Source organism: Streptomyces sp. Ru73 (assembly GCF_002920575.1).
GTDB lineage: Bacteria > Actinomycetota > Actinomycetes > Streptomycetales > Streptomycetaceae > Streptomyces.
On sequence record NZ_PQSQ01000023.1, the window covers coordinates 1 to 56,487 of the forward strand.

The 56,487-nt window shown below is 71.9% G+C and carries 54 protein-coding genes and 1 pseudogene (1 of these 55 only partly in view); 22 read left to right on the forward strand and 33 right to left on the reverse strand.

The features are described from left to right. Together C3486_RS13290 and C3486_RS13295 are read left to right on the forward strand one after the other, a co-directional pair. Positions 1–397, forward strand: a pseudogene (locus C3486_RS13290) (ATP-dependent helicase); the annotation flags it as partial. 149 nt (positions 398–546) lie between these two features. Next, the gene (locus tag C3486_RS13295) at positions 547–1,419 is read left to right on the forward strand and encodes an alpha/beta fold hydrolase (protein WP_103832868.1); all 873 of its coding nucleotides are present in this window, start codon (positions 547–549) and stop codon (positions 1,417–1,419) included. Between the two features lie 20 nt (positions 1,420–1,439). Here C3486_RS13295 and C3486_RS13300 read toward each other — a convergent pair whose 3' ends face one another. Further along, positions 1,440–2,372, reverse strand: a complete 933-nt coding sequence (locus C3486_RS13300; protein ID WP_103832869.1) for an NYN domain-containing protein — start codon at positions 2,370–2,372, stop codon at positions 1,440–1,442. 227 nt (positions 2,373–2,599) lie between these two features. Between C3486_RS13300 and C3486_RS37250 the strand changes: the two genes are divergently transcribed. Further along, entirely contained in the window at positions 2,600–2,758 is a 159-nt protein-coding gene (locus C3486_RS37250) for a hypothetical protein (protein WP_181138532.1), read from the forward strand. A 121-nt stretch (positions 2,759–2,879) separates the two neighbouring features. Here the strand turns inward: C3486_RS37250 and C3486_RS13305 are convergent, their stop codons facing one another. The 3 genes from C3486_RS13305 to C3486_RS13315 form a co-directional block, all read right to left on the reverse strand. Further along, a complete protein-coding gene (locus tag C3486_RS13305) occupies positions 2,880–3,485 on the reverse strand; it encodes a MarC family protein (protein WP_103832929.1) in 606 nt (201 codons plus the stop codon). Between the two features lie 129 nt (positions 3,486–3,614). Next, a complete protein-coding gene (locus C3486_RS13310; RefSeq protein ID WP_103832870.1) occupies positions 3,615–4,490 on the reverse strand; it encodes a PHP domain-containing protein in 876 nt (291 codons plus the stop codon). Between the two features lie 163 nt (positions 4,491–4,653). Further along, positions 4,654–5,292 carry a DUF6758 family protein gene (locus C3486_RS13315; RefSeq protein WP_103832871.1) on the reverse strand — a complete coding sequence of 213 codons (639 nt, stop codon included), beginning with the start codon at positions 5,290–5,292 and terminating at the stop codon, positions 4,654–4,656. A 164-nt stretch (positions 5,293–5,456) separates the two neighbouring features. On the opposite strand from C3486_RS13315, the gene C3486_RS13320 reads away from it, so the two are divergent. After that, positions 5,457–6,713, forward strand: coding sequence for an MFS transporter (locus C3486_RS13320; RefSeq protein WP_103832872.1), 1,257 nt, complete (start codon positions 5,457–5,459; stop codon positions 6,711–6,713). Between the two features lie 143 nt (positions 6,714–6,856). Here the strand turns inward: C3486_RS13320 and C3486_RS13325 are convergent, their stop codons facing one another. After that, on the reverse strand, positions 6,857–7,441 hold the full coding sequence (locus C3486_RS13325) for a suppressor of fused domain protein (RefSeq protein WP_103832873.1): 585 nt from the start codon (positions 7,439–7,441) through the stop codon (positions 6,857–6,859). Between the two features lie 509 nt (positions 7,442–7,950). Between C3486_RS13325 and C3486_RS13330 the strand changes: the two genes are divergently transcribed. After that, complete coding sequence (locus tag C3486_RS13330) at positions 7,951–9,081, forward strand: magnesium and cobalt transport protein CorA (RefSeq protein ID WP_103832874.1); 1,131 nt, start codon at positions 7,951–7,953, stop codon at positions 9,079–9,081. Positions 9,082–9,154: 73 nt separating this feature from the next. Further along, entirely contained in the window at positions 9,155–9,700 is a 546-nt protein-coding gene (locus C3486_RS13335) for a hypothetical protein (RefSeq protein WP_103832875.1), read from the forward strand. 56 nt (positions 9,701–9,756) lie between these two features. Here the strand turns inward: C3486_RS13335 and C3486_RS13340 are convergent, their stop codons facing one another. Continuing rightward, positions 9,757–10,527, reverse strand: coding sequence for a hypothetical protein (locus C3486_RS13340; protein ID WP_308461238.1), 771 nt, complete (start codon positions 10,525–10,527; stop codon positions 9,757–9,759). A 261-nt stretch (positions 10,528–10,788) separates the two neighbouring features. On the opposite strand from C3486_RS13340, the gene C3486_RS13345 reads away from it, so the two are divergent. From C3486_RS13345 to C3486_RS13355, 3 genes are read left to right on the forward strand one after another with little or no spacing between them, the layout of a single operon-like run. Beyond that, a complete protein-coding gene (locus tag C3486_RS13345) occupies positions 10,789–12,189 on the forward strand; it encodes a magnesium transporter MgtE N-terminal domain-containing protein (protein ID WP_181138533.1) in 1,401 nt (466 codons plus the stop codon). Beyond that, positions 12,176–12,766: a DUF1003 domain-containing protein gene (locus C3486_RS13350; RefSeq protein WP_103832876.1), complete on the forward strand. Its 591-nt coding sequence runs from the start codon at positions 12,176–12,178 to the stop codon at positions 12,764–12,766. Before C3486_RS13345 ends, C3486_RS13350 begins: the two co-directional genes overlap by 14 nt. Before the next feature lie 60 nt (positions 12,767–12,826). After that, complete coding sequence (locus tag C3486_RS13355; RefSeq protein ID WP_103832931.1) at positions 12,827–13,984, forward strand: Mrp/NBP35 family ATP-binding protein; 1,158 nt, start codon at positions 12,827–12,829, stop codon at positions 13,982–13,984. Positions 13,985–14,122: 138 nt separating this feature from the next. Here C3486_RS13355 and C3486_RS13360 read toward each other — a convergent pair whose 3' ends face one another. The 5 genes from C3486_RS13360 to sigE all read right to left on the reverse strand — a co-directional run bounded on the left by C3486_RS13360 (position 14,123) and on the right by sigE (position 19,456). Then, positions 14,123–14,770 (reverse strand): hypothetical protein, encoded by a 648-nt coding sequence (locus C3486_RS13360; RefSeq protein ID WP_103832877.1) that lies wholly within the window; start codon positions 14,768–14,770, stop codon positions 14,123–14,125. A 117-nt stretch (positions 14,771–14,887) separates the two neighbouring features. Beyond that, positions 14,888–15,349 (reverse strand): sec-independent translocase, encoded by a 462-nt coding sequence (locus tag C3486_RS13365; RefSeq protein ID WP_103832878.1) that lies wholly within the window; start codon positions 15,347–15,349, stop codon positions 14,888–14,890. A gap of 147 nt (positions 15,350–15,496) precedes the next feature. Beyond that, complete coding sequence (locus C3486_RS13370; RefSeq protein ID WP_103832879.1) at positions 15,497–17,437, reverse strand: trypsin-like peptidase domain-containing protein; 1,941 nt, start codon at positions 17,435–17,437, stop codon at positions 15,497–15,499. A gap of 460 nt (positions 17,438–17,897) precedes the next feature. Further along, entirely contained in the window at positions 17,898–18,758 is an 861-nt protein-coding gene (locus C3486_RS13375) for a zf-HC2 domain-containing protein (RefSeq protein ID WP_103832880.1), read from the reverse strand. Further along, a complete protein-coding gene (gene sigE, locus C3486_RS13380; RefSeq protein WP_103832881.1) occupies positions 18,755–19,456 on the reverse strand; it encodes an RNA polymerase sigma factor SigE in 702 nt (233 codons plus the stop codon). The genes C3486_RS13375 and sigE overlap by 4 nt, the downstream gene beginning before the upstream one ends. Before the next feature lie 264 nt (positions 19,457–19,720). On the opposite strand from sigE, the gene C3486_RS13385 reads away from it, so the two are divergent. Then, positions 19,721–20,404: an O-methyltransferase gene (locus C3486_RS13385; protein ID WP_103832882.1), complete on the forward strand. Its 684-nt coding sequence runs from the start codon at positions 19,721–19,723 to the stop codon at positions 20,402–20,404. 228 nt (positions 20,405–20,632) lie between these two features. On the opposite strand, the gene C3486_RS13390 is transcribed toward C3486_RS13385, so the two are convergent. Beyond that, a complete protein-coding gene (locus C3486_RS13390; protein ID WP_103832883.1) occupies positions 20,633–20,800 on the reverse strand; it encodes a DUF3117 domain-containing protein in 168 nt (55 codons plus the stop codon). Between the two features lie 328 nt (positions 20,801–21,128). Between C3486_RS13390 and C3486_RS13395 the strand changes: the two genes are divergently transcribed. Further along, complete coding sequence (locus tag C3486_RS13395; protein WP_103832884.1) at positions 21,129–21,929, forward strand: enoyl-CoA hydratase/isomerase family protein; 801 nt, start codon at positions 21,129–21,131, stop codon at positions 21,927–21,929. A 38-nt stretch (positions 21,930–21,967) separates the two neighbouring features. Here C3486_RS13395 and C3486_RS13400 read toward each other — a convergent pair whose 3' ends face one another. Next, a complete protein-coding gene (locus C3486_RS13400; RefSeq protein ID WP_103832885.1) occupies positions 21,968–22,576 on the reverse strand; it encodes a DNA-3-methyladenine glycosylase I in 609 nt (202 codons plus the stop codon). Continuing rightward, positions 22,573–23,031 (reverse strand): DivIVA domain-containing protein, encoded by a 459-nt coding sequence (locus C3486_RS13405; protein ID WP_103832932.1) that lies wholly within the window; start codon positions 23,029–23,031, stop codon positions 22,573–22,575. The genes C3486_RS13400 and C3486_RS13405 overlap by 4 nt, the downstream gene beginning before the upstream one ends. A gap of 92 nt (positions 23,032–23,123) precedes the next feature. Between C3486_RS13405 and folP the strand changes: the two genes are divergently transcribed. Further along, positions 23,124–24,023: a dihydropteroate synthase gene (gene folP / locus C3486_RS13410; RefSeq protein WP_103832886.1), complete on the forward strand. Its 900-nt coding sequence runs from the start codon at positions 23,124–23,126 to the stop codon at positions 24,021–24,023. 41 nt (positions 24,024–24,064) lie between these two features. On the opposite strand, the gene C3486_RS13415 is transcribed toward folP, so the two are convergent. Beyond that, positions 24,065–24,844, reverse strand: coding sequence for a TIGR00730 family Rossman fold protein (locus C3486_RS13415; protein ID WP_258052757.1), 780 nt, complete (start codon positions 24,842–24,844; stop codon positions 24,065–24,067). A 208-nt stretch (positions 24,845–25,052) separates the two neighbouring features. Continuing rightward, positions 25,053–26,144 (reverse strand): succinyl-diaminopimelate desuccinylase, encoded by a 1,092-nt coding sequence (gene dapE / locus C3486_RS13420; RefSeq protein ID WP_103832887.1) that lies wholly within the window; start codon positions 26,142–26,144, stop codon positions 25,053–25,055. A gap of 103 nt (positions 26,145–26,247) precedes the next feature. Between dapE and C3486_RS13425 the strand changes: the two genes are divergently transcribed. Next, a complete protein-coding gene (locus C3486_RS13425) occupies positions 26,248–27,165 on the forward strand; it encodes a heavy metal transporter (RefSeq protein WP_103832888.1) in 918 nt (305 codons plus the stop codon). A gap of 323 nt (positions 27,166–27,488) precedes the next feature. Then, complete coding sequence (locus tag C3486_RS13430) at positions 27,489–27,986, forward strand: ATP-binding protein (RefSeq protein WP_103832889.1); 498 nt, start codon at positions 27,489–27,491, stop codon at positions 27,984–27,986. A 70-nt stretch (positions 27,987–28,056) separates the two neighbouring features. On the opposite strand, the gene dapC is transcribed toward C3486_RS13430, so the two are convergent. Both dapC and fdxA read right to left on the reverse strand, forming a co-directional pair. Continuing rightward, the gene (dapC, locus tag C3486_RS13435) at positions 28,057–29,154 is read right to left on the reverse strand and encodes a succinyldiaminopimelate transaminase (RefSeq protein ID WP_103832890.1); all 1,098 of its coding nucleotides are present in this window, start codon (positions 29,152–29,154) and stop codon (positions 28,057–28,059) included. A gap of 90 nt (positions 29,155–29,244) precedes the next feature. Continuing rightward, entirely contained in the window at positions 29,245–29,565 is a 321-nt protein-coding gene (fdxA, locus tag C3486_RS13440; RefSeq protein WP_030264070.1) for a ferredoxin, read from the reverse strand. 141 nt (positions 29,566–29,706) lie between these two features. Here fdxA and C3486_RS13445 point away from each other — a divergent pair, with 141 nt between their 5' ends. After that, positions 29,707–30,714: a GNAT family N-acetyltransferase gene (locus C3486_RS13445; protein WP_103832891.1), complete on the forward strand. Its 1,008-nt coding sequence runs from the start codon at positions 29,707–29,709 to the stop codon at positions 30,712–30,714. Positions 30,715–30,731: 17 nt separating this feature from the next. Continuing rightward, on the forward strand, positions 30,732–31,613 hold the full coding sequence (locus C3486_RS13450) for a transglutaminase-like domain-containing protein (protein WP_103832892.1): 882 nt from the start codon (positions 30,732–30,734) through the stop codon (positions 31,611–31,613). Between the two features lie 51 nt (positions 31,614–31,664). On the opposite strand, the gene C3486_RS13455 is transcribed toward C3486_RS13450, so the two are convergent. From C3486_RS13455 to C3486_RS13475, 5 genes are all read right to left on the reverse strand, one after another. Then, positions 31,665–32,867 (reverse strand): PP2C family protein-serine/threonine phosphatase, encoded by a 1,203-nt coding sequence (locus C3486_RS13455; RefSeq protein ID WP_103832893.1) that lies wholly within the window; start codon positions 32,865–32,867, stop codon positions 31,665–31,667. Positions 32,868–33,128: 261 nt separating this feature from the next. After that, positions 33,129–35,342, reverse strand: coding sequence for a hypothetical protein (locus C3486_RS13460; RefSeq protein WP_181138534.1), 2,214 nt, complete (start codon positions 35,340–35,342; stop codon positions 33,129–33,131). 165 nt (positions 35,343–35,507) lie between these two features. Next, positions 35,508–35,969, reverse strand: coding sequence for a DUF6113 family protein (locus C3486_RS13465; protein ID WP_219822221.1), 462 nt, complete (start codon positions 35,967–35,969; stop codon positions 35,508–35,510). Further along, positions 35,966–36,901 carry an N-acetyl-1-D-myo-inositol-2-amino-2-deoxy-alpha-D-glucopyranoside deacetylase gene (gene mshB / locus C3486_RS13470; protein ID WP_103832895.1) on the reverse strand — a complete coding sequence of 312 codons (936 nt, stop codon included), beginning with the start codon at positions 36,899–36,901 and terminating at the stop codon, positions 35,966–35,968. The genes C3486_RS13465 and mshB overlap by 4 nt, the downstream gene beginning before the upstream one ends. Before the next feature lie 147 nt (positions 36,902–37,048). Then, the gene (locus C3486_RS13475) at positions 37,049–37,243 is read right to left on the reverse strand and encodes a hypothetical protein (RefSeq protein ID WP_103832935.1); all 195 of its coding nucleotides are present in this window, start codon (positions 37,241–37,243) and stop codon (positions 37,049–37,051) included. A 207-nt stretch (positions 37,244–37,450) separates the two neighbouring features. Here C3486_RS13475 and C3486_RS13480 point away from each other — a divergent pair, with 207 nt between their 5' ends. The 6 genes from C3486_RS13480 (at position 37,451) to C3486_RS13505 (ending at position 46,231) form a co-directional block, all read left to right on the forward strand. Next, positions 37,451–39,604 (forward strand): S9 family peptidase, encoded by a 2,154-nt coding sequence (locus C3486_RS13480; protein ID WP_103832896.1) that lies wholly within the window; start codon positions 37,451–37,453, stop codon positions 39,602–39,604. A gap of 369 nt (positions 39,605–39,973) precedes the next feature. Continuing rightward, complete coding sequence (locus C3486_RS13485) at positions 39,974–41,005, forward strand: ABC transporter permease (protein WP_103832897.1); 1,032 nt, start codon at positions 39,974–39,976, stop codon at positions 41,003–41,005. A gap of 89 nt (positions 41,006–41,094) precedes the next feature. Continuing rightward, entirely contained in the window at positions 41,095–42,900 is a 1,806-nt protein-coding gene (locus tag C3486_RS13490) for an ABC transporter substrate-binding protein (RefSeq protein ID WP_103832898.1), read from the forward strand. A 113-nt stretch (positions 42,901–43,013) separates the two neighbouring features. Continuing rightward, the gene (locus C3486_RS13495) at positions 43,014–43,991 is read left to right on the forward strand and encodes an ABC transporter permease (protein ID WP_103832899.1); all 978 of its coding nucleotides are present in this window, start codon (positions 43,014–43,016) and stop codon (positions 43,989–43,991) included. A gap of 11 nt (positions 43,992–44,002) precedes the next feature. Next, positions 44,003–45,064, forward strand: a complete 1,062-nt coding sequence (locus C3486_RS13500) for an ABC transporter ATP-binding protein (RefSeq protein ID WP_103832900.1) — start codon at positions 44,003–44,005, stop codon at positions 45,062–45,064. 15 nt (positions 45,065–45,079) lie between these two features. Then, positions 45,080–46,231 carry an ABC transporter ATP-binding protein gene (locus C3486_RS13505; RefSeq protein WP_103832901.1) on the forward strand — a complete coding sequence of 384 codons (1,152 nt, stop codon included), beginning with the start codon at positions 45,080–45,082 and terminating at the stop codon, positions 46,229–46,231. A gap of 239 nt (positions 46,232–46,470) precedes the next feature. Here C3486_RS13505 and C3486_RS13510 read toward each other — a convergent pair whose 3' ends face one another. The 10 genes from C3486_RS13510 to C3486_RS13555 all read right to left on the reverse strand — a co-directional run. Beyond that, on the reverse strand, positions 46,471–47,499 hold the full coding sequence (locus C3486_RS13510; protein WP_103832902.1) for an ABC transporter ATP-binding protein: 1,029 nt from the start codon (positions 47,497–47,499) through the stop codon (positions 46,471–46,473). Continuing rightward, entirely contained in the window at positions 47,489–48,538 is a 1,050-nt protein-coding gene (locus C3486_RS13515) for an ABC transporter ATP-binding protein (RefSeq protein ID WP_103832903.1), read from the reverse strand. Before C3486_RS13515 ends, C3486_RS13510 begins: the two co-directional genes overlap by 11 nt. Positions 48,539–48,555: 17 nt before the next feature. Further along, the gene (locus C3486_RS13520) at positions 48,556–49,539 is read right to left on the reverse strand and encodes an ABC transporter permease (RefSeq protein WP_103832904.1); all 984 of its coding nucleotides are present in this window, start codon (positions 49,537–49,539) and stop codon (positions 48,556–48,558) included. Further along, entirely contained in the window at positions 49,532–50,455 is a 924-nt protein-coding gene (locus tag C3486_RS13525) for an ABC transporter permease (protein WP_103832905.1), read from the reverse strand. The genes C3486_RS13520 and C3486_RS13525 overlap by 8 nt, the downstream gene beginning before the upstream one ends. A 4-nt stretch (positions 50,456–50,459) precedes the next feature. Further along, positions 50,460–52,088: an ABC transporter substrate-binding protein gene (locus C3486_RS13530; RefSeq protein WP_103832906.1), complete on the reverse strand. Its 1,629-nt coding sequence runs from the start codon at positions 52,086–52,088 to the stop codon at positions 50,460–50,462. A gap of 213 nt (positions 52,089–52,301) precedes the next feature. After that, the gene (locus C3486_RS13535; RefSeq protein ID WP_103832907.1) at positions 52,302–53,357 is read right to left on the reverse strand and encodes an ABC transporter ATP-binding protein; all 1,056 of its coding nucleotides are present in this window, start codon (positions 53,355–53,357) and stop codon (positions 52,302–52,304) included. Then, complete coding sequence (locus C3486_RS13540) at positions 53,350–54,387, reverse strand: ABC transporter ATP-binding protein (protein ID WP_103832908.1); 1,038 nt, start codon at positions 54,385–54,387, stop codon at positions 53,350–53,352. The genes C3486_RS13535 and C3486_RS13540 overlap by 8 nt, the downstream gene beginning before the upstream one ends. 11 nt (positions 54,388–54,398) lie before the next feature. Continuing rightward, positions 54,399–55,325 (reverse strand): ABC transporter permease, encoded by a 927-nt coding sequence (locus C3486_RS13545; RefSeq protein WP_103832909.1) that lies wholly within the window; start codon positions 55,323–55,325, stop codon positions 54,399–54,401. After that, positions 55,318–56,241: an ABC transporter permease gene (locus C3486_RS13550; RefSeq protein WP_103832910.1), complete on the reverse strand. Its 924-nt coding sequence runs from the start codon at positions 56,239–56,241 to the stop codon at positions 55,318–55,320. Before C3486_RS13550 ends, C3486_RS13545 begins: the two co-directional genes overlap by 8 nt. Positions 56,242–56,381: 140 nt before the next feature. Beyond that, positions 56,382–56,487, reverse strand: partial view of an ABC transporter substrate-binding protein gene (locus tag C3486_RS13555; RefSeq protein ID WP_103832911.1) — the 3' portion only. The gene runs 1,523 nt beyond the window's last position; the window shows 106 of its 1,629 coding nt (coding positions 1,524–1,629); its start codon lies off the right edge, out of view; the stop codon is at positions 56,382–56,384.

A 56,487-nucleotide genomic window follows, 5' to 3' on the forward strand; every position in this document is an offset into this window, starting at 1 on the left:
GGCCGAGACCACCGAGGCGCCCGCCAAGCCGCGCCGTGCCCGCAAGACCGCCGCCAAGAAGGCCGCCCCGGAGGCCGAGGCCGCCGTCGAGTCGGCCGAGGGCACCGAGGCGACCGCCGAGGCACCGGCCAAGCCGCGCCGTACGCGCAAGACCGCCGCCAAGAAGGCGGAGGCCGCGGTGGACACCGCCGAGGGCACCGAGCCCGCGGCCGAGACCACCGAGGCGCCCGCCAAGCCGCGCCGCACCCGCAAGACCGCCGCGAAGAAGACCACCGCGAAGGCCGAGACGGCCACCGGTGACGTCGCGACGGACGAGGTTCCGGCCAAGCCGCGCCGTACGCGGAAGACCGCGGCCAAGAAGACGGCCGCGTCGGCCGAGGCCCCGGCCGAGGGCTGATCCGCAGGCCATCGACGGCCCCGTACCGCTCGGTCGGTGCGGGGCCGTCGTCGTGCCCGCCGCCCCGTGGCACCGCCGCAGGCCGCGCACGGTCCGGAGGTCATCCTTCCGGCACCCGCCGGTCATCCGGCCCGGATAGCCTCTGGTCCATGAGTAGGCCTCCGTTCCTTGAGCTGCCCGCGTGTGCCGGTGCGTACCGGCTCGTCACCGGGCGGGGTGAGTTCGCGGTGCACGACGCGCGTCCCGACGGTCCGGTACGCGGCACCGTCCTGCTGGTGCCGGGTTTCACGGGCAGCAAGGAGGACTTCCTCCCACTGCTCGCGCCGCTGGCGGCGGCCGGTTACCGCACGGTGGCCGTGGACGGCAGAGGCCAGTACGAGTCCCCCGGGCCGCGCGAGGAACAGGCGTACGCGCAGGAGGAGTTGGCCCGTGACATCGCCGCGCAGGCGGCCGCGCTGGAGGCCGGCCCGGTGCATCTGCTGGGTCATTCGCTCGGCGGGCTGCTGGCGCGCGCAGCGGTGCTCGAGGACGCCGCGCCCTACCGCTCGCTGACCCTGATGAGCTCCGGCCCGGCCGCGGTCGCCCCCGAGCAGCGGGCCCGCGCCAAGATGCTCATCGACGCGCTGGCCACGATGACCATGGAGTCCGTCTGGCAGGCGATGCGGGAGCTGGACCCGCCGGAGGCGGCGGGCGAGACCACCCCGCCGGAGATCGCCGAGTTCCTGCACCGCCGCTGGCTGGGCACCGTGCCGGAGCAGCTGATCGGCACCGCGCGGCAGATAGCGGGCGAGCCGAACCGGGTGGCCGCGCTGGCCGCCGTGCCGCTGCCCAAGCACGTGCTGTCCGGGGCCGTGGACTACGCCTGGCCGGTGCCGCTGATGGACGAGATGGCCGAGCGCCTCGGGGCGCGCCGCACCGTGATCGCGGGCGCCGAGCACTCCCCCAACGTCGAGCGGCCGGCGGAGACGGCGGCCGCCCTGGTGTCCTTCTGGGACGCGGCCGGGGACGGCGCCGGGCAGTAGCGCGTACGCGGGCGTGCCGCCTAGAACTGCGCCCGTACGTGCTCCCAGAAGCCGTCGCGCAGGACGCGCCGCAGGTCCGCGTACGGCCGCAGGGAGTGGCGCAGCAGCCCCTCGGCGGTGGTCAGCAGCTCCTGGTCGACGGCGCCGGGGAGGTACGGGTGGCCGGGCAGCAGGTCCGCGGTCCAGTCCCGGCCGCGTGAGGCCAGCCACTGGGCTGCGACCTGCGCGCCGACGAAGCGGACGTCCTCGCGGCTGGGCGCCGGGCCGTCGTCGGACGGGCCCGCGGCACCGCCGTCGGGGACCGTGCGCTCGGTGACGTACGGCTTGCAGAACTCCAGGTCGAAGGTGCGCTGACTGTCGACCTCCCAGAGCAGCGGCTCGGCCTGGTTGCGGCCGTCGACGGCCTCGATGCCCCACAGGTGCACCCGCGCGCCGTAGCCCTGGGCCGCCTCGACGGCGGAGACCAGGTCCTCGTCGCCGCCGATGAGCACCGCGTCGCTGATGGCGCGGTGCCGGGCCAGCGACTCCAGGTCGGAGCGGATCAGGGAATCGACGCCCTTCTGCTGGTTGTTGGCATTGAGGTTGCCGAGTCTGACCTTGACGTCGGGCAGCTCGGCGATGGACTGCTGCTCCAGGGTGTGGATGCGGCGGCGGGCGCCGTCGTACCAGTACACCCGCAGCAGCCGGCTGTCGGGGAAGACGGTGCGGGTCATCTCGATGAAGGCGTCGATGATGCCTTCGGCGTCCAGGTCGAACGAGCGGCGGTCCTCGGTGCCGGTCACCAGCCGGCCGGCCGCGGCGTAGAGATAGCCGGCGTCGACGAAGACCGCGTGCGTCGAGGGTGTCGTGGCGACCTCGGCCAGGACGCGGAGGAGCAGCTCGTTCGTGCGCTCGATCCCCGCCACGACAGCGGTGAGATCGGTGGGGCCCGCGGGCCGGACGTCGTCGTTCATACCGGTTCGATTCTCCTGGCGGAGACGGGGCAGGCACAACCGGCGGGGTGGCACGGGACAAGTGAACTTACCCGTGAGTAATTAGACACTCGAAAATTTTCTTTAGCGTAGGGAATTATTGCTCACAGCACTTCGTTGTCACCAGTGGCACGCCTGACACCGATGACAGGCAACCGTGCCACCCAGCAGTTCTCCTCAGGAGGATCAGACGAAGGGAGAAGCCCTTTATGCGCTTCGAGATCATGCGCCTTGACGACGTCAACGGCACCGCCGTGGACAGCACCGTCGTGGACGCCGCCTCCGTCAACCGGATCGTGCAGCAGGCCGCCGCAATCGGCCAGCGCATCTACATCCGTCCCGCCGATTCCGCGGCGGCCGCTTCGTAACGCGGCCCCCGGCTCCCCCGGCCCGCCGGCTCACCGGCCCGCCGAAAGCTGCGCCCCCGTACGGACGATCCGTACGGGGGCGGCGTGTTTCCCGGGCGCCCGGCCCGGCCGGGACCGGCGGTCAGGCGCCGGTGACCACCTGCGTCACGCCGTTGATGATCTGCTGGACGGCCAGCGCGGAGAGCATCATGCCGGCCAGCCGGGTCACCAGCACCACCCCGCCGTCCTTGATCACCCGGATGATCACCAGCGAGAAGCGCATCACCAGCCACAGGACCACGTGGATCGCGGCGATCGCCGCCCAGACCGAGACCTGCCCGGCGACCCCCTCCGCGTGCTGCACCGCGAGGATCACCGACACGATCGCGCCGGGACCGGCCAGCAGCGGCATGCCCAGCGGCACCAGCGCCACGTTCACGTCCTTGGTCTGCGTGGGCGCCTCCGACTTCCCCGTCAGCAGGTCCAGGGCGATGAGCAGGAGCAGCAGCCCGCCCGCGATCATCAGCGCGGGCGTGGAGATGTGCAGGTAGGCCAGGATCTGACGGCCGCAGACGCCGAAGACGGCGATGACGCCGAACGCGACGGCCGCCGCCTGCCAGGCCATCCGGCGCTGCATCTTGGCCGGGCGGCCCGAGGTCAGGGCGAGGAAGATCGGGGTGATCCCAGGGGGATCCATAATCACGAAAAGGGTGAGAAAGAGGGATCCGAAGACGGCGAGGTCGAGCACGGTGATGGCCTTGCGAGAGGTGGTACGGGCGCACGCGCGCACGACGGCGCGCCTGCGGCGGGAACGGGGCGGCGCGGAGCGCCGGAGGAGCCTTGAAGGGCGGAGAGGGGGGCGGCCGGGCGGCCGGGATCAGCCGCCGGCGCCCGGGACGGGGAACGCGCCGGTCGCACGGCGCACGATCTCCCCGTAGATCTCGGGGTCGGTGGTGTACTCGCCGAGCCGGCAGGTCTTGCGGCTGCCGTGGTAGTCGCTGGAGCCGGTGGTGAGCACGCCGAGGTCGGCGGCGAGCGCGCGCAGCCGGTCGCGGGTCGGCCCGTCGTGGTCCATGTGGTCGACCTCGATGCCGTCCAGCCCGGCGGCGGCCAGCTCGGCGATCGCGGACTCGGGGACGCACACGCCGCGCTTGGCGGCCAGCGGGTGCGCGAAGACGGTGACGCCGCCCGCCGCCTTGACCAGCCGGACCGCCTCGAAGGGGTCCAGCTCGTGCTTCTCGACGTACGCGCGGCCGTCGTTGGCCAGCCACTCGGCGGTGAAGGCGTCGGAGACGGTGGGCACGACGCCCAGCTCGACCATGGCGGTGGCGATGTGCGGCCGGCCGACGGCGCCGTCCCCGGCGATCCGCGCGACCTGCTCCCAGGTGACGGGCACGCCCAGCTCCTGGAGCTTGGCGACCATGCCCTGCGCGCGGGGGATGCGGTCGTCCCGGACGAGCTCCCGCTCACGGGCCAGCTCCGGCTCCTCGGGATCGAAGAGGTAGGCCAGCATGTGCAGGCTGATGCCGTCCCCGCCGCCGTCGGGCGCGGGCAGCCGGCAGGACAGCTCGGCGCCGGTCACGAGCGTCAGCCCGGCCGGAGTTGCGGCCCTGGCCTCGGCGTACCCGCCGACGGTGTCGTGGTCGGTGAGCGCGACGACGTCCAGTCCGGCCTCGGCGGCGTTGCGTACCAGCTCGGCCGGGGTGTCCGTGCCGTCGGACGCGGTGGAGTGGGTGTGCAGGTCGATACGCACGACACGGACTCCAGACACGGACGGGACGGCGGACCGGGCAACGGCCGGACAGGGCGCCGGACAACAGGGGACGCCAAAAGGATAACCGCCGTACCCCGGGCCACTCGCGGACCGGACGTGACGCCCCTCTCAGTACGCGCCGAGCGGTGCCGGGCCCGTGACCTCAGGAGAGGATGCGCGGCGACAGCGCGCCGCACGGCACCAGGTCCACCTCGGCGCCCGCGTCCCGCAGGTCGGTCAGGACCAGTTCGTCGTACATGAGCAGCCCCGACTGCTCGGGCCAGACGACCGCCCACAGCCACAGTCCGCGGGCCTCGCCCGCGAAGACGGCGCGGTCCTCGGGGACGCCCTCGACGTGCCAGAGCGGGGTCGGCCGGCCCGCAGCCATCACCTTGGCGTGCGGCGACCGCTCGACACGCAGGTGCGGGCCCGGGTCCGGTCCGTCGATGCCGGCGTACCGCGCGCCGAGTCCGACCCCGAGCTCCTCGGCGATCAGGACGAGTTCGCCGGGACCGCCCAGCGGTCCGGGGCCCGAGCAGGCCACCGCGGTGGCCCGGCCGCCGCTGCGGTCGTCGCCCGCGCAGGCCACGCCGGTGAACAGCCAGCCCACCGGGAGCGGCCACGGCATCCACACGGGAACGCGCGCACGGCTGACCACGACGGCCAGCGCTTCGACGCTCGGCGGCACGACCGGCTGCAGCGGGTGCACCGTGCCGTGCACGTCGCACTGCCAGGAATCGGCGAAGAGACCGGGCGCCCGCACCCGGCCACCGCACTTCGGGCAACTGGGTTCGCCCCTCATAGGGCTCAACGGTCCTCCGTGGCCGCCCGCGCGTCAAGGACGATCACCCGTCCGGGGCGCCCTGTGCCGCTCCGTTAGTTGCAACTTGCACTCATTAGGCCGCCTAACTTATTCTGTGTATACGTCAACCATTTGGCCCGCGACTACGCAGGAAGGCACCCGGCATGACGCAGAGCCACGGCAGACATGCCGCCCACCGGGATCCGCTCGACGCCGGAAGCGGCGGCATCCTCCGGCAGCCCATGGCCGTCTGGGCCACCGCGGGCGCCGCGGTCGTCGCCTTCATGGGCATCGGCCTCGTCGACCCGATCCTGCCGTCGATCGCGCGCGGCCTGCGGGCCTCCCCCAGCCAGGTCTCCCTGCTGTTCACCTCCTACTTCCTGATCACCGCCCTCGCGATGCTGGTGACCGGCTTCGTCTCCAGCCGGATCGGCGGCCGGAAGACGTTGCTGGCCGGGCTGACCCTCGTGGTGGTCTTCGCCGCGCTCTCCGGCACCTCCTCCTCGGTCGGCGAGCTGGTCGGCTTCCGGGCCGGCTGGGGACTGGGCAACGCGCTCTTCGTCTCCACCTCGCTCGCCGTGATCGTGGGCGCGGCGGCCGGCGGCAGCGCGGCGGCGATCCTGCTGTACGAGTCCGCGCTCGGCCTCGGCATGGCCTGCGGCCCGCTGCTCGGCGCCGTGCTGGGCGACATGAAGTGGCGCTACCCCTTCTTCGGCACCGCCGTCCTGATGGCCGTCGGCTTCGTCGCGATCTCCGTGTTCCTCGAGGAGCAGCCCAGGCCGGCGCGGCGGACGGGCCTGCTGGACCCGGTCAGAGCGCTCGGCCACGGCGGACTCGCCTCGGCCGCGGTCTCCGCGTTCTTCTACAACTACGCGTTCTTCACGGTGCTGGCCTTCACCCCGTTCGTGCTGGACATGACGCCGTACAGGTCGGGGGCGGTCTTCTTCGGCTGGGGCGTGCTGCTCGCCGTCTTCTCGGTACTGGTGGCCCCGCGCGTACAGGAACGCTTCGGCTCCCTGAAGGTGCTCGGCGGCTCGCTCGTCCTGCTCGCCGCCGACCTGGTCGTCCTCGGATACGGCAACCACACCACGGCGATCGTCTGCACGGTCCTCTCGGGCGCGTTCATCGGCCTGAACAACACCGTCTTCACCGAGCTGGCCCTCGGGGTGTCCGACGCGCCGCGCCCGGTGGCCAGCGCGGGCTACAACTTCGTGCGCTGGTTCGCGGCGGCAGCTGCCCCCTTCCTCGCGCCGAAGATCGAGGAGTGGACCGACGTCCATGTCCCGTTCGTGGTCGCGGCGGCCGCGGCCGTCATCGGCGCGACGATCGTCGGCGTACGCCGCCGGGCCCTGACCGCCGAGGCGGCGGAGCGGGAGCCGCAGCACGCGGCGGAGGACGGCGTCTCCGTCTTCGCCCGCTGACCGCGGTCCGGTCCCGCGAACCCCGGGCCCGTACGCCCCGGCCCCCGCTGCCGCACGGAAGGCAACGGGGGCCGGTCACATTCAGGCCAGACAGCCACTCGGTTCACGCCAACTTCACAGCGTGATGTTTCGATCTCCACGCGTCAGTCCAGAGGTACGCCGCTCCGCAGCGGGTCTCGCAGGTCGGTGCCCTGCTGCAGCCAGCGCTCCTCCAGCGCGGCGGCCCCGTGCACCCGCTTCCACGCGGCCTCGTTCGGCGTCATGGGCAGCAGCGGCAGGAACCGCACCGGCTCCATGGGCTCGTCCAGCTCCAGGTCCTCGACCAGGCCGCCGCCCTCGCTGACCAGCACCGAGGTGAAGGGGGCCCCGGGCCACAGCGGCTCGCCCACGTCCAGCGAGGCGCCCGGCGCCACGATGACGCCCTCGACCTGCGGCGAAGCGGCCAGCACGGCCAGCGGCCTGAGCACCTTGTCGGTGTCGGCGCGGCCGTTCCGCACGGTCAGGACCAGCTCGGCGCGGGGGCCGCGCAGCGGGTCGGCCAGCACCTCGGAGGGGTCGGTCATGGGGTTCGCGGACATGCCGAGCGTGACGTACCGCACCAGCTCGCGGTCGGCGTAGCGCAGCACTTCGATGCGGTCCGTACCGAGGAACGTCACCGCCGCGCGCGCGTCCGGCTCCCCGAGAGCCATCAGCAGCCGGGCCTCGACCAGCTCAAGAACGTCAGACATGCGGCGAGCATACGGGCGGCCGCCGGACCGGCGGTCCGTCCCCCGCGCGGGCCATGGCCGCGTATGGAACAGGCAAAGGGGCGGCGCAGCGGGAAGGTAACGGTTCAGACGGCTGATAGCCTTGCCATCTGGTCAGCGAAAGACGTCGTCCCCCAGCAGGGACCGGCCGGAGGAGGTGGGACTGGCATGGATCCTAGTCGACCGTGCAGTACCGGCAGTTCTCCCGTCGCCCCGCTGATGATGCGACTCTCCTGATCCGAGAGCTTCCGTACCCCACCGTGTCCCGGTGAAACGTGAAGTCCCTTCGCACGCGCAGCTTCTGACGGAAGAACGCCCGCACCAGCGCTTTTTCTCTGTTCTTCCCGCACTGCGAACTGCCGTCAGTACCGACGCACGGAGCGCCGCCCGCTTTGCGGACGTACGGCCGAGGATGCCGCGTACGTCCACGTTCCGGGATGCGCTACGCCCCCGCGCCAGCGGCTGACGGCCGGCCCGTGAAGGAGCCCGCCATGTCGATGATCCGCGACCTGCGCGCCGCCGTCCGCCCCTCCCGGCGTCGCGGCGACTCCCCGTACGAGTACGAGAACACCCGCACCGCCACGGCCAACAGCGCCATCGTGGACTGCGGCGTCTACCGCGACGGCCGCCGCGTCAGCGGCCACGTCACCCCCGGCGAGGCCATCGCCGACGTCCAGGAGAACGGCGGCTTCACCTGGATCGGCCTGCACGAGCCGAACGAGCGCGAGTTCGCCGGCATCGCCAAGGAGTTCGGGCTGCACCCGCTCGCCGTCGAGGACGCCGTCCACGCCCACCAGCGGCCGAAGCTGGAGCGGTACGACGACACCCTGTTCACCGTCTTCAAGACCATCCACTACGTCGAGCACGCCGAGCTCACCGCCACCAGCGAGGTCGTGGAGACCGGCGAGGTGATGTGCTTCACCGGCCGGGACTTCATCGTGACCGTCCGGCACGGCGGCCAGGGCTCGCTGCGCGCGCTGCGGCACCGTCTGCAGGACGACCCCGAGCTGCTCGGCAAGGGGCCGTCGGCCGTGCTGCACGCCATCGCCGACCAGGTGGTGGACGGCTACATCGCGGTCGCCGACGCCGTGCAGGACGACATCGACGAGGTCGAGATCGACGTCTTCAGCTCCGGCACGAACGGCAAGGCACAGGGCAAGGCGGCGGCCACCGCCAAGGGCGGCGACGCCGGGCGGATCTACCAGCTCAAGCGCGAGGTGCTGGAGTTCAAGCGGGCGGTCTCGCCGCTGCTGCGGCCGATGCAGCAGCTGAGCGAGCGGCCGATGCGGCTGGTCGACTCCGACATCCAGAAGTACTTCCGGGACGTCGCCGACCACCTCGCGCGCGTCAACGAGCAGGTGATCGGCTTCGACGACCTGCTGAACTCCATCCTCCAGGCGAACCTGGCGCAGGCGACGGTCGCGCAGAACGAGGACATGCGCAAGATCACGTCGTGGGCCGCGATCTTCGCGGTGCCGACGATGATCGCCGGGATCTACGGCATGAACTTCAAGTACATGCCCGAGCTGCACTGGAAGTTCGGCTACCCGGCCGTCCTGATGGTCACCGTCGTCATCTGCTTCGGCATCCACCGCGGCTTCAAGCGCAACGGCTGGCTGTAGGGCACGCGCCGCGGGAGCACGGCGTGCGGGGCGGCGGCGCGTCCGCCCGGCGTGCCTGGCTAGGCTTACGGGCATGACGGAGACCGTGCCCCAGCCGCTGCTCGACCAGGCGCTCATCGAGGAGGCCACCAAGAAGTCCGGCCTCATCTGGGTCCAGGGGACCGAGGGCCCGTCCCGCGCGCTGTGGCACGTCTGGCACGACGGCGCCGCGTGGCTGGTGGGCGACGGCCCCCTGGAACAGCCGCTCGCCGGCCTGGGCCTCGCCGACGGCTCCACCGCCACCGTCACCGTCCGCAGCAAGGACAAGGGCGGCCGGCTGGTCGCCTGGCAGGCCCGGGTCACCGAGGCCGCGCCGCGCAGCGAGCCGTGGGAGGCCGCCGTCGGCGAGCTGAAGGGCAAGCGGCTGAACGCGCCGGACGCCGACACCATGCCGGAGCGCTGGGCCCGCGAGTGCCGGGTGCTGCGGCTGACCCCGCTGACCGGGGACGCGGCGCCCGCCGCCCGTACGGACTTCGGCGACGACGCGCGGGCGGCCCGGCCGCTGCCCACCTCCGCCACGACCCGCGGGCCGGTCCCCGCCGCCCTGCCGAAGCTGCTCCGCCGCGGGCGTCGCGGCTGACGGACGCGGCGGGCGGTCCGGGCCGGGGCACTCCGCGGCCGTCCCGGACCCGGCGCTCAGTTGCCCGAGCCGATGCTCTCCCCGTAGTCCACGACGTCGTTCTTGTCCGGCTCGGCGAGGTCGATGCGCTTGCCCCAGTCGGCGAACTGCACGGTGCCCGCGCCGCCGGCCCGGTTCAGCCGCAGCGGGTACGGCTTGCCCTCCAGGGAGACGTCGAGCGTGCCGCCGTTGCCCTGCGCGGCCGAGATGCGGATCGTTCGGGTGCCGCCCAGGGTGCTGTGCTCGCCGCGGGCGAGCTTGCCGTGCAAGGTCAGCAGCGTGTCGAGCAGCGCGTCCTTCTCCGTGAAGCCGCTGAACTGCCGGTAGGTGCGGTCGGCCGCGGGCACCTTCACGTACTTGCCGTCCAGCTTGGCGGCGGCCGCGCTGTCGGTCCTGCTCGGCGTGCCGCCCTCCTGGTGCGCCCAGAAGCCGGCGTCGGCCTTCACGTACAGCTCCTTGCCGATGCGCAGCAGGGAGAACTCCGTGTCCTTGGTGGACACCTCGCCCTTGCCGCCGTTCCCCGTCAGCTGCATGTCCAGCTCGTACGTGCGGCGGCCGCTGACCAGCTTGCCGGAGATCCGGACCGTGGGGGCGCCCTCGGCGGCCGCCAGGGTCTTCTGCTGGATCTTCGTCGGGGACAGCTTCCCCACCCCGTTGGTGCCCGCGTCCGGGTCCTCCGGGCTCCCGCAGGCCGTCAGCGCGACGGCCAGGGAGACGCACGCGGTCCCCGCCGCCGCTCGGCGGACGACGCCGCGACGGCGGCGGGTCCCTGGCAGAAAAGCGATCACAGTGGCGTGGCCTCCTGGTGCACTGGTCCGGTTGCCGGATGACCTCGACGGCAGTACGGCAGCGTACCGGTGCGCCGCCCGCCGTCCGGAGGAGAGGGAGGCGACTTCGATCGGACAGCCGTACGGTGGTGCCTGCCGGGGCACCCGTGTACGGAGCGCGCTAGCCTGAAGCCGACCGAAGCGCGATTTCACCTGATTTATCGGGAGTCGGCTGCCCCCGGTCCGCCGGGAGCCGGAGGAGAAGGAGCGGAGGCGCACGGCATGGCGGTGGTCACCCCCCGGGTGTTCGTCTCGCACCTCTCCGGCATCGCGGTGTTCGACCCCAACGGCGACCAGGTGGGCCGGGTGCGGGACCTGGTGGCCATGCTGCGGGTGGGCGGCCGGCCGCCGCGGCTGCTCGGGCTGGTCGTGGAGGTGATCAGCCGGCGCCGGATCTTCCTGCCGATGACCCGGGTCACCGGCGTGGAGTCCGGCCAGGTGATCACCACCGGCGTGGTCAACATGCGCCGCTTCGAACAGCGCGCCTCGGAGACCCTGGTCCTCGGCGAGCTGCTGGACCGCCGGGTGCGCGTCGTGGAGACCGGCGAGGAGGTCACCGTCCTCGACATCGGCATCACCCAGCTGCCGGCCCGCCGGGACTGGGAGATCGAGAAGGTCTTCGTACGCAAGGGGAAGGGCGGTGCGCTCAGGCGCCGCGGAGAAACGTTGACCCTCGACTGGTCACAGGTCACCGGTTTCTCCCTGGAGGAGCACGGACAGGGCGCCGAGAGCCTGCTCGCCACGTTCGAGCAGCTGCACCCCGCCGACCTCGCGAGCGTCCTGCACCACCTCAACCCCAAGCGCCGCGCCGAGGTGGCCGCCGCGCTGGACGACGACCGGCTCGCCGACGTCCTGGAGGAGCTGCCCGAGGACGACCAGGTCGAGATCCTCGGCAAGCTGAAGGACGAGCGGGCCGCCGACGTCCTGGAGGCGATGGACCCCGACGACGCCGCCGACCTGCTCTCCGAGCTCCCCGAGGACGAGAAGGAACGGCTGCTGACCCTGATGCAGCCCGGCGACGCGGCCGACGTGCGGCGCCTGATGTCGTACGAGGAGCGGACGGCGGGCGGCCTGATGACCACCGAGCCGATCGTGCTGGGCCCGGACGCCACGGTCGCCGACGCGCTCGCCCGGGTACGCGACCCCGACCTCTCCCCCGCGCTCGCCGCCCAGGTCTACGTCTGCCGGCCGCCGGACCAGACCCCGACCGGCAAGTACCTTGGCGTGGTCCACTTCCAGCGGCTGCTGCGCGACCCGCCCTTCACCCTCGTCGGCGCGATCGTGGAGAGCGACCTGCCGCCGCTGCCGCCGGACACCCCGCTGCCCTCCGTGACCAGCTACCTCGCCACGTACAACATGGTCGCCGCGCCCGTCGTGGACGAGAGCGGGTCGCTGCTGGGCGCGGTGACCGTCGACGACGTACTGGACCACCTGCTGCCCGAGGACTGGCGCGAGACGGACCTGCACGGCGCGCCCGGGGTGGACGCCGGCGACCACCTCGGCGAGCGCGAGGACGAGCGGCCGAACGGCCACCGGGGCACGCAGGGGAACGGACACCGCGGCGGCGCTGCGGGCAGCGGCGCCGCCGGTACCACGGGCGGGGGTGCGCATGGGCGTGGATGAGCGGGAGACCACCAAGGAGCGCGCGCGGGCCGCCGCGGTCACCGGCGAGCGGTCGCGGGTCCGGCTGGACGTGCCGCGCGCACCGCGCCGCAGCCTGCTGCCGGAGTACGACCCGGAGGCGTTCGGGCGGCTGTCGGAGAAGATCGCCCGCTTCCTGGGCACCGGCCGGTTCATCGTCTGGATGACCGTCCTGATCATCGTGTGGGTCGGCTGGAACGTCACGGCACCCGAGCAGCTGCGCTTCGACGAGTACCCCTTCATCTTCCTGACCCTGGCACTGTCGCTGCAGGCGTCGTACGCCGCGCCGCTGATCCTGCTGGCCCAGAACCGGCAGGACGACCGGGACCGGGTCAGCCGCGAGCAGGACCGCAAGCAGAACGAGCGCTCGATCGCGGACACCGAGTACCTGACCCGCGAGGTCGCGGCGCTCCGGCTCGGGCTGGGCGAGGTCGCCACCCGCGACTGGATCCGCTCCGAACTGCAGGACATGCTCAAGGAACTGGAGGAACGGCGGGACGCCGAGCGGGAGGACGGCGGGTACGACGAGCGGCCGTCGCGCCGCCGCCACCGGGAGTGACGTACACGACCGCCGACAGGGCTTTCCGGAGGCCCCCACCGGAGCCGTACCATGCAGTACATGGCTACCGACACGCCCACGACCGCCGCTCCGAGCGAGGACGCGATCCGCGAAGCGCTCGCGACGGTGAACGACCCCGAGATCCACCGCCCCATCACCGAACTGGGGATGGTCAAATCGGTGGACATCGCGGCCGACGGCGCCGTGTCGGTCGTGGTCTACCTCACCGTCTCCGGCTGCCCGATGCGCGAGACGATCACCAGCAACGTCCGGGAAGCGGTCGCGAAGGTGGCGGGCGTCACCAGCGTCGCCGTCGACCTGGACGTGATGAGCGACGAGCAGCGCAAGGAGCTGGCGGCCGCGCTGCGCGGCGGCACCGCCGAGCGCGAGGTGCCGTTCGCCCAGCCGGGCTCGCTCACCCGGGTGTACGCGGTCGCCTCCGGCAAGGGCGGCGTCGGCAAGTCCTCGGTCACGGTGAACCTCGCGGCCGCGATGGCGGCCGACGGCCTGAAGGTCGGCGTCGTGGACGCGGACATCTACGGCCACAGCGTGCCCCGCATGCTCGGCGCCGAGGGCCGTCCCACCCAGGTCGAGAACATGATCATGCCGCCGTCGGCGAACGGCGTGAAGGTCATCTCCATCGGCATGTTCACCCCGGGCAACGCGCCGGTCGTCTGGCGCGGCCCGATGCTGCACCGCGCGCTCCAGCAGTTCCTCGCCGACGTGTACTGGGGCGACCTGGACGTGCTGCTGCTGGACCTGCCGCCCGGCACCGGCGACATCGCGATCTCCGTGGCCCAGCTGGTGCCGAACGCCGAGATCCTGGTCGTCACCACCCCGCAGCAGGCCGCCGCCGAGGTCGCCGAGCGGGCCGGCTCCATCGCCGTGCAGACCCACCAGAAGATCGTCGGCGTGGTCGAGAACATGGCCGGTCTGGAGCTGCCGAACGGCGAGATCGTCGATGTCTTCGGGACGGGCGGCGGCCAGCAGGTCGCCGAGGGCCTGACGAAGACGACCGGTACGCAGGTGCCGGTGCTCGGCTCGATCCCGATCGACGTCCGGCTGCGGGAGGGCGGCGACGCCGGCAAGCCGGTCGTGCTCACCGACCCGGAATCCGGCGCGGGCGCCGCGATCCGCGCGATCGCCGGCAAGCTGGGCGGCCGTCAGCGCGGCCTGTCGGGCATGTCCCTGGGCATCACCCCGCGCAACAAGTTCTGAGCGCTCTCCGGGCCTTCCCGGGCGTCACGAGGGGCGGACCCGCGGGTCCGCCCCTTCGTCGTGCCGACGGGGCACGCGGAGTCCGGGGCGCGCGTTCCGCTTCGCGCCGGGACGTGCGCGTACGCGCCTCCCGGCGGCTCAGCCCTCGTACGTGGTGATGTCCTTGACGACCGCGAAGCCGAGGCCGTAGGCGCTCATGCCGCGCCCGTACGCGCCGATGTGCACGCCGTCCGAGCCGTCGCCCGTCGACCCGGCGAGCACCCAGCCGTACTCCGATTCGCGGTAGTGGAACGGCGTCGGCACGCCGTCGACCGGGAGCGTGAGCTCGCTCCAGGCCTCACCGGTCAGGTCGTCGGCCAGCTCCCAGGCGAGCATCGTCTGCTGGTCCAGCCAGTCCTGCCGCAGCGCCCGCTCCATCTGCACCGGCCAGGTGCAGTTCAGCAGGCCCGAGCCGGCCAGCCAGGCGGCCGAGGAGACCGAGGTGGCTTCCAGGACGCCCGTGCCGTCCGGGCTGCGCCGCACGGGGCGGCAGGGCACGGTCACCACGACCGTGAAGCGCTCGGCGTCCGGCACGGTCTCCACCCGAATGGTGGGCTCCTCGCCGTGCGCGAGCGAACCGTGCTCGACCGTGCCTTCGGGAGTGACGCCGGCATGCATCAGCCGGCGCGGGCCCGTGAACGCCTCGTCCAGGCCGTACCACGGGAAATCGGCCATCAGATAGCCGTCGACCTTCTCCCCTGCGTCAGCGGACACCGTGTGTGCACCGGCCCGCCTCGTCGTCTCCATGTGCGCGGAGCCTCCTCGTTGCCCTGCGTCGTGGGCGGCCCGCCCCCCTCAGGCGACCTCACCCCGGACAACGGGAGCATAGCCATACGCGTCAACACAGCCGGGCATACGGGCTTATCAGGTGGCGTCGTCGTCGAAGGGCGGACGGTCCCCGGCCGCGGGGGTCTCGCGCTTCGTCAGCCGGTCCGGCGTGCCGCCGCCGGAGGCCGGAGTCTCCTTGGTGAGGCTGTGGCGGGTGGACCCGCCGCCGTCGCCGTTGCTCCGGATGGCCTCCGTGACCTCGGCCATCTCCTGCTTCACGTCGAAGCCGTTGCGGATCTCCTGGAGGCCGTACTCGTCCTTCTCCAGGACGTGCTTCCGTACGAAGTTCTTCGGATTGAGGTCCTCGAACTCGAAGTCCTTGAACTCGGGCCCCAGCTCCGAACGGATGTCCTCCTTGGCGCTGTCGGAGAACTGCCGCACCTTGCGGATGAATCCCGACACATCCTGGATGACCTTGGGGAGCTTGTCCGGCCCGAAAATCAGGATGGCGAGGACCACGAGCGCGACCAGTTCCAGTGGTCCTATGTCGAAGAACACCTGGCAGCTCCTTGATCCGTCCCTGGCTCATCCTGCGGCCTCCCGGCCGAGCCGCCTCTCACGGTACCTGGCCCCGGCCGTCCAACGGGAGTCACCCGCCCCAACACCGTGCGAACGATCGCCGCCACCGCGACGCTCCGTGACAGGTCAGCTCTGGTCGGTGGAGGAGCCGAGGGTGACCTCGACCGTGCGCCGGTGGCCGTCCCGCTCGACCGTGAGCTTCAGCCGGTCGCCGGGGCGGTGGCTGCGGATCTTGATGATCAGCTCCTCGCCGGTGTGCACGGCGGAGCCGTCCACCTCGGTGATCAGATCGCCCGCCCTGATGCCGGCCCGCGCGCCGGGCCCGCCCGGCGTGACCGCGGCACCGCCGCCCCTGGCCTTGGCGCTGACCCGCGCGCCGTCCCCGGTGTACCCCATGTCGAGCGTCACCCCGATCACCGGATGCGTCGCCCGGCCGGTGTTGATCAGCTCCTCGGCGACCCGCTTGCCCTGGTTGATCGGTATCGCGAAGCCCAGCCCTATGCTGCCGCCCTGCTCGCCGCCGAGGCTGTCGCCGCTGCCGGCCGCGCGGATGGCGCTGTTGATGCCGATGACGTGCGCCTGGCCGTCGACGAGCGGGCCGCCGGAGTTGCCCGGGTTGATCGGCGCGTCGGTCTGCAGCGCGTCCACGTAGCTGACGTCGCTGCCGTCCCCGCCCTCGCCGCCCGCGGTGATCGGCCGCTGCTTGGCGCTGATGATCCCGGCGGTCACGGTGTTGGCCAGGTCGAAGGGGGCGCCGATCGCCACGACGGGATCGCCGACCTGCACCTCGTCGGAGTTGCCGAGGGTGAGCGGCCGCAGGCCGTCGACGCCGTCGACCTTGACGACGGCGAGGTCGTAACCGCTGTCCCGGCCGACGACCCGGCCGGTGGCGGTCTCGCCGCCGCTGAAGGTGACCGAGATCTTGCCGTCGCCTCCGCCGGCCGCGACGACGTGGTTGTTCGTCAGCAGATGGCCGCTGCGGTCCAGTACGAAGCCGGTGCCCGTGCCTTCCTCGCCACCGCCGCGTACGTGCAGGGTGACGACGCCCGGCAGAGTGGTGCGGGCGATGCCGGCCACGCTGCCGGGGGCGCGGCCGGTCTGCTCGCCGGAGACCTGCGGCAGCCGGACGTCGCCGACGCCTCCGTTACGCTCGATGGACGCGCCGACGCCGCCGCCCACGCCGCCCGCCACCAGCGCGAGCACGACCGCCCCGACGACGGTCCGCCCCCGCCCGCGGCGGCGCTCCGCACGCGGCTCCCCGTCCGCGGTCCGCACCGCCCAGGGGTCGTACCGGTCCCAGGGACCGGGGGCGTGCTGCGGAGCCGGAGGCTGCGGTTCGGCACCGAGGGGGTGGTGCGGGGCCTGGGGCAGCGGCTCGGCCGCGGGCGGGAGCGGCGCGCTCTGCGGCAGCGGCTGCGGCTGGGCCGGAGGCATCGCGCCCGGGGGCTGGGCCTGGGGTTGCGGCACGCCGCCCGGCCGGGGCGGCTGCTGCTGGTGGACCGGGGCCTGCGCCGGCGGCATGGGCGTGCCGGGCGGCCCGGCCGGTGCGCCCGGTGCGCCCGGTGCGCCCGGTGCCGGAGTGCCCGGTGCCGGAGTGCCGGGGTACGGCTGCGGGGCCGCGGTCTGTGCCGGCTGCTGCGGCACGCTGACCCCGTGCGGCGGCGTCGGCACCGGCCGCTGGACGGGCGGTGCCGGGGCCCATGGACCGGGCCCGCCGTAGGGCGGGGTGCCGTACGGATCTTCCGGGTGCAGCGGCCGCGGCGCGGTGCCCGCCTCGGGCGCGGACTGCGGGGCCGACTCCGGGGCCCGCTCGGAAGCCGGGGCCGGTCCGGGAGCTGAGGTCGGTCCAGCAGCCGGGACCTGCCCGGCAGCCGGGGCCGATCCCGAAGCCGCGGCCGGTCCGGGAGCCGGGGTCGGTCCAGTAGCCGAGTCCGGCCCGGAAGCACCCGGGGCCCGCTCGGAAGCCGGGGCCGGTACGTCCGTGCCCGGTGTCGCCTCCGGCCCGTCGGCCGTCTGCCGGCCGGAACGGTTCTCGTGGTGGGGCCCGGAGGCCGTGCCCTCGTTCATGTTCTCCCCACAATTCGCCCGCGTGCGGGGCCGCACGCCCCCTGGCAGCGCTGGTGGCGCGATGCGCGGCCCACCGGCGATTCAACCAGGTTCACGCCTGTCGCGTGCAGGCCCCGGCGGCTGCCGGACCAGGCGCCGGCACGGGGCCGGCGCCTGGTCCGACGGAGCGTCAGTGTGCCGCGGAGGCGCTGTGCGTGAGCAGCGGCCGCTTGGGCTCCAGCGGGGGGCAGCGGCGGCGCGGGGCGCGCCGTGACGGGTGAGGACGGGGAGGCCAGCGCCGAGGGCGCCGGGCCGTTGCCGCCGGACGCGCCCGAGGAGCCCGTACCGCCGTCGGCACCGGCCGCGCCGGACGGCCCGTCGGCCACGTCCGCCGACGTGCCGGGCGCCGCGCCCGTGCCCGCGGCCGTGTCCAGCCCGGAGGCCGTACCGAATCCGGCGGTGCCGGGGCGGCCGGGGGCTATCAGGGGGCCGAGCCGCCCCGTGCCGTCGCCGCTCGAGGAGCCGGCGTACCGCACCGGCAGGGACGCGGCCGCGGGATGAACTCGGCGGAACCGGCCGCCGGCGTCGCCCGCCCCTGCAGCACGCCGAGCAGCGCGTCCCGGTCGCGCGAGCCGCGCGCCGCGACCGGCCGCTGCTGGCGCCCGTCGGCTCCGCCCGCCTCGGCGGCCGGGGAGGCCGACAGCGGGGTGGTCGCGCCCTCACCGCGGCCCGCGCCCGGGTCGACCGCCGCCTCCAGCGGCAGCGCGCCGCTGAGCGCGAAGGCCGCCAGGGAGACCGCGCCCGCCGCGGCGAACGCGAAGCGCCGCCGGGGCGAGGCACCGGGGCCCGTACCGACGGAGGAACCGGCCGCTGAGGGGCCGGCCGCCGCCGTGGCTCCCGGCCGCTCGCCGGTGCGCTCGTGGATGCGGAAGCCGCGCCCGCCCGGCTGCGGCAGCAGGCCGGGGGCCGCGTGCGCGCCGGAGGGTGCGTACCCGAAGGACATGCCGCCGCGGCCGAAGGAGCCGCCGTCCAGCCCGCCCCGGCCGAAGGAGCCGCGCCCGAGGCCGCCCTCACCGAGCCGGCCCGCGGGCGCGCCCGGTTCCCCCCCGGGCAGCCCCTGCAGCCGGGCGAGCAGCCCGTCGGAGGGCCCGGGCGGAGCCATCTCGGCGAAGACGTTCTTCAGCTCCCGCTGGGCGTCGGCCTCGGCCTTGCACCTGCCGCACGTCGCGAGGTGCGCGAGGACCCGCTCACGCTGATCGTGCCCCAGCTCCCCGTCGACCAGAGCCGCGAGGCGGTCGCCGAGATGCTGCTCAGCGGGGGACTGACCGCCGCTACCGCTCACGCGATTCCGACCTCCCCTGTCGCCAGGGGCGCGAAGGCGCGGTGCTGCCGCTCGCGCTCCCGCTCCTCGGCGCGCGCCGCCGGGGAGCGGTGCTTGAGCGCCTTGCGCAGGTGCGAGCGGCCGCGGTGGATGCGGCTCCGCACCGTGCCGAGCTTCACGCCCAGGGTCGCGGCGATCTCCTCGTAGGACAGGCCCTCGATGTCGCACAGGACGACGGCGGCGCGGAACTCGGGCGCCAGGGTGTCCAGCGCCTGCTGCACGTCGGCGTCGAAGTGGGTGTCGTTGAAGTGCTGCTGCGGCGAGGGCTCGCGGCTGGGCAGCCGCTCGGCGGCGTCGTCGCCCAGCGCGTCGAAGCGGATGCGCTGCCGGCGGCGGACCATGTCCAGGAAGAGGTTGGTGGTGATGCGGTGCAGCCAGCCCTCGAACGTGCCGGGGGTGTACGTCGAGAGCGAACGGAAGACCCGGACGAAGACCTCCTGGGTGAGGTCCTCGGCATCGTGCTGGTTGCCCGTCAGGCGGTAGGCGAGGCGGTAGACGCGAGCGCTGTGGGTGCTGACGATCTCCTCCCAGCTGGGCGGAGTCCACGACTGCGAGTCCGCATCGTCGGCGAAGGTCGCGGTGGGTGCGGAGACGTTCGTGGGAGTCCCGCCCTTGCCCTTGAGGCTCTGAGGGAGGGCTCGGTCAGCATTGTCGGTCACAGATTTCGGCTCGCCGGCCGACCTACGAAAACGCCGCAGCGTCCTTCGGTCACCCGCCGCAGCCGCACCTCCCCTGGTGGCTCTGGTGGTGTCCAGTGGAGCCCCTACCATATCCACCTCGCCCGTTAGCTCCGGATAAGCAGATTTGACCTGCATTTGGTCCTGCTTGTGTTTCTCTTCCGCCTTCACCTGCGCATCCCCCCTGTTTCTTCCTAACGCCCGGTCCCATCTGCGAGTTCCCGCACTCAGCGGATACAGTCACGGTTGCGTCAACTACGGGGACAGGAGAGGGCCATTACCGGCAACCGGCAGACGAGCTTGGCATTCGCCGAGGCCTACGGCGCCGGGACCATCGACGACACGGCCGACGCCGCCCTGCACTGGTCCCGCGACCGGGCCCGGGAAGCCGGCATCCGCACGGTCTCGACCGGCACCGGTTCGGCCCTCAGCCTGCTCGCCGCCACCGCGGACGCCAAGGCCGTCGCGGAGATCGGCACCGGTACCGGCGTCTCCGGCATCTACCTCCTGCACGGCATGCGCCCCGACGGCGTCCTGACCACCGTGGACCTGGAGCCGGAGCGGCAGCAGTTCGCCCGGCAGGCGTTCCGCGCCGCGGGCTTCGCCGGCAACCGCGCCCGCTTCATCCCCGGCGGCGCCCTGGAGGTCCTCCCGCGCCTCGCCGACGGCGGCTATGACCTGGTCTTCTGCGACGGCGACCGGATGGAGTACGCGGACTATCTCGCTGAATCGTTGCGCCTGCTGCGGCCCGGCGGGGTGGTCTGCTTCGAGGGCGTCTTCGCCGACGGCAGGACCGTCGACTCCGGCGAGCAGCCCGCGGAGATACAGCGGCTGCGGGAGCTGCTGCGGTCCATCCGCGAGAGCGCCCACCTGGTCCCCTCGCTGCTGCCGGTGGGCGACGGCCTGCTGTGCGCGGTCAAGCGCGGCTGACGGCACCGCGCGGGGCCCCGTGCGTCACGGGTGAGGAAGGGTGCGTAGGGTGCCCCGGGCGAGAGCGCTTACGACCGGTCCGACTCGTCGTACGCCGACACGTGTACACACGGACGCGTATTTCCGGGCCCGGCCGCTACGCCCGGAGTACGACACGGCCCCGGGGCAGGCGCGTAGGGTCGTACGCGCCGTCCGCCGGGGCCGGACATCGGTGAGGCTGCGCCTGGATCAGACGCTGACCTTGTCCAGGGCCTCGCCGAGAGCCTTGGCTTCGTCGGGAGTCAGCTCGACGACGAGCCGACCGCCGCCTTCGAGCGGAACGCGCATGACGATGCCCCGCCCCTCCTTGGTCACCTCGAGCGGGCCGTCGCCCGTCCGCGGCTTCATGGCCGCCATGCTCGTTCCCCTTCCTGAAACCAGCTCATCGTCAGCCGACGGCCCTCTGGAGAGGGGCACGCGTCACCGGCATCGAACACATTGCTTCCATGTCATTATCCCGCATCGCAGGACCCGATGACCAACATCAGCGGGCATCCCTTCGGCAACGTACATTCGCAAAACCACCCAATTCGGGGAGTCACCTGCGATACTGCGCCACCGGTCGTTGCCCGGCATGCCGCCTTTCTTTGATGTACGTCACACCACGGCGCGGATGATCTCCGGCATCCTGATCGCGGGCTGCGCTTCCCCCGCGCAGCCCGAGCCGCGACGGAGGGATCCCACCATGGCCGACACCGTGCTCTACGACGTCACCGACGGCGTTGCGACGATCACGCTCAACCGCCCCGATGCCATGAACGCCCTCGACACGGCGACCAAGGTGGCCCTGCGGGACGCCGCGCAGGAGGCCGCCGCCGACCCCGCCGTGCGCGCCGTCCTGCTGACCGCCACGGGCCGCGCCTTCTGCGTCGGGCAGGACCTCAAGGAGCACATCGGGCTGCTGGCCGAGACCCGCGAGAGGGGCGAGGGCAACGCGCTGAGCACGGTGCGCGAGCACTACAACCCCATCGTCGAGGCGCTCACCGGCATGCCGAAGCCGGTCGTCGCGGCGGTCAACGGGGTCGCCGCCGGGGCCGGCGCCGGCTTCGCGATGGCCGCCGACTACCGCCTGGTCGCCGACACCGCCTCCTTCAACACCTCGTTCGCGGGCGTCGCGCTGACCGCCGACTCCGGCATGTCCTGGACGCTGCCGCGGCTGATCGGCCACGGCCGCGCCGCCGACCTGCTGCTCTTCCCGCGCAGCATCAGCGCCCAGGAGGCGTACGAGCTGGGCATCGCGAACAAGGTCGTGCCCGCCGCCGAACTGGCCTCCGAGGCCCGCGCGCTCGCGCTGCGGCTGGCGCAGGGCCCGACCGCCGCGTACGCCGCGATCAAGGAGTCGCTGGCGTACGGCACCGACCACTCGCTGCCCGAGACGCTCGCCAAGGAGGACGAGCTGCAGACGCGGGCGGGCGCCTCCGAGGACCACGTGATCGCGGTGGAGGCGTTCGTGAAGAAGGAGAAGCCGAGGTTCGTCGGGCGGTGAGCCGTCGTGCGGGGCCCCGGGCGGGCCCCGCGCCGGGCTCAGGCCGCCGCTGCCGCCTCCGTGGCCGCGCGGACGTGGCAGTCGGCCAGGTGGTCGTTGACCAGCCCGCACGCCTGCATCATGGCGTACGCCGTCGTCGGGCCGACGAAGCGGAAGCCGCGCTTCTTGAGGTCCTTGGCGAGCGCGGTCGACTCGGGCGTGACCGGCGGGACGTCGGCGCCGCTGCGGGGCGCCGGGCGGTCCGCGCGGTCCGGCGCGTACGACCAGATCAGGGCGTCCAGCTCGCCGGGGGCCAGCTGCGCCGCGAGCCGGGCGTTGGCGAGCGTCGCGGAGATCTTGAGGCGGTTGCGGATGATGCGCGGGTCGGCGAGCAGCCGGGCCGCGTCCTCCTCGGTGAACTTCGCGACCTCGGCGATCCGGAAGCCGGCGAAGGCGGCGCGGAACCCCTCGCGGCGGCGCAGGATCGTCAGCCACGACAGACCCGACTGGAACGCCTCCAGGGACATCCGCTCGAACAGCGCGTCGTCCCCGTGCACCGGGCGCCCCCACTCGGTGTCGTGGTACGTGCGGTAGTCCGCCATCGACTCGGCCGTCATGCCCCAGGGGCAGCGCGGCAGGCCGTCCGGGCCGGTCTCGACGCCGCTCATGCGCGCTCACCGCCCTCGGCGGTCGCGCCGCCGGGCCGCTCGGGCTTCCGCGGACCGGCACCCTCGCCCGGGGCGGAGTCCGGCGCCGCCGGGGTTTCCTCCGCCACCGGCCCCGGGCGCTCGTCCGCCACCAGGCCCGGGCCGCCGCCCATCGCCGCGGCGTTCGCGCCCGCAAGCGCGGCCTCCAGCTCGGCGATCCGGGCGTCCCGCTCGGCCAGCTCGGCGCCGAGGCGGTCCAGCACGTCGTCCACGTCGTTCATCCGATAGCCGCGCAGGGCCGACGGCAGCCGTACCTCCTCCACGTCGGCCCGGGTGCAGGGGCGGTCGGCGGGCAGCGGGTCGTGCAGCCGCTCGGGCTCGGCCTCCCGCAGCGTGCCGCCGTCACCGCCGCCGATCACGGCGAGCGTGACCACGGCGACCACCGCGACCAACGCGATGAGCAAGAACCAGAACACGACCATCTCCCCACGCTCTCCGTCGTCCATTGATCGTGCCATGCGCCTCCGACAGTTAGGGTCGCTGGCGGACCATGGAGAGGGAGTAGGGAATGCTGCGGCTGGGGAATCGCGAGTTCGGCGCGCACGAGCCGGTGATCATGGCGATCGTGAACCGTACGCCGGACTCGTTCTACGACCAGGGCGCCACGTTCCGGGACGAGCCGGCGCTCGACCGCGTGGAGCAGGCGGTCGCGGAGGGCGCGGCGATCATCGACATCGGCGGGGTCAAGGCCGGCCCGGGCGAGGAGGTCACCGCCGAGGAAGAGGCGCGGCGCACGGTCGGCTTCGTGGCCGAGGTGCGCAGGCGCCACCCGGACGTGGTGATCAGCGTGGACACCTGGCGGCACGAGGTCGGCGAGGCGGTCTGCGAGGCCGGTGCCGACCTGCTCAACGACGCCTGGGGCGGGGTGGACCCGAAGCTCGCCGAGGTCGCGGCGCGGTACGGCGCGGGCCTGGTGTGCACGCACGCGGGCGGCGTCGAGCCGCGTACCCGGCCGCACCGCACCACGTACGAGGACGTGATGGCCGACATCCTGGACGTCACCCTCGGACTCGCGGAGCGCGCCGTCGAGCTGGGCGTACGGCGTGACGGCATCATGATCGACCCGGGTCACGACTTCGGGAAGAACACCCGGCACAGCCTGGAGGCCACCCGCCGGCTCGGCGAGATGACCGACGCGGTTCCCCAAGCTCTCGGCTTCGCTCGAGCAGGGGACACCCCATTGCCGGTGCTGGTCTCGCTGTCCAACAAGGACTTCGTGGGCGAGACGCTGGACAAGCCGGTCAAGGAGCGGGTGCTGGGCACCCTCGCCACGACCGCGGTCTCGGCATGGCTGGGCGCTCAGGTCTACCGCGTCCACGAGGTCGCCGAGACCCGGCAGGTGCTGGACATGGTCGCCTCCATCGCCGGGCACCGGCCGCCGGCGGTGGCCCGCCGCGGCCTGGCCTGAGAGGTACCGCGCGGCCCCCGCCCCGGGGGCCGCGCCGCGCGTCACCGGGAGGGGCCCGGCCCCACTTCCTTGGTGACCAGCGCGACCGCCTCGTCGACGTCGTCGCTCAGGTGGAAGAGGTCCAGGTCGCGCGTGGACGCCTTGCCCTGCGCGATGAGCGTGTCGCGCAGCCAGTCCACCAGCCCGCCCCAGTACTCCGTGCCGAAGAGCACGATGGGGAAGCGCGTGACCTTGCGGGTCTGCACGAGGGTGAGCGCCTCGAAGAGCTCGTCGAGGGTGCCGAGGCCGCCGGGCAGGACGACGAATCCGCGGGCGTACTTCACGAAACAGGTCTTGCGCACGAAGAAGTACCGGAAGTCCACACCGAGGTTGACGTACTCGTTCATGCCCTGTTCGAAGGGCAGCTCGATGCCGAGTCCGACGGACGTGCCGCCCGCCTCGTGTGCCCCCTTGTTCGCCGCCTCCATGGCGCCGGGGCCGCCGCCGGTGATCACCGAGAAGCCCGCCTCGACGAGCGCCCGGCCCAGGCCGACGCCCGCTTCGTACTCGGGCGACTCGCGGGGCGTGCGGGCCGAGCCGAAGACGCTGATCGCCGGGCCCAGTTCGGCGAGCGCGCCGAAGCCCTCGACGAACTCGGACTGGATGCGCATCACGCGCCAGGGGTCGGTGTGCACCCACTCGGAGGGGCCCTCGGAATCCAGCAGCCGCTGGTCGGTGGTGCCGGCGCGCACCTGGTCGCGGCGGCGCAGTACCGGGCCGAGTCGCTGCTGATCGCGCTCGGCTGCCATGGTCTCGCGCTCGGCTGCCTCAGGATCGGCCATGGTGTGCTCCCTCCGCAGGGTCCTCCGCCGGGGCGGAGGACAGATCGTTGCCGGTAAAGCGTATGTGCACAAAGGTGACGAGCAACGGAATTCGGTCTGACGGCGGCCCCGGCCGCCGCGCAGCGCTCCGGTGAACCTCTACCCGCGCAGACCACCCCGGGTCACCGGAATCCCGGTCACCACATTCCCGTGCCCCACGGGCCCGGTCTCAGCCCTCCAGCCAGGCCCGGAGCCGTTCCTCGCAGCGGATCACGTCGGCGGCGACGACGTGCTCGTCGCGCTTGTGGGCCAGCAGCGCGTTGCCCGGGCCGTAGTTGACCGCCGGCACGCCGAGGGCCGAGAAGCGCGAGACGTCCGTCCAGCCGAACTTGGGCATCGGCGTACCGCCGACCGCCTCGATGAACGCCTTGGCGGCGGGGTGCGAGAGGCCGGGCAGCGCCGCGGTCGAGTGGTCGTCGACCGTCCACTCGGCGATGTCGCAGCCGGCGAAGACCTCGCGCACGTGGGCGAGCGCCTCCTCGCCGCTGCGGTCGGGCGCGTAGCGGAAGTTGACGGTGACGGTGCACTCGTCGGGGATGACGTTGCCCGCGACGCCGCCCTCGATGCGCACGGCGTTCAGGCCCTCGCGGTACTCCAGGCCGTCGATGACGGCGCGGCGCGGCTCGTACGCGGCCAGCCGCTCCAGGATCGGGGCCGCGGCGTGGATGGCGTTGGACCCCATCCAGCTGCGCGCGGAGTGCGCCCGCTCCCCGGTGGTGCGCAGCAGGACCCGCAGGGTGCCCTGGCAGCCGCCCTCGACCTGGTTGCCGGACGGCTCCAGCAGGACCGCGAAGTCGCCCGCCAGCCAGTCGGGATGCTGCTCGGCGATCCGCTTGAGGCCGTTGTGCTCGGCGGCGATCTCCTCGGCCTCGTAGAAGACGAAGGTGAGGTCGCGGTTGGGCTCGGGCACGGTGGCGGCGACCCGCAGCTGGACGGCGACGCCGGACTTCATGTCGGAGGTGCCGCAGCCCCACAGGACGCCGTTCTCGTCCAGCCGGGAGGGCACGTTGTCCGCGATGGGCACGGTGTCGAGGTGGCCGGCGAGGACGACCCGCTCGGCGCGGCCGAGGTGCGTGCGCGCCACGACGGTGTCGCCGTCCCGGTCGACGGTCAGGTGCGGAAGCGCGCGCAGGGCGTTCTCGACGGCGTCGGCGAGGACTTTCTCGTCCCGGCTGACGGAGGGGATGTCCACCAGCGCCGCGGTCAGCTGCGCGGCGTCGAGCGACAGGTCGAGTGCGGGGGTCTGCGCGGGGCGTTCCATGGTCCCGACCCTACCGGTCGCCGGTTGCGCGTCCGTTGCACGCCGCTGTCCGTTCCCCGAGGTCCGGCGGGGCCCGCCGACGGCCTCCAGTACCGTATGGCGCGTGCTTCGCCGTCCCCAGCGTGCCCCCGTCCGCCGCAAGCGCCTCATACGCGTGTTCGCGGCCCTCGTCGTGCTGCTCGGACTCGCGGGCTACCTCGTCGTGCAGTACGTGACCGGTGGCCCCGGTGCGCCGCGCTGCACGGTGCAGCCCGAGGGCGGCGGCGATCCGTACGAACTGAGCCCCGAGCAGGCGGCGAACGCCGCGACGATCTCCGCGGTGGGCGCCTCGCGCGGGCTGCCCGAGCGGGCGGTGACGATCGCGCTCGCCACGGCCATGCAGGAGTCGGGGCTGCGCAACATCGAGTACGGCGACCGGGACTCGGTCGGCCTCTTCCAGCAGCGGCCCTCCCAGGACTGGGGCACGGCCGAGGAGATCATGGACCCGGTCTACGCGGCCGGCGAGTTCTACAAGCACCTGGTGCAGGTCCCCGGGTACTCCCGGCTGCCGCTGACGGTGGCGGCCCAGAAGGTGCAGCGCAGCGGCTACCCGCAGGCGTACGCCAAGCACGAGGCGAACGCGGCGCTGCTGACCGGCGCGCTGACCGGGCGCAGGCCGGCGGCGCTGAGCTGCGCGGAGAGCCGGCCGGCCGATCACACGCCGGGCGGCACGGCGCAGGTGCGCGAGCAGCTGGTGCGGGAGTTCGGGCCCGAGGTGCTGCCGCGGTCCGTGACGGCCACGCGGGCCGCCGGGCGGACGCTCACGGTGCCGGTGACGGCCGGTGCGGGGGTGTCGGCGAACCAGCGCGGCTGGCAGCTGGCGGCCTGGGCGGTGGCCCACGCGTCGGAGTTGCGCATCGAACGCATCTCTTACGGCGACCGCCGGTGGACCGCCGCGGATTCCGGGCAGGGGTGGCAGCAGGTGTCCGGCGATTCCGGTGGTACGTCGCCGACAGGCGTTCGGATCACCACCGCGCAGTAGTCCGGGTATTCCCTCGGTGGTGGGAATGCCGTCAATCCAGGTCGACAATTCACGGCCTTTTCCTCACCCCCGTCGAGGTACCTGAACTTCCTTGGCGCATATGAGGAGTGACGTTCTTCCCCCTCCGCCGGACGTACGAATTTCACCCACTTTCATCCGAAGCAGATAATGCGATGCGTTACCAATTCTTTACCGGGGCGCACCGCAACCTTCGGGGCTCTGGCGCGGTATTCACTGCGTCCGCCCGGCAGTCGACTGCCGCCGCCCGGCGGGCACCGTACGTCGCACAGAAGAAACAAGTCCCTCTCCGTCAAAGGAGCACCATGTCCCTCCCCCTTACGCGTCGGATCGCCCGGGCCGCGCTGCTGGTCGCAGCGGGCGCAGCTCCCGTGGTCGGTGCCGCCGGCTCCGCGAGCGCCGTTGACCTGCCCAAGGCCGCCGACCTGGGTGGACTGACCAAGGTGGACCCGTCGAGCGTCACCGAGACCGCCGGCAACGCCCTGGAGAACACCAGCGCGGTGGCCGGCCCGGTCGCCGGTGAGGTCGTGAAGAAGGCCGTGCCGGAGGCCGGCCGCGCCGGCAACAAGACGCTGCAGAAGCTCGCCCCCACCGCCAAGAAGACCACCGGTCACGTCACGGGTGACACCAAGGACACCGTGGGCGACACCACCCGCGCGCTGCCCGCCGAGGGGCTGACCAAGGACCTGCCGCTGGCCGAGGAGCTGCCCGCCGGCCAGCTGCTCGCGGGGCTGCCCGTGACCAAGGGGCTGCCGACGGACGGCCTGCCGGTCTCCGGCGTGCTCGGCGGCCTGGGCGGCTGACGCCACCGCCGGACACGCGAAGGGCCCCGGGAGCCGTCACTCCCGGGGCCCTTCGGCCGTGCCCGTACCGCTACTCGGCGAGCCGGCGGACCGCCGCCGCCACCCGCTCGTCGGTGGCCGTGAAGGCGATCCGCACGAAGCGCTCCCCCGCCGGGCCGTAGAACTCGCCCGGCGCCACGAGGATGCCGCGCTTGGAGAGGTCGCCGACGGTGTCCCAGCAGGGCTCGTCACGGGTCGCCCAGAGGTACAGCGACGCCTCGCTGTGCTCGATGCGGAAGCCCGCCGCCTCGAAGGCCGTGCGGAGCGCGGCGCGCCGGCGCGCGTACCGCTCCCGCTGCTCGGCCACGTGCGCGTCGTCGCCCAGCGCCGCGATGGTGGCGGCCTGGACCGGCGCGGGGATCATCATGCCGCCGTGCTTGCGGATCTGCAGCAGCTCACCGAGGACCGCGGCGTCACCCGCCACGAAGGCCGCGCGGTAGCCGGCCAGGTTGGAGCGCTTGGAGAGCGAGTGGACGGCGACGATCCCGTCGTACGAGCCGCCGTTGACCTCGGGGTGCAGCACGGAGACCGGGTCGGACTCCCAGCCCAGCTCCAGGTAGCACTCGTCGCTGAACACGAGGATGCCGTGCTCGCGGGCCCAGGAGACCGTGCGGCGCAGGTCCTCGGCGCTCAGCACGCGGCCGGTGGGGTTGGACGGGGAGTTGAGCCACAGCAGCTTCAGGCCCGCCGGGTCCAGCTCCCAGGGGGTGTCGTAGACGACCGGCTCGGCGCCCGCGAGCCGCGCGCCCACCTCGTACGTCGGGTACGCCAGGCGCGGGTACGCGACCTTGTCGCCGGCGCCGAGGCCCAGCTGGGTCGGCAGCCAGGCGACCAGCTCCTTGGAGCCGACGACCGGGAGGACGTTCTCGTGGGCGAGGCCCGTGGCGCCGAGCCGCCGTCCCGCCCAGCCCGTGAGCGCGTCGCGCAGCGCCGGCGTGCCCCACACGGTCGGATAGCCCGGGCTGTCGGACGCGTCGGCGAGCGCCTTCTGGATCAGCGGCGGGACCGGGTCGACCGGGGTCCCCACGGACAGGTCCACGATGCCGTCGGCATGCGCGGCGGCGGTCGCCTTGTACGGCTCCAGCCGGTCCCAGGGAAAGACGGGGAGGCGTGCGGATACTGCGCCCACGGTGCTCTTCTTTCGTACGTGTCGGGAAACGCCTCGGTCCCGTACGGCGGTGGCGGCCGTACGGGACCGGAGCGGCACTGCGGCCTGCCGTTACTGGTTCTGCGGCGGCAGGGCGGCGATGAAGGGGTGGTCCTTCTCGATCAGGCCCAGCTTCGACGCACCACCGGGCGAACCGAGCTCGTCGAAGAACTCGACGTTCGCCTTGTAGTAGTCCTTCCACTCCTCCGGAGTGTCGTCCTCGTAGAAGATGGCCTCGACCGGGCAGACCGGCTCACAGGCGCCACAGTCGACACATTCGTCCGGGTGGATGTACAAGGACCGGGAGCCCTCGTAGATGCAGTCGACCGGGCACTCCTCGATGCACGCCTTGTCCTTGACGTCGACACAAGGCTGCGCGATGACGTAGGTCACGCTGTCGTTCCTCCTCGTTAGGGCGGGCGAACCGTCGTTGGGGCGGCCGCCTCAGGGCGCGCGGGAGCGCGGCGTCGTCGATGCCCGCACCTAGTATCTCCGGTCCCGGGCACGAGACGAACAAGAGGGGCGGGCACAGCTGTGGAATTCACCACGGGCGGACGACTGGAGGTCGCCATCACCCCTGCTGACGTGGGGAAAAGGGTATCGGTCCGCAGGCTGGCCGGGCCGGGTGAGTCCACGGAGCGATTCACCGACACGGTCGGCGTTCTCACATCGTGGGACGACGGTGTGCTGAGCATCACACGACGGACCGGCGAAGAGGTGCGGATCGCGGAGAGCGCGCTGGTCGCGGGCAAGGTCGTACCGGCCGCACCGGCCCGCCGGCGGGGTCCCGCGACGAGCGTCCGGGAGCTCACGGCGGTCGCCGCGCGCGGCTGGCCGGCCACCGAGACGGAACAGCTCGGGGAGTGGACCCTGCGGGCCGCCGCCGGGTTCAGCCGGCGGGCGAACTCGGTCCTGGTGACCGGTGACCCCGGGGTGCCGCTGGACGAGGCGCTGGACCGCGTACGCGCCTGGTACGCGGCGCGCGGCCTGACGCCGTACATCGCCGTGGCCACCGGTGCGGCCGGCGGTGACGAGCTGCTCGCCGCCGAGCTGGAGCGGCGCGGCTGGACGGCCGAGGCACGCACGGTCGTACGCGTCGGCGCGCTGGCTCCGCTGGCCGACACCGGCGCCGACACCGGCCGGGTCCGGTTGTCCCGCGAGCCGGACGACGCCTGGACCTCGCTCTACAACCGCACCGCCGACGCGCCGCCCGAGGCGAGGAAGGTGCTGGCCGGCGGCCCGTCGGTGTGGTTCGCCACGGTGCCGGGCGAGACCGGGCCCGCCGCCATCGGCCGGGTGGTCGTGGACGGCCGCTGGGCGGGCTTCGCGGCCGTCGAGGTCGCCCCGGAGCACCGCAGGCAGGGGCTGGCGACGCTGGTGATGGCCGCCCTCGCCCAGCAGGCGCTGGCGGAGGGCGCCTCGGCTGCGTACCTCCAGGTCGAGGCGGACAATGACGGGGCGAGGGCGCTGTACGACGCGCTCGGCTTCACCGATCACCACCACTACCACTACCGGCGCGCCCCTCAGGCGCACGCCCGCTGAACGGGTACGGACCAGACATGCACCGCGATCCCGATTCCCGCCGCGCCGACCGGCGCCGGCAGTTCGCCGAGGCCGCCCGCGAGGAGCGGCCCGACCTCGCGCTGCTGTGCCTGCTGCTGGCCGCCGAGGCCGATCCGGAGCTGGACGAGCACGGCATCGACGCCGCGCAGATCGAGCTGGACCGGCTGGCCGGGCTGCTGCCGTTCCGCCCGGCGGCCGCGCGCGGCGGCACGGGCCAGGGCGCGGACAGCGCGGCGCACGCCTGGGCCCGCAGCGTCGCCGGGCTGCTCGGCACCCGCTGCGGCTTCCACGGCCTGCCCGCCGACTACCGGCGGCTGGAGTCCTCGCTGCTGCACGAGGTGCTGCGGCGCCGCCGCGGACTGCCGATCCTGCTGTCGGTGGTCTGGACGGAGGTCGCGCGGCGGGCCGGCGCCCCGGTGTACGGGGTGGCGCTGCCCGGGCACTACGTCGTCGGGTTCGGCGATCCGTGCGGCGCGCACGTCCTGGTGGACCCGTTCGACGGCGGGCGGATCCTGACCGACGAGGACGCCGGGCTGCTGGTGGCGGGCGCGACCGGGCAGCCGCTCACGCCGCAGATGCTGGCGCCGGCCGATCCCCTGGAGACGGTGCTGCGCATCCTGAACAACATCCGGGCCTGGGCGACGGCCCGTCCCGAGCGCAGCGACGTACGGCTGTGGGCGGTGGAGCTGTCGCTGCTGCTGCCGAGCCATCCGGCGCGGCTGCGCCACGAGCACGCCGAGGTGCTGGTGGAGCGGGGCGACTTCGTGCGCGGCGCGGCGGAGCTGGAGGAGTACGCGGCGGTGGTGGAGACGGTGGACCCGGAGGCCGCTGAAACGGTCCGCCGCCAGGCAGCGGCGGCCCGCGCGATGCTCAACTGAGACGCGAGGCCCGACTGAGCGCGAGGCCCAACTGAAACTGAAGGGGGATGCTCAGCTGAGGGGGCGGCGGACGGTCGGGTCCCGGTCCGCCGGGGGGTGCGGGTCGGCCGTGGCGCCCGTGGCGTCCCCCGTCCGGCCGGTCACCGGCGGCTGCGGCGCCGGCCGCAGCGGCGGGCTGTCCGGGCTGCGGCGGACGATCAGTACGGTCGCGTCGTCCTTCAGCTCACCGCCGGTGAACACCGTCAGGTCGGCGCGCAGCGTCGCGGCCAGCTCGGCCGGCTCCAGCCCGGTCCAGCCCGCCAGCCGCTCGCGCAGCGGGTAGAACGTGCCGTCCCGGCGCCGGGCCTCGGTCACCCCGTCCGTGCACAGCACGGCCCAGTCCTCGTCCAGCGGCCACGCGTCGTAGGCCCGGCGCCGCTCGCCGGTCAGCTCGCCCAGGCCCAGCGGCAGCCACTCCCCCTCGTCCCGCTCGCTGACCCGGCCCTCGCGGATGACGTAGTACGGGATGTGGCCGCAGGACAGCGAGCGGCCGCGGCCGTCGGGGCCGACCTCCATGAGCAGCGCGGTCACGAAGCGCTCCGTGCCGCCCTGCGCGACGGAGCGCGCGTTGTGGCGCCGCAGGGAGGCTTCCATGCGGGCGGCGATGCCCTCCAGCGTCGCCTCGTAGTGCGCGGCCTCGCGGAAGGACGCCAGCGCCTCGTGGCCCGCGCCGATCGCGGGCATGCCCTTGCCCTGCACGTCGCCGACGACCAGCCGGGTGCCGTACGGCGTCTCGACCGCCTCGTAGATGTCGCCGCCGACCCGGGCGCCCTCGAGCGCCGAGACGTAGAACCCGGCGACCTCGTACGGGCCGGCCCGCAGCGGCAGCTCGTGCAGCATGGCGCGCTGCACCTCGTCGGCGACCAGCCGGGTCCGGTCGAAGGCGTCGTCGCGCCGGCGCCGGTTGTGGCAGAGCGCCAGCGCGAAGGCCGCGACCACCAGGGTGCCGAGCAGCCCCACGAGGGAGCCGGACACCGTCCACACGGAGAAGTTCACGGTGTACAGGACGGCGCTCGCGATCACGAAGGCCGCCGTGACCGCACCGGTCCAGCGCGCCGAGCAGCGCAGTGCGGCGAACATCGGCGCGATGCCGGCGAACGAAATGATCCGCACCTGAGGGCCGGTGATCATATCGGCCACCGCGAGCAGACAGACCACGAGGATCAGCAGCAGCGCCCTGCGCCGGCCGGCGTCCTGCAGTCGCGTGAAAGGCATAGCACTTCCAGGATGCGCACAGGACCCGCCGTCCTGCAGGGACGAAGGTCCCCCGCGCTCGGTCGACGGCCCTGCGGCGCACGGGCACGACGGGGCGGCGACGGGGGCGTACGGCGGCGCGGCCGCCCGGGCGAGGCCCCGTACGGGCGGGCGGCCGTACGGGGTACCCCCGGCCCTTGTCGCGGGCCGCGCGGGCGGCCTCGGCACGGAAAAGCCCCGGTGGCCGCTGCCACCGGGGCTCCGTCCGTCGTGCGGGGCGGGTCAGCTCGGGTTCGTCGGGATGGTGACGACCCGCTGGGCCGGGGTGGTGCCGCGCAGCGCCTGGCTGACGGCGCTCGCGACCTCCTCGACGCTGACCGGCTTCTTCGTGCCGTTGCCCTTGGTGACCATGACGCCCTTGAACGTCTCGCCGTACAGGGCCTTGAGGGCCGGCCGGTCGTAGTACTCGACCAGCTTGCCGTCCACCGGCTTCATGGAGACGAACTTCGGGATGGACTTCTCGGGGCTGAAGGACACCGTGTGCTGCGCGTCCGTCCGCACCGTGATCAGCCCGGACATGGCGGGCTTCGCGAACGTCTTCAGCGCGCGGTTCACCTCGGAGTCCGGGACCGTCGGCTGCTGCATGCTGGTCTTGAGCGCCACGGCCTGCCCGTCGTTCCCGGCGAGCCGGTCCTCGTACGCCTGCGTGACCTTCTGCTTGGCCGCGTCGATGTCGACCGACTTGTACGGCTTGCCGTAGTGCGGGACGGCCTTGCCGGCGACGAAGTCTATGCCGCCGTCCTTGGCCGCGCCCTGCTCGCCGGCCACCGCCTTCAGCGCGATGTCCAGCTTCTCGTCGTCCACGATCAGCGCGGGCTCGGCCGTGCGGGCGCCGCCGAAGAGCGAGCCGATGACCGAGACCGGGTTGTAGTCGCGCCCCGACGCGCCCCGGACGGTGGCCTGGGTGTCGATGTCCAGGCCCGCCTTGGCGGGGAGCAAGGTCTGCGGCTGTCCGTCGACGGTCAGCTTCAGCGGCGCTGACCTGCGGTCCTTCAGCGCCGCGTCGAGCTTCTCGACGGCCTGTTCCTTCGTCGTGCCGCCGATGTCCACGCCGAGGGCCGTGGTGCCGCTCGGCACGTCGGAGTGGTCCAGCAGCAGGCCGGCGCCGTACGCGACGCCCGCGAGCACGACGACGCCGCCGAGCACGAGGACGAGCTTGTTCCGGCCCTTCTTGGGCGGGTTGATCGGCTCGGGGATCTTCGCGCGCGGCGTGGGCTTCGGCGCCGCGGGCGTCTCGGACGCCTCGGGCTCGGCCGGCCGGTCGGCGGTCTGCGGCGCGGGCCGCCACGGCGCCGGGCCGTCGGCGGAGACCGTGGGGATGCCGCTGACCAGGGTGTCGCTGGAGGTGCGCTGATCCGTACCGGTGACCGGGCCGACGGCGCCGGTCGGCGGCTGCGGGGTCAGCTCGGCGGTGTCGTCGCTCCTCGGCGGCGGGGTGCTGCCGCCGGTGAGCGCGCCGCCCGGCCGCTCGCCGAAGGGGTCGGCCTGCCGGTCGCCGAAGGTGTCGCTCTGCCGTTCACCGAAGGGGTCGGCCTGCCGCTCACCGAAGGGATCGGCCTGCCGCTCACCGAACGGGTCGTTCTGCCGTTCACCGAAGGGGTCGGCCTGCCGCTCGCTGAAGGGGTCGGCCTGCCGCTCGCCCGTGAGGCTGGCCGGCGGCAGCGACTCGCCCGCCGCCAGCGCCTCCAGGCCGGAGCGCGGCCGGGGCTCGTCACCGGCCGGCGGGAACGACAGGTCGCCGCTGGCCGGACCGGTCGTCGGGCCGGACGGACCGGGCGCGCCCGGCACGGGGCCACCGGGCCCCGCAGGACCGCCGCCACCCGGCGCGGCCGGGCCGTCGGAGAAGTACGGCAGCACGGAGTCCTGGCCGGGACCGGGACGCTGCCCGGCACCGGACGCACCGGGGCCCTGGCCCGCACCGGGGACCTGGCCCGCACCGGGGCCCTGGCCGCCGGCGGCCGGCACGCCGCCGGGCGGGGTGCCGCCCTGGCCGGCCGGGCCGCCCGTGGAGCGCTTCTTGCGCGGCGCGAACCAGTCGCTCGTACCGGAAGCGGCCGTCGGCTCCGTCTTCTCCTCGGGCGCGCTCACGTCGGGCGCGGCGGGCGCCGCCTGCGGCCGGGGCCGCGGCGTGCTGCCGGTGCGCTCGGCGTTCCGGTCGGCGCCGGACCGGCCGCCGCCGGTCCCCTCGGCACCGTTCGCCGCGGCGTCCTCGCCGACCGGCTTGCGGACCACGACCGGCGGGATCGGCCGCGATCCCGGAATATTGATCTTGATGCGCGTGGTCAGCGTGGTCTCGGTCTTGGGCTCCTCCGCCCGCGCCGCCACGGCCTCGTCGGCGTCGCCCTGGCGATTTCCGTACGGCGGGGTGCCCGAGGGGTAGGCGGCGGCGCCGCGCCCCTGGGGCCCGGAGGACGAACTGTCAGATTCACGACTCAAAGCAGGATCTCCCGGTTGGCTCCGCCGCTCGTCATCAACGTGCTTGGGCGGCTCGGCGGCGCGCACCACCATACTGTCCGGCGCGAGCGGCGATCCGGGGTGCGCGGGAACGCTCCCCGAACGGACGTCCGCGCGCGCCGCGGAACAACGGCCTCGGACCGCCCGTCACATGCCACGACGGGCCGTACCAAGATGCGCCGAGCGGCCCATCGACGCCGTGGTACAGATCACAGCGACGGCGATGCCGCCCAGCAGGTAGACGTAGGCCCCGAGGCCGGCACCGAAGACGAAGTCGCCCTCGGCGCGCGTCGTACTGAGCCCGATCACCGTGATGAGCCAGCCGGCGGCCGGGACCAGCGAACCGACGACGGAGACCGCCGCCCGCGCGCCGCCGGTGAACAGCGCCGCGGCGCCCGCCAGCGCGAGCAGCAGGCCGCCGGGGAACCACGCGCCCTGCACCAGCGCCCCGGCCACCGCGGTCAGCACACCCAGTACGAAGAGCAGGACGTACAGCCCGGCCTTCAGGGCGCCGCCCGGCGGGTTCTCCGGCTGCCGCGCCGCTTCGGGGGCCTGCGCGCCGCCGCCGGACGCCCGGCTGCGCCCGCCGGCGCCTCCCGTGCCGCTCATCGCGCCGCCTCCGCCTGCTCCGCCGTCGTCTCCGGCCCGTCCGCCGTCCGTACGCCAGCGAACAGGTCGTCCTCCCGCTCGCCCTCCTTGGCACCCGAGGTGCCGCGTACGAGGCGGTAGTGCTCGCCGCCGATCAGCGGCTGCCCGAGGTCGTTGGAGAGCGCGAAGAACGAGCCGTCGACCGAGATCTGGGTGACGTGCGCACGCATGGCAGCGGCCTTCGCCGCGCTGTACTCGGGGGTGGCCGGGATCGAGGTGGTGACCTCCTCGTCCGGCACCACGCCCGGTACGTCGTCCACCTCGGCCACGCCGGGGAAGGGCATCCCGGCGGCGCGCAGCCGCTCGAAGCCCTCCTCGACCACGGAGCGCGGGCTGCAGTTCCAGTAGATCTTCTGGATCTCGTGCGGCGCGCCCAGCTCCGGCCGGAAGGCGGGATCGGCGGCCAGGTCGGCGGCGCGCATCGCCACGCGGTGGGCCTGGATGTGGTCGGGGTGGCCGTATCCGCCGTCCGGGTCATAGGTGACCAGGACCTGCGGGCGGACCTCGCGTACCACCGCGACCAGGTCGCCGGCGGCCGTGTCCAGGTCGGCCTGCCAGAAGGCGTCGGGGCGGTCGTTCTGCGGCGCGCCCATCATCCCGGAGTCGCGGTAGCGGCCCGGGGCGCCGAGCTGGCGGTGGTCGGTGACGCCCAGCTCGGCCATGGCGGCGGCCAGTTCGCCGCTGCGGTAGGGGCCGAGCGTGTCGTCCTTGTCGGCGGCCAGGTGGGCGAGGTGCTCGGGGATGACCTCCCCCTCCTCACCCAGCGTGCAGGTCACCAGCGTGACGAGGGCACCCTCGGCCGCATATCTGGCCATGGTGGCGCCGTTGTTGATCGACTCGTCGTCCGGGTGCGCGTGCACCAGCAGCAGACGGCGGGCGGGAAGGTCGGACATGAGGACAGCGTACGAGCCGCGCGCCCGACACGGAGAACCCGACCGGGTGATCCACCCGGTCGGGCGCCGCCGCCACCACTCAGGGGCGGCCGGGGAATGGTGCCACGGGCGCGTCCGGCCTCACCGCACGGGCCCGTGGAGCTTCGGTCAGAACTTGATGCCGCCGATCATCCCCGCAACGTTCGTGGTGAACTGTCTGATGGTCGGCGCGATCGACGAGCTGGCGATGTAAAACCCCAGCAGTATGCAGACGACTGCGTGGCCCGCCTTCAAGCCTGACTTCTTCACCAGCAGGAAGACGATGATCGCCAGCAGCACCACCGCCGAAATCGAGAGTGCCACGGCGGTCACCTCCAAGTACGCACGGACGGAACGGGTTTGGGCGGATAGGACCCCGGCCGCTTTGGCCAATGGCTCCATACCCACACGTCCCAGCGATCATAACTATCGATCCCTGCGCATATGCCGGTGCACGGTTGCAGAGTGGGGGCGCACACGATCTTGACGAGTGCGGCTGCCGTGAGCCCGGGGGCCCTTACGCTCGACCGCATGACCGGACAGCTCTCATTTCCCCGGCAGCACGCGCGTACCCAGCGCTTCAGCCTGGGCGTGCCGCGCGCCTTCAGCATCTCGCCGGACGGCGGCCGCGTCGTCTTCCTCCGCTCCCGATCCGGCACCGATCGGGCGAACGTCCTGTGGGTCCACGACCTTGACGCCGGGCGCGAGTACGCCGCCGCCGACCCGGCGGAACTCCTGGGCGGCGCCGACGAGGAACTGTCCCCCGAGGAAAGGGCGCGCCGCGAGCGTACCCGGGAGGGCTCGGCCGGCGTCGTCGGGTACGCCACCGACGCGGCCGTCGAGCTCGCCGCCTTCCCCCTCTCCGGCCGGCTGTTCGTCGCCGAGCTGCGGGCCGGTACCTGCCGCGAACTGGCCGTGCCGGGGCCGGTGGTGGACCCGCGCCCGTCCCCCGACGGCCGGCACGTGGCGTACGTCGCGGGGGGCGCGCTGCGCGTCGCGCGCGTCGCGGACGACGGCACGGCGGACGACGACCGCGCGCTGGCGGCGCCGGACGGGCCGAACGTGACGTGGGGCCTCGCGGAGTTCATCGCGGCCGAGGAGATGAGCCGGTACCGCGGCTTCTGGTGGTCGCCGGAGAGCGACCGGCTGCTGGCCGCGCGGGTCGACGACTCCCCCGTGCGCCGCTGGTGGATCTCCGACCCCGCACACCCGGAGAAGGCGCCGGCCGAGGTGGCCTACCCGGCGGCCGGCACCGACAACGCCGAGGTCTCCCTCGCCCTGCTGGACCTGTCCGGCGAGCGCACGGACGTGGTCTGGGACCGCGAGCGCTACCCCTATCTCGCGCGGGTGCACTGGTCGGCGGCCGGGCCGCCGCTGCTCCTGGTCCAGTCCCGCGACCAGCGGTCGCAGCGCTACCTGGCGGTCGACACCGAGACCGGCGCCACCCGCCTGGTGCACGCGGACGAGGACCCGGTGTGGGTCGAGCCGTACCCGGGCGTGCCGGCCTGGACGCCGGACCGGCGGCTGGTGCGGATCGCCGACGAGGGCGGCGCGCGCAAGCTCTTCGTCGGGGACCGGCCGCTGACGTCGGCGCCGCTGCACGTGCGCGGAGTGCTCGACATCGGTCCGGACGACGTGCTGTTCTCGGCCAGTGCGGAGGATCTGCACGATGTCGGGATCTACCGGGCGTGGTACCGCGGCAGCGGCGACCAGGGCGGCTGGGAGCGGGTGACGGAGCGCCCGTACGCCTCGTACTCCTCCGCGGTGCGCGTGGGCGAGATCGCGGTCGTCTCGCACCTGTGCGCCGAGCGGCCGGGGACGAGCGTGGAGGTGCTGCGGCTGGCCGCCGACGGCAAGGAGACCCGGCTCGCGGAGATCCCCTCGTACGCGGAGACGCCGGTGCTCACCGCCCGGCCGCACTTCACGACGGCCGGCGAGCGGGAGATCCCGTGCGCGGTCCTGCTGCCGACCGGTTATCAGGAGGGGGACGGGCCGCTGCCGGTCCTGATGGACCCGTACGGCGGGCCGCACGCGCAGCGGGTGCTCGCGGCGCACAACGTCTTCCTCACCTCGCAGTGGTTCGCCGACCAGGGCTTCGCCGTGGTGGTCGCGGACGGCCGGGGCACCCCGGGCCGCTCCCCCGCCTGGGAGAAGGCGGTGTACGGGCGGATCGCGGAGGTGACGCTGGAGGACCAGGTCGACGCGCTGCACGCGCTGGCGGAGCGGTTCCCGCTGGATCTGGACCGGGTGGCCATCCGGGGCTGGTCCTTCGGCGGCTTCCTGGCCGGGCTGGCCGCGCTGCGCCGCCCGGACGTCTTCCACGCGGCGGTGGTGGGCGCGCCGGTCACCGACCAGCGGCTGTACGACACCCACTACACGGAGCGGTACTTGGGACATCCGGACGAGGACCCCGCGTCCTACGTGCGGAATTCCCTGGTCACCGATGCCGGGCTGGTGGCGGCCGCCGATCAGCACCGGCCAATGATGATCATTCATGGACTGGCCGACGACAACGTGGTGGTGGCGCATTCTCTGCGGTTCTCCTCGGCACTGCTGGCGGCCGGCCGGCCGCACGAGGTACTCCCGTTGTCCGGCGTGACCCATATGACCCCGCAGGAACAGGTGGCCGAAAACCTGCTTCTCCTGCAAGTCGCATTCCTCAAGCGGAGCCTGGGCCTCTCCTAATAGGAGGGAACGAAGCGAAAAGCGACCGGCCGGGGAGGCTGTCGGCCTCCCCGGCCGGTCCACGGCACCCGCACGGCCGTACGCTGTCCAGGATGGCGCGTTCGTATATCGGTGCTGCGACGGCCAAGTGTCCTTCATGTTAAGGACGTTGAGGCCGATATGTCGCCCATGCCGTACACCTCCGGTTCCTGTCAAGCACGCCTGAGCGTCAATCTGCGCAATCTTCGCTCAAGAAGCGAACAAGCTGGCTACGGTCGGTCCGCAGACTCTTGACTGCGCCGTAAATCACTTGCGAAAGTCCGCTCATCCAGCGGTGCGACTCGGTGCCGCTTCACGTTCCAAGAGAACTCGGCGCGGGGGCACTTCGCGATGACTAGTCCATCCCAGACCGCGGTTTCCAAGACCGACACCCCAGGACTTGGACCCGACGGGCTGAGCAAGGGAAAGGACCGCAAGGGCGGCGAATTGGTCGGTCGTTCGCCCGGGCAATTGATGTGGGCACGGTTCAAGCGTGACCGCACCGGAGTGATCAGCGCCTGGGTCGTCCTCTTCTTCTTCGCCGTGGGCGCACTGGCCCCGGTCATCTCCAAGCTGTACGGCAAGGACCCCTACACGCGGTACGGCATGCTCACCCCGGGCCTGCTGACCAACGGCTACCCGACCCAGCCCAACGGCGGCATCTCGGGCGACTTCTGGTTCGGCATCGAACCGACCCTCGGCCGCGACGTCTTCATGCAGCTGGTCTACGGCATCCGCACCACGCTGTTCACCGCGGTCGCGATCACCATCGCCTCGGTGCTGACGGCCATCGTGCTGGGCGTGGCGGCCGGCTACTTCGGCGGCAAGACCGACTACTTCATCGGCCGGGTCATCGACCTGCTGATGGCCTTCCCGAACCAGCTGTTCTTCGTGGCCTTCGTCCCCGTCGTGGGTGCCGTCTTCGTGGCCCCCGAGGACGCCATGCCGACCTGGCTGCGCGCGACCATCCTGATCCTGGTGATGTGGTTCCTCGGCTGGATGAGCCTCGCGCGGCTGCTCCGAGGACAGGTCCTCTCCTTGCGGGAAAGGGAGTTCGTCGAGGCCGCGAAGGTCTCCGGCGCCTCACCGGCCCGCATCATCCGGCGCGAACTGCTGCCGAACGTGGTGACGCCGATCCTGGTCCAGTCGACCTACATGCTGCCGAACTTCGTGACCTCCATCGCGGGCCTGTCCTTCCTGGGCGTCGGCTACGTCGAGCCCACCCCGGACTGGGGCCGGATGTTCGCGAACGCAGCCGACTACTACCGCAATGACATCACGTACTTGTTCTTCCCGGGTCTCGCGATGGTGATCTTCATCGTCGCGTTCAACCTGCTCGGGGACTCGGTCCGGGACGCGTTCGACCCGAAGCGGGCTCGATGAGATCCGTTCCGTGGGGGGTGCTGCCACCCCGGCACCGCATGAGTCAGGCAGCAGCAACGGATCAACGACAGGCAGGTGCATACACCGTCATGAGCAGCAACCGTACGCGCAGAACTCACGCCACCCTGGTCGCGCTGGCCGCGGGCGCCCTCGTCCTCTCCGCCTGCAGCTCGGGCGCGGGGGCCGGGGCCGGCGGCGACGGCAACGACCGCTCGGGCGCGGAGAAGCAGCGCGAGCAGATCGCGTTCGGCGACGCCGCCGCGTCGAAGGGCAAGGCCGAGGAGGTGCCGGGCGCCCAGAAGGGCGGCACGATCAAGGTCTACCAGCGCGACACCTACTCGCACCTGGACCCGGCCCAGATCTACGTCAGTGACGAGGGCGCGCTCGCCACGCTGCTCTTCCGCAAGCTGACGACGTACCACATGGACAACAAGGGCAAGTACACCATCGTCGGTGACCTCGCCACGGACAGCGGCCAGTCCTCGGACGGCGGCAAGACCTGGAAGTACACCCTCAAGGACGGCGTGAAGTGGGAGGACGGCTCCCCGATCACGTCCAAGGACATCCGGCACACCGTGGAGCGGACCTTCGCGCCGTTCATCACCGACGGCCCGTACTACCTCCAGCAGTGGCTGGCGAACACCAACTCCACCGACTACCGCAAGCTCCTGAAGGACGGCCCGTACAAGGGCAAGCACCTGCCGGACAGCGTGCTGGAGACGCCGGACGACAAGACCGTCATCTTCCACTTCAAGACGCCGCACCCCGACCTGCCGTACGCGCTGGCCATGGCGGGCTACTCCGCGGTGCAGGAGAAGAAGGACACCAAGGAGAAGTACGACAAGGCCCCGCAGGCCTCGGGCCCGTACAAGATCAAGCCGGGGTCCTTCAAGTCCGGCAAGGGCATGACGCTGGTCCGCAACACCGAGTGGGACCCGAACACCGACATCTCGCGCCACCAGTACGTCGACAAGTTCGACATCCAGTTCGGCGTCTCCTACCCGGACTCCACCCAGCGCCTGATCGCGGACAACGCGGACAACCAGAAGGCGATCAGCTTCAACAACCAGGTCGACGCGGCCAGCATGCAGACCGTGTCCAACGACCCGAAGGTGAAGAAGCGTTCGACCTCGGGTTACCAGCCCTACGTCGGCGTCATCAACTTCAACATGAAGCGGCTCAAGGACAAGAAGGTCCGCGAGGCCCTCGCGTACGCGATGCCGACGCAGGCCGTCCTGGACGCGTACGGCACGCCGGGCGGCGGCGAGCTGGCCGGCAGCTACATCAGCCCGACGGTCACCGGCTACAAGGACATCGACCCCTACGGCAAGCTGAAGAAGCCGCTGGGTGACGTGGCCAAGGCGAAGAAGCTCCTGAAGGAAGCCGGCAAGACCGGCATGAAGATCACCTTCGCCTACATGAACGCGCCGGAGCCGCAGAAGTACTCGGTCTCCATCGTCGACAACCTCAAGAAGGCCGGCTTCGACGTCCAGCCGAAGGACCTGCCCTCCGACACCTACTACGACGTCATCGGCAAGGTCGACAACAAGTTCGACATCTACGCCTCCGCGTGGGGTGCCGACTGGCCGAGCGCCTCGACCGTGCTGCCGCCCACCATGGACGGCCGCCAGGTCCAGGACGGTTCGCCGAACTACTCGCACTACAACAACCCGGCCGTCAGCAAGGAGATGGACCGCATCGCCAAGATGTCGGACCAGGAGAAGGCGTCCGAGGAGTGGTTCAAGCTCAACGAGAAGATCCTCAAGGAGGACCTGCCGGCGATCCCGACCTTCTACTACAAGCAGATCCAGCTGCACGGTTCCAAGGTCGGCGGCGTCGTGAACAACGACATCATCAGCGGTGTCGACCCGACGAAGCTGTACGTCAAGAAGTAACCGTGCCCCCGCGCCGGTGATCCCGGCGCCCGGTGTGCCCGTCCGGTCCGGACGGGCACACCGCGCGGTCCCCACTCACTCCTTCCGCTGCCCCACGAGAGCTGCGATCTGCCATGCTTCGTTTCCTCTTCCGCCGGTCTCTCGGCGCGATCGTGATCCTGCTGCTGATCAGCGCGTTCACTTTCTTCCTGTTCTTCGCCGCCCCACGGGATCCCGCGCTGCTGTCCTGCGGAAAGAACTGCACCCCGGACGCCATCGCCCTGATTCACAAGAACCTCGGCCTGGACAAGCCGATCCCGGTCCAGTACTGGGACTTCATGTCCGGCATCGTGACCGGTCGCGACTTCGCCCAGGGTCCCTGCCCGGCACCGTGCTTCGGCTACTCCTTCGCCAACGGCGACCCCGTCTGGGACACCATCATCGACCGCTTCCCGACCACGGTCTCGCTGACCATCGGCGGCGCCGCGGTCTTCCTGACGGTCGGCCTGGGCACCGGCATGATCGCCGCCTGGAAGCAGGGCAAGCTGATCGACAAGGTCTTCAGCTCCGCCTCCCTGGTGCTGAGCTCGATGCAGATCTACTTCATCGGCCCCATCGTGCTGGCGCTGCTGGTGTACAACCTGGAGATCCTGGGACAGCCCAAGTACGTGAACTTCACGGACAATCCAGGGGCCTGGTTCATGGGCCTGCTGATCCCCTGGTGCGTCCTGTCGATCATCTTCACCGCGCAGTACACCCGTATGGCGCGCTCCTCGATGATCGAGCAGCTGGCCGAGGAACACGTCCGCACGGCACGCGCGAAGGGCATGTCGCGGGGCACGGTCTTCTTCCGGTACGCCTGGCGCGGCTCGCTCATCCCGATCGTGACCATCTTCGGCATCGACCTCGGGTCGCTCTTCGGCGGCGCGATGATCACGGAGCAGACGTTCGCCCTGCCGGGCCTGGGCACCCTCGCGGTGCAGTCCGTGCAGAACACCGACCTGCCCATGGTCATGGGCGTGATGCTGTTCGCGGCGACGTTCATCGTCCTCTTCAACATCATCGTCGACGCCGCTTACGCGTTCATCGACCCGCGCGTGCGCCTGTCCTAGGAGAACCACCAGTGACCACACTCACCAAGACCGAAGGCGCACCGGTCCCGACCGGATCGGAACCCTTCCTGTCCGTGCGCGACCTGTACGTGCGGTTCTCCACCGAGGACGGCATCGTGAAGGCCGTCGACGGACTCTCCTTCAACCTGGAGAAGGGCAGCACGCTCGGCATCGTCGGCGAGTCCGGCTCCGGCAAGTCGGTGACCAACCTCGCCATCCTGGGCCTGCACAACCCCGCCTCCACCGAGATCGCCGGCGAGATCACGCTGGACGGGCAGGAGCTGACCGGCGCGGGCGAACGCACGCTGCAGAAGCTGCGCGGCAACAAGATGGCGATGATCTTCCAGGACCCGCTGACGGCGCTGTCGCCGTACTACACGGTGGGCCGGCAGATCGCCGAGCCGTTCATGAAGCACACGGGCGCCAGCAAGCGCGAGGGCCGGCAGCGCGCCATCGAGATGCTGACCAAGGTCGGCATCCCGCAGCCGAACCTGCGGGTGGACGACTACCCGCACCAGTTCTCCGGCGGCATGCGCCAGCGCGCCATGATCGCCATGGCCCTGGTCTGCAACCCGGCACTGCTCATCGCCGACGAGCCGACCACCGCGCTGGACGTCACCGTCCAGGCGCAGATCCTGGACCTCCTCAAGGACCTCCAGCAGGAGTTCGGCTCGGCGATCATCCTGATCACCCACGACCTCGGCGTGGTCGCCAACATGGCCGACGAGCTGCTGGTGATGTACGCGGGCCGGGCGGTCGAGCGCGGCTCGGTCCGGGACATCCTCACCGAGCCCCAGCACCCGTACGCCTGGGGCCTGCTCGGCTCGATGCCGCGCCTGTCGGCCAGCGTCGACGAGCCGCTGCACCCGATCCCCGGCGCCCCGCCGAGCCTGCTCAACCCGCCCTCCGGCTGCCCGTTCCACCCGCGCTGCGCATACACCTCCGAGGTGGACGGCAGCCGCTGCTCCGACGAGCGGCCGCTGCTGGCACCGGGGCGCGCCTCGGCCTGCCACCTCACCGCCGAGCAGAAGCACACCTTCTTCACCGAGCAGATCAAGCCCCGGCTGGGCTAGGGAGCGACGACCATCATGAGTGAAACGAAAGACGTCACCCTCCCCGCTCCCCGCGACGCCGCCCCCGAGGGCGAACCGCTGCTGGTCACCGAGGGCCTGACCAAGCACTTCCCGATCATGGGCGGCTTCCCGTTCCGGCGGAGGATCGGCGCCGTGCAGGCGGTCGACGGGGTGGACCTGACCGTGCACGCCGGCGAGAGCTTCGGCCTGGTGGGCGAGTCGGGCTGCGGCAAGTCCACCACGGGCCGGCTGCTGACCCGGCTGCTGGAGCCGACCAGCGGCACGATCTCGTACCGGGGCACCGACATCACCCACGCGAACCGCAAGCAGCTCGCGCCGGTGCGGTCCGAGATCCAGATGATCTTCCAGGACCCGTACTCCTCGCTGAACCCGCGGCAGACCGTCGGCACGATCATCGGCGGCCCGATGGAGATCAACGGGATCAACCCGCCCGGCGGCCGCGAGAAGAAGGTCCGCGAGCTGCTGGAGACCGTCGGCCTGAACCCGGAGCACTACAACCGCTTCCCGCACGAGTTCTCCGGCGGTCAGCGGCAGCGCATCGGCGTGGCCCGCGCGCTGGCCCTGGAACCGAAGCTGATCGTCGCCGACGAGCCGGTCTCGGCGCTGGACGTCTCCATCCAGGCGCAGGTCGTCAACCTGCTCCAGGAGCTCCAGCGCGAGCTGGGCATCGCGTTCCTCTTCATCGCCCACGACCTGGCGATCGTCCGGCACTTCAGCCAGCGGGTCGCGGTGATGTACCTGGGCAAGATCGTCGAGGTCGGCGACCGCGAGTCGATCTACACCCGGCCGCGCCACCCGTACACGCACGCGCTGCTCTCCGCCGTGCCGGAGGCGAAGCTCGCCGACGAGGGCGAGGACGAGCGCGAGCGCATCCGGCTCGCGGGCGACGTGCCCTCGCCGGTCAACCCGCCCTCCGGCTGCCGGTTCCGCACCCGGTGCTGGAAGGCGCAGGAGAAGTGCGCGACGGAGGAGCCGCCGCTGCTCCAGATCGCGGGGAACGCGGCCGGCCACCTGACGGCCTGCCACTTCCCCGAGGAACCGACGATCGCCGCCCGCGGCGAGGACATCGTCCTCGACCCGGCACTGGCGGCGATCGAGGAGGCGGATCCGGCCGGCCCGGCCGGCGGAACCACGAAGACCCCTTGACCCGGGCTCCTCAGCCTCCACATCGGGCCGCGCCCGCCTCCCGACACCCCAGCACGACGGGAGGCGGGCATCCGGCCTGCACGGGCCCAAGAACCAGCCCGTCCGGCGACAAAACCAGCCCGTCCGGCGCTCGAGGACCGGGGGTCCGCGGGCAGCGCCCCCGTGCGACGGCGCCGCGGCGGGCGAGCACGGTGTCCGACCGTCCCTCCGCGCCGGTTGCTCGCGCAGTTCCCCACCGCCTACTCACTCGGCACGACGTGCCGCTCCTCCGCGAAGTGGCACGCGGAGGGATGCGCCGGCCCCGCCGTACCCGCGAACCACTCCGGAACGGCCAGCGCCGGCACCACCTCCGCGCACACCGCCTCCGCCTTCCAGCACCGCGTGCGGAACCGGCATCCCGACGGCGGATCGGCCGGCGACGGCACGTCCCCGGCGAGCAGGATGCGCTCACGGTGCTCCCGCGCCGCGGGATCCGGTACGGGCACGGCCGACAGCAGCGCCTGGGTGTACGGGTGCGTCGGATGTCCGTAGATCTCGTCCTCCGTGCCGGTCTCCACGATCCGGCCCAGGTACATCACCGCCACCCGGTCCGAGATGTGCCGCACCACCGACAGGTCGTGCGCGATGAAGACGTAGCTGAGGTCGAACTCGTCCTGCAGCCGCTCCAGCAGGTTCACCACCTGCGCCTGGACCGAGACGTCCAGCGCGGAGACCGGCTCGTCGGCGACGATCACCTCGGGCCGCAGCGCCAGCCCGCGCGCGATGCCGATGCGCTGCCGCTGGCCGCCGGAGAACTGGTGCGGATAGCGGTTCACGTACTCGGGGTTCAGCCCGACGACGTCCAGCAGCTCCTGCACCTTCTGGCGCCGCGAGCCCTTCGGGGCGACCTCGGGGTGGATGTCGTACGGCTCGCCGATGATGTCGCCGACCGTCATCCGCGGGTTCAGCGAGGTGTAGGGGTCCTGGAACACCATCTGGATGTTGCGGCGGACGGCCTTCAGCGCCCGCCCGGACAGCCTGGTGATGTCCTCGCCGCGGTAACGGATCGCACCGGCCGTCGGACGTTCCAGCCCGACCAGCGTCTTGGCGACGGTCGACTTGCCGCACCCGGACTCCCCCACGATGCCGAGCGTCTCGCCCTCGCGCAGGTCGAAGGAGACCCCGTCGACCGCCTTGACCGCGCCGACCTGCCGCTTCAGCACGATGCCCTGGGTCAGCGGATAGTGCTTGACCAGGTCACGCACCTCGAGAATGGCCTCAGCGGTCATGCGGGGGCTCCTCGTCTCGCAGGGTCTCCTCCCAGAAGTGGCAGGCGCTGGTCCGGCCGGGCGCCACGGCGTACTGCGGCGGCCGGTCCGTGGTGCACATGTCCCGGGCCCGCGGGCAGCGCGGGTGGAAGGGGCAGCCGGGCGGGATGGCGGTCAGGCTCGGCGGCAGGCCCTTGATCGCGTACAGCTCCTGGCCCTTCTGGTCCAGGCGCGGGATGGAGTCGAGCAGCCCGCGGGTGTACGGATGGGCCGGCGCGCGGTAGAGGTCGTGCACCGGCGCATGCTCCACGATCCGGCCCGCGTACATCACCGCGATCCGGTCGGCGACGTCCGCGACCACCCCCAGGTCGTGGGTGATCAGGATGAGCCCCATGTCGTACTCCCGCTGGAGGTCGGCCAGCAGGTCCATGACTTGCGCCTGGACCGTGACGTCCAGCGCGGTCGTCGGCTCGTCGGCGATGATCAGGTCCGGCTCCAGGGCCAGCGCCATCGCGATCATGATGCGCTGGCGCATGCCGCCGGAGAACTGATGCGGATAGTCGCCCACCCGGCTGCGCGCGGCCGGGATGCGCACCCGGTCCATCAGCTCGACCGCCTTGGCGCGTGCTTCCTTGCGCTTCATGCCCTGGTGGACCTCGTACATCTCGCCGAGCTGGGCGCCGACGGAGAGCACCGGGTTCAGCGCGGAGAGCGCGTCCTGGAAGATCATCGCCATCCGGGCGCCGCGGACCTTGCGCCGCTCCTCGGGCGGGGCCTTGAGCAGGTCGCGCCCCTGGAAGAGGATCTCGCCGCCGGTGACGTAGCCGGGGGGCGAGTCGAGGATGCCCATGATCGCCTGGGCCGTGACGGACTTGCCGGACCCGGACTCGCCCAGCACGGCCAGCGTCTCGCCCGCGTCGACGCGGTAACTGACGCCGTTGACGGCCCTGCCGACGCCGTCCCGGGTACGGAACTCCACGTACAGGTCGCGGACGTCGAGCAGCGCGGGCGACGCCGCACCGGGGTCCGGCGCGGCGTCGGGGTGGGTCGCGGTGGCCATCGGCTCTCTCCGTCTCCTCAGCGCAGCTTGGGGTCGAGGGCGTCGCGCACCGCGTCGCCGAGCATGATGAACGCCAGCACCGTGATCGACAGGGCACCGGCCGGATACAGCAGCATGTGGGGCGCGTTGCGGATGTAGGTGGAGGCGGTGGAGATGTCGATGCCCCAGGAGACGTTGGGCGGCTTCAGCCCGGCGCCGAGGTAGGACAGCGTCGCCTCCAGGGAGATGTAGGTGCCCAGCGCGATGGTGGCGACGACGATGACGGGCGCCACGGCGTTCGGCGCGATGTGCCGCAGCAGCATCCGGCCGTTGGAGGCGCCGAGCGCCCGCGCGGCCTGCACGTAGTCGTTCTGCTTGGCGGTGACGACGGAGCCGCGGGCGATCCGGGCGATCTGCGGCCAGCCCAGCAGCACGATGAAGCCGACCACCGGCCAGACCGTCTTGCTGGTGACGACCGAGAGGAAGACCAGGCCGCCGAGGAGCACCGGGATGCCGAAGAAGATGTCGGCGACGCGCGAGAGCAGCGCGTCCCACCAGCCGCCGAAGAAGCCGGCGAGCCCGCCGAGCAGGCTGCCGAGGAGCGCGGCGCCCGCGGTGGCGCAGACGCCGACGGTGATGGAGGCGCGCGCCCCGTAGACGGTACGCGCGTACACGTCCCGGCCCTGCGTGTCGAAGCCGAAGGGGTGGCCGGGTGCCGGGCCGTCCTGCGCCTTGGAGAGGTCCGCGCGGTACGGGTTCCCGTCGGTGATCAGCTGCGGCCAGATGGCGATGACGATGAGGAACAGGATGATCAGCGCGGAGATCAGGAAGACGGGATTGCGGCGCAGGTCGCGCCAGGCGTCGCCCCACAGGCTGCGGGGTCTGCCGTTCGGCCGGCCGCCGCCCCGGCCGTCGCGGCCGTTGCGGCCGCCCTCCAGGCTCTCGGCCTCGGCCATCGCCAGGGCGGTGGTGCCCCCGTCCCCGTGCGTGACCGCCTCTTTGGGCACGTAAGCGTCAGGCATAGCGGATCCTCGGGTCGAGTACGGCGTACAGCAGGTCGACGACGAGGTTGGCGAAGAGGAAGACCAGCACGAGGACGGTGACGAAGCCGACGACGGTGGGCGAGTTCTGCCGCAGGATGCCCTGGTAGAGCTGGAAGCCGACGCCGTGGATGTTGAAGATCCGCTCGGTGACGATGGCGCCGCCCATCAGCTGGCCGATGTCGGTGCCGATGAAGGTGATCACCGGGATGAGAGAGTTGCGCAGCAGGTGGCGGGTGACGACCCGGCGCCGCGGCAGGCCCTTGGCCACCGCCGTGCGCACATAGTCCGCGCGGGCGTTCTCGGCGAGCGAGGTGCGGGTCAGCCGGGTGACGTACGCGAGCGAGACCAGCGCCAGCACCACGCCGGGCAGCAGCAGCTCGTTCAGGTACGCGTCGGTGGAGACGGTCGGCTTCACCCATCCCCACTTCACGCCGAGCAGGAACTGCAGCACGTACCCGCTGACGAACGTCGGAATGGACACCACGACCAGCGTGAAGACGAGCACGGAGGTGTCCAGCGCGCGCCCGCGCCGCAGCCCGCTCAGCACCCCCAGCGTGATCCCGACGACGACCTCGATGACGATGGCGACCAGGGTCAGCCGCAGGGTGACCGGGAAGGCGGTGCCCATCAGCTCGGTGACCGGCTGCCCGTTGAAGGCGGTGCCGAAGTCGCCGCGGAAGATCTGGCCCATGTAGTGCACGTACTGCTCCCACAGCGGCCGGTCGAGCAGCAGCTCCTGCCGGATGCGCGCGGCGGTGGCGGGGTCGGGGGCGCGGTCGCCGAACATCGCGGCGACCGGGTCCCCCAGCGCGTACACCATGAAGAAGATCAGGAACGTGCTGCCGATGAACACCGGGATCATCTGGAGCAGCCGCCGGATGACATAGCGTCCCATGGGGTCAGCTGCCGACCTTGATCTGCTCGTAGACGGGCACGCTGAACTGGTTGAGCCGCACGTTGCTCAGCCGGTCCGTGTAGCCGCCGCTGCCGTTCTGGTACCAGAGCGGGATCACCGGCATGTCCTTGGCCAGCACCTTCTGCGCGTCCTGGAACTTCTTCACCGCGCCCTGCCGGTCGGGCTCGGCGTTCGCCTCGTCGACCAGCTTGTCGAACTGCTTGTTGCTGTACTTGCCGTCGTTGGAGGAGGCGTCGGTGTAGTACATGGGCTGCAGGAAGTTCTGGATCAGCGGATAGTCCATCTGCCAGCCGGCCCGGAACGGCCCCTTCATCTTCTTGGCCGAGATCTGGTTTCGGTAGTCCGCGAACGTCCCCACCGGATTGCCCACGCACGCCTTGTCGTCCTTGAGCACCTTGTTGACGCTGTTGCAGAGCGCGTCGACCCAGTCCTTGTGCGAGCCGGTGTCGGCGTTGTACGTGACGGTGACCCGGCCGCCGGGCAGCCCGCCACCCTCCTTGATGAGCTTCCTGGCCCCCGCCGGGTCGTACTCGCAGGCCGAGCCGCACAGCCCGGGCTTGTAGCCGCCACTGGCCTTGAGGACCGGCGAGGTCCAGTCGGTGGCCGGGGTGCGGGTGTTCTGGAAGATCTGCTTGGTGATCGTCTTGCGGTCGATGGCCATGGACAGCCCGCGCCGCACCTTCGCCATCTTCTCCGACCCCCACTTCGGGTCGTACATGGGGAAGGTCAGCGTCTGGATGATGCCGGCGGGCTGGTTGATGTACCGATCGCCGAGATCCGCCTTCGCGTTCTTCAACTGCGCGGCGGGAATGTCGTCGGTCAGGTCCAGGTTTCCGGCCTGCAGATCGGTGTAGGCGGTGTTGTTGTCGGTGTACACCCGCAGGTCGACACCGCCGTTCTGCGCCTTGTCCGGCCCCTTGTACCCGCTCCACTTCCGCAGCTTCATCGCCGAGCCCTTGTCGTACGACTCGATCTTGTACGGACCGTTCCCGACCGGCTTCTTCAGCCAGTCCTCATGATTCTTGAAGAACGCCTGCGGCAGCGGCGCGAAGGCGGGGTACCCCAGCGTCTGCGGCCAGGTGGAGAACTTCTGGTCCAGCTTGACGGTGAAGGTGGTGTCATTCTTGACCTTCAGCCCGGACAGCGTCTTGGCACTGGCCTTCCCGCTCTCGGGGTGGACCTTGTCGTACCCGTCGATGTACCCGAAGAAGTAGGCGTTCTTCTGGCCATTGCCGATATTGGCGCCGTAATTCCAGGCATCCACGAACGACTTCGCCGTGACCGGCTCCCCGTTGCTGAACTTCCACCCCTTCTTGATCGTGACCGTGTAGTTCTGCTGGTCCTTGGTCTCGATCTTCTGGGCGATCATGTCCTTCGCCTCGCCCGTCTTCGGGTCGTACCGCTTGAGCCCCCGGAAGATCATGTCGAGGACCTTGCCGCCCTGCACCTCATTGGTGTTCGCAGGCTCCAGCGGATTCTGCGGGTCGCCCCACGACGAACTGAGCACCCCCTTCTCATCACCGCCGCCGCCCCCGCCGCCACCACACGCCGTCGCCACGAGAGCGACCGCCACCGTTCCCACCGCCCACTTCGCACGGGTGGCTCCACGCATCCGGTGCCTCCTCCGACCAATAGGTACGTAGGCCACATAAGAAAACAAAGGAGGCACCGCTGCATCCCGGTCACCGCCGTACGGGGCTCCCGCGGCCCGGAAACCGCCCGAATGCGGGAGTCCGGCCGGGTGCGGGGCGGGCGGCGGGAGGAGCGGGAACGGCGAAGGCGCCCGGAGCCGGGGCTCCGGGCGCCTTCGTGGGACGGATGTGGGTCAGGCCGCGCCGACCACGTCCTTCTCCTCGGCGAAGTGGCAGGCCGAGGGGTGGGACGCGGGGGAGTCCGTGGCGGTGAAGCGTTCCGGGACCGCGAGCAGCGGGGCCTCCTCGGCGCACTTGTCCTGGGCCTTCCAGCAGCGGGTGCGGAAGCGGCAGCCCGAGGGCGGGTTGGCCGGGGACGGGACGTCGCCGGTGAGGATGATGCGCTCGCGGCCCTCCCGCGCGTCCGGGTCGGGGACCGGGACGGCGGAGAGCAGCGCCTGGGTGTACGGGTGGGTGGGGTGCTCGTAGATCTGCTCGTCGGTGCCGATCTCGGCCATCTGTCCGAGGTACATCACGCCGACGCGGTCGGAGATGTGCCGGACGATGGAGAGGTCGTGCGCGATGAAGAGGTACGAGAGGTCGTACTGGTCCTGCAGACGCTCCATCAGGTTGACGACCTGGGCCTGGACCGAGACGTCCAGCGCGGAGACCGGCTCGTCGCAGATGATGATCTCGGGGTTGAGCGCCAGGCCGCGGGCGATGCCGATGCGCTGGCGCTGGCCGCCGGAGAACTGGTGCGGGTAGCGGTTGACGTACTCGGGGTTCAGCCCGACCACGTCCAGCAGTTCCTGGACCTTCCGCCGCCGGTCGCCCTTCGGGGCCACCTCGGGGTGGATGTCGAAGGGCTCGCCGATGATGTCGCCGACCGTCATCCGGGGGTTGAGCGAGGTGTACGGGTCCTGGAACACCATCTGGATGTTGCGGCGGACGGCCTTCAGGGCGCGGCCCGTCAGCTTGGTGATGTCCTCGCCCTTGTAGAAGACCTCGCCGGCGGTCGCCCGCTCCAGGTTCATCAGCAGCTTGGCGACGGTGGACTTGCCGCAGCCGGACTCGCCGACGATGCCCAGGGTCTCGCCCCGGTACAGGTCGAAGGAGACCCCGTCGACCGCCTTGACCGCGCCGACCTGCTTCTTGAACAGCACGCCCTGGGTGAGGGGGAAGTGCTTGACCAGATTGCGGACCTGGAGGATCGGCTCGCGGTCCGTGCTCTTGGTGCCGGTCTCAGCCATGGAGCGTCTCCTTCCAGAAGTGGCACGCGCTGCCGCGGCCCTCGGCGACCGCGGCCAGGGCCGGGACCTCCGTACGGCAGACGTCCTGGGCCTTGGGGCAGCGCGGGTGGAAGGCGCAGCCGGCGGGGGCGTTGAGCAGGTTGGGCGGCAGGCCCTTGATCGCGTACAGCTCCTGGCCCTTCTGGTCCAGGCGCGGGATGGAGTCCAGCAGGCCGCGGGTGTACGGGTGCGCGGGGCTCTTGTACAGCTCGCGCACGGGCGCGTCCTCGACGATGCGGCCCGCGTACATCACCGCGATCTTGTCGGCGACGTCCGCGACGACGCCCAGGTCGTGCGTGATGAGGATCAGGCCCATGTGGTACTCGCGCTGCAGCTCCGCGAGCAGGTCCATGACCTGGGCCTGGACGGTCACGTCGAGGGCCGTGGTGGGCTCGTCGGCGATGATCAGGTCCGGCTCCAGGGCCAGCGCCATGGCGATCATGATGCGCTGGCGCATGCCGCCGGAGAACTGGTGGGGGTAGTCCCCGACGCGGTTCCTCGCCGCCGGGATCTTCACCTTGTCCATCAGCTCGATGGCCTTGGCCTTGGCGTCCTTCTTGGACAGGCCCTGGTGGACGCGGAACATCTCGCCGAGCTGGTAGCCCACGGAGAGCACCGGGTTCAGCGAGGACAGCGCGTCCTGGAAGATCATGGCGATCTTGGCGCCGCGGATCTTGCGGCGCTGCTCGCCGGACATGGTCAGCATGTCCTCGCCGCGGAAGAGGATCTCGCCCTGCGGGATCTTCGCCGGCGGCATGTCGAGGATGCCCATGATCGCCTGCGCGGTGACGGACTTGCCGGAGCCGGACTCGCCCAGCACGGCCAGGGTCTCGCCGGCGCTGACGCTGTAGTTCACGCCGTTGACGGCCTTCACGACGCCGTCCCGGGTGTGGAACTCGACGTGCAGGTCACGGACCTGGAGCAGCGGCGAACCGGCCGCTTCCGGCGTCCGCGGCTCGGGAACGGCCGCGGTCTTCTCGGTGGTGGTCACGTACGCCTCCCTCAGCGCAGCTTGGGGTCGAGGGCGTCGCGCACCGCGTCGCCGAGCATGATGAACGCCAGCACCGTAAGGGACAGCGCGCCCGCCGGGTACAGCAGGGTGTGCGGGGCGTTGCGGATCTGGGTGGCGGCCTGGGAGATGTCGATGCCCCAGGAGACCGTCGGCGGCTTCAGGCCGACGCCGAGGAACGACAGGGTGGCCTCGAGCGAGATGTACGTACCGAGCGCGATGGTCGCCACGACGATGACGGGCGCGAGCGCGTTCGGGGCGATGTGCCGGAGCAGCATGCGCGGGGTGGACGCACCGAGCGCGCGGGCCGCCTGCACGTAGTCCTGCTGCTTGGCGGTGATCACCGCGCCGCGTGCGATACGGGCGATCTGGGGCCAGCCGAGCACCGCCATCAGCAGCACGACGGTGAAGATCGAGCCGCCCTTGACGACGGACAGGAAGACGATGCCGCCGAGCAGGATCGGGATGCCGAAGAAGATGTCGCCGATCCGGGAGAGCAGCGCGTCCCACCAGCCGCCGAAGAAGCCGGCCAGCCCGCCCATGACACAGCCGATGACGGCGGCGAGCAGGGTGGTGCAGATGCCGACGGTGACGGAGGCGCGGGCGCCGTAGACGGTACGCGCGTAGACGTCGCAGCCCTGCTTGTCGAAGCCGAAGGGGTGACCGGGGGCCGCGCCCTGCGCCGACTTGGAGACGTCGCAGGCGTACGGGCTGGTGCTCGTCATGATGCTCGGCCAGATCGAGACGACGACCAGGAAGAGGATCAGTACGGCGGAGATGTAGAAGATCGGGTTGCGGCGCAGGTCCCGCCAGGCGTCGCCCCAGAGGGAGCGGGCCTTGTCCTGCTGCTCGCCCCGCACGACCTCGGAGGCCGCTACGGCCGCCTCGGTATGGGCGCTGGGGTTCATCACTTCAGGCATACCGGATCCTCGGGTCCAGGACCGCGTAGAGCAGGTCGACGAGCAGGTTGGCGGCGAGGAAGACGACCACGAGCACGGTGACGAAGCCGACGACCGTCGGCGCGTTCTGCCGCAGGATGCCCTGGTAGAGCTGGTAGCCGACGCCCTGGAGGTTGAAGATCCGCTCGGTGACGATGGCGCCGGCCATCAGGCCGCCGATGTCGGTGCCGAGGAAGGTGACGACCGGGATGAGGGAGTTGCGCAGCAGGTGCACGCCGACCACCCGGCGGCGGGGCAGGCCCTTGGCCGTGGCGGTGCGGATGTAGTCGGAGCGGATGTTCTCCGCGATGGAGGTGCGGGTCAGCCGGGCCACGTAGGCCAGCGAGACGCCGGCCAGGACGATGCCGGGCAGGACCAGCTCGGAGAACTTGACCTCGGCGGAGACCGAGGGCGAGGCGAGGCCCCACTTCACGCCGACGAAGTACTGCAGCAGGTAGCCGGTGACGAACGTCGGGATCGAGATGACGATCAGGGTGAGGACCAGCACGCCGGTGTCGATCAGACGGCCGCGGCGCATGCCGGCGACGACGCCGAGCCCGACGCCCACGACCAGCTCGATGACGAAGGCGACCAGGGTGAGCTGGATGGTGTTCGGGAACGCGTCCCCCATCAGCTCGATGACCGGCCGCCCGTTGAAGGCGGTGCCGAAGTCACCCTGGAAGATGCCCGCCATGTACTGCAGGTACTGGCTCCACAGCGGGTCGTTCAGGTGCAGGGACTCCCGGATCTGGGCGGCGGTGGCCGGGTCGGGGGTCCGGTCTCCGAACATGGCCGCGACGGGGTCGCCGAGCGCGTAGACCATGACGAAGATCAGGAAAGTGGTGCCGACGAAGACAGGCACCATCTGGAGCAGTCGTCGCACGACGTAGCGCCCCATGTGTCCTCCAGAAATGCGCCGACGCGGGCGCAGCCGGCCGCCCGCGGTCCTCCGTGGAAGGACCGCGGGCCCCGGCTGCCCCCTGCCGCCGTGAGCGGTTGGATTGCTGGGCCCCGCTCAGGGGCTCATGCGTCGGACGGTCAGCCCTTGACCTTGATGTCGGAGAAGACCGGCACGCTGAAGGGGTCGAGGGTCACGTCGGAGACGTTCTGGGACCAGCCGGCGACGCCGTTCTGGTACCAGAGC

Coding starts and splice junctions, on each gene's coding strand:
- C3486_RS13295 (WP_103832868.1), top strand. CDS start 547: ATGAGTAGGCCTCCGTTCCTTGAGCTGCCCGCGTGTGCCGGTGCGTAC.
- C3486_RS13300 (WP_103832869.1), bottom strand. CDS start 2,372: ATGAACGACGACGTCCGGCCCGCGGGCCCCACCGATCTCACCGCTGTC.
- C3486_RS37250 (WP_181138532.1), top strand. CDS start 2,600: ATGCGCTTCGAGATCATGCGCCTTGACGACGTCAACGGCACCGCCGTG.
- C3486_RS13315 (WP_103832871.1), bottom strand. CDS start 5,292: ATGAGGGGCGAACCCAGTTGCCCGAAGTGCGGTGGCCGGGTGCGGGCG.
- C3486_RS13320 (WP_103832872.1), top strand. CDS start 5,457: ATGACGCAGAGCCACGGCAGACATGCCGCCCACCGGGATCCGCTCGAC.
- C3486_RS13325 (WP_103832873.1), bottom strand. CDS start 7,441: ATGTCTGACGTTCTTGAGCTGGTCGAGGCCCGGCTGCTGATGGCTCTC.
- C3486_RS13330 (WP_103832874.1), top strand. CDS start 7,951: ATGTCGATGATCCGCGACCTGCGCGCCGCCGTCCGCCCCTCCCGGCGT.
- C3486_RS13335 (WP_103832875.1), top strand. CDS start 9,155: ATGACGGAGACCGTGCCCCAGCCGCTGCTCGACCAGGCGCTCATCGAG.
- C3486_RS13345 (WP_181138533.1), top strand. CDS start 10,789: ATGGCGGTGGTCACCCCCCGGGTGTTCGTCTCGCACCTCTCCGGCATC.
- C3486_RS13350 (WP_103832876.1), top strand. CDS start 12,176: ATGGGCGTGGATGAGCGGGAGACCACCAAGGAGCGCGCGCGGGCCGCC.
- C3486_RS13355 (WP_103832931.1), top strand. CDS start 12,827: ATGGCTACCGACACGCCCACGACCGCCGCTCCGAGCGAGGACGCGATC.
- C3486_RS13360 (WP_103832877.1), bottom strand. CDS start 14,770: ATGGAGACGACGAGGCGGGCCGGTGCACACACGGTGTCCGCTGACGCA.
- C3486_RS13370 (WP_103832879.1), bottom strand. CDS start 17,437: ATGAACGAGGGCACGGCCTCCGGGCCCCACCACGAGAACCGTTCCGGC.
- C3486_RS13390 (WP_103832883.1), bottom strand. CDS start 20,800: ATGGCGGCCATGAAGCCGCGGACGGGCGACGGCCCGCTCGAGGTGACC.
- C3486_RS13395 (WP_103832884.1), top strand. CDS start 21,129: ATGGCCGACACCGTGCTCTACGACGTCACCGACGGCGTTGCGACGATC.
- C3486_RS13400 (WP_103832885.1), bottom strand. CDS start 22,576: ATGAGCGGCGTCGAGACCGGCCCGGACGGCCTGCCGCGCTGCCCCTGG.
- folP (WP_103832886.1), top strand. CDS start 23,124: ATGCTGCGGCTGGGGAATCGCGAGTTCGGCGCGCACGAGCCGGTGATC.
- C3486_RS13415 (WP_258052757.1), bottom strand. CDS start 24,844: ATGGCCGATCCTGAGGCAGCCGAGCGCGAGACCATGGCAGCCGAGCGC.
- dapE (WP_103832887.1), bottom strand. CDS start 26,144: ATGGAACGCCCCGCGCAGACCCCCGCACTCGACCTGTCGCTCGACGCC.
- C3486_RS13430 (WP_103832889.1), top strand. CDS start 27,489: ATGTCCCTCCCCCTTACGCGTCGGATCGCCCGGGCCGCGCTGCTGGTC.
- C3486_RS13450 (WP_103832892.1), top strand. CDS start 30,732: ATGCACCGCGATCCCGATTCCCGCCGCGCCGACCGGCGCCGGCAGTTC.
- C3486_RS13455 (WP_103832893.1), bottom strand. CDS start 32,867: ATGCCTTTCACGCGACTGCAGGACGCCGGCCGGCGCAGGGCGCTGCTG.
- C3486_RS13465 (WP_219822221.1), bottom strand. CDS start 35,969: ATGAGCGGCACGGGAGGCGCCGGCGGGCGCAGCCGGGCGTCCGGCGGC.
- mshB (WP_103832895.1), bottom strand. CDS start 36,901: ATGTCCGACCTTCCCGCCCGCCGTCTGCTGCTGGTGCACGCGCACCCG.
- C3486_RS13480 (WP_103832896.1), top strand. CDS start 37,451: ATGACCGGACAGCTCTCATTTCCCCGGCAGCACGCGCGTACCCAGCGC.
- C3486_RS13485 (WP_103832897.1), top strand. CDS start 39,974: ATGACTAGTCCATCCCAGACCGCGGTTTCCAAGACCGACACCCCAGGA.
- C3486_RS13490 (WP_103832898.1), top strand. CDS start 41,095: ATGAGCAGCAACCGTACGCGCAGAACTCACGCCACCCTGGTCGCGCTG.
- C3486_RS13495 (WP_103832899.1), top strand. CDS start 43,014: ATGCTTCGTTTCCTCTTCCGCCGGTCTCTCGGCGCGATCGTGATCCTG.
- C3486_RS13505 (WP_103832901.1), top strand. CDS start 45,080: ATGAGTGAAACGAAAGACGTCACCCTCCCCGCTCCCCGCGACGCCGCC.
- C3486_RS13510 (WP_103832902.1), bottom strand. CDS start 47,499: ATGACCGCTGAGGCCATTCTCGAGGTGCGTGACCTGGTCAAGCACTAT.
- C3486_RS13515 (WP_103832903.1), bottom strand. CDS start 48,538: ATGGCCACCGCGACCCACCCCGACGCCGCGCCGGACCCCGGTGCGGCG.
- C3486_RS13520 (WP_103832904.1), bottom strand. CDS start 49,539: ATGCCTGACGCTTACGTGCCCAAAGAGGCGGTCACGCACGGGGACGGG.
- C3486_RS13525 (WP_103832905.1), bottom strand. CDS start 50,455: ATGGGACGCTATGTCATCCGGCGGCTGCTCCAGATGATCCCGGTGTTC.
- C3486_RS13530 (WP_103832906.1), bottom strand. CDS start 52,088: ATGCGTGGAGCCACCCGTGCGAAGTGGGCGGTGGGAACGGTGGCGGTC.
- C3486_RS13535 (WP_103832907.1), bottom strand. CDS start 53,357: ATGGCTGAGACCGGCACCAAGAGCACGGACCGCGAGCCGATCCTCCAG.
- C3486_RS13545 (WP_103832909.1), bottom strand. CDS start 55,325: ATGCCTGAAGTGATGAACCCCAGCGCCCATACCGAGGCGGCCGTAGCG.
- C3486_RS13550 (WP_103832910.1), bottom strand. CDS start 56,241: ATGGGGCGCTACGTCGTGCGACGACTGCTCCAGATGGTGCCTGTCTTC.